Here is a 41,223-nt window from a genome sequence, read left to right as displayed (position 1 = left end):
AAGTGGCCGAACTTCTGCCCTGGAACGTGGATCTCCCCCCTAAATAACTGTCAATACGGCGCTGCCTTTACGCTTACAATCCCATTAACTGGAGAATTATAATGGTTGCTGCAATTAATACAGGAAAAGCCTATTCAGGATTCCGCCCAGCACTTGATTTATCTGATTCAATTTTAGATCCACAGGTGTTGTTTAATAATTACAAGACGCGTGTAACTGCTGATGGCGGACAGATACCAGATGAGCCTGGATGTCTAGAGCGTTTTAATTTTTTACTTTTGAATGCCATGTATGATCGGGCTGTTGTGTCAATTACTCCTGCGTATGGGGTTAAAATCGATTCAAATGGAAATGTTTTAACCGTGTATAATTTGCTTGGAGCCAATGGTGACTTAGTTGCTACGTCTCGCGGAGTACCACCGGTAGTCATGGGTTATGATGCTGCTTCTCGGTCGGTTAATGTCCGCATTACATCCGGAGGGGGTACGTGGTTGCAAAGTCGCAGTAATTTGCTCATACAAAAAGCTTCCACTTACCTTCTTTCAGGTTCAATGAGTGATAGTGATCGAGCAGATAATAATGGGTTAACGTATGGATATCCCATTAGCACGCTACCAATGGCTTATATGAGAACCATGATCACAAACAACCAAGCCATCACAGAAGCATGGCGTTATGGTACCCGTGACTCAGGATGGCCGGCCGATGTCGGCGGTGCGTTAGCTGCGGCAGCAACAATTTACGATGACTACGTGCCATCTGCCGGTTTATTTAATGTTACTGGCGGCGTGGTGTCTGGTTATGAACGTGGCAAGTTGACCACCCAAGTAAGCTCATCCACTGGGGCATTAGCGGATTTGAGAAATCGAACTGCACCTTTAGTTGTTGGCACCCCAGGCAGTACAACAACTGGGTGCTTTGGCACAATTCGTGACATTCTTCATCTCCACACTGCTGATGAATCAGATGCAGTTCTTGCATCTCGTCTTGGGATGTAGAGTAGGTAGTACTAACACGGGGCACCTATGGGGCAAAAAATTACCGCAAAACGATGCAACTACCCGTTATGTAGTGGCTCGGTTTGCGGTAATGCTCTGTTTTTTCCTTAGAACGACCTAGATTCCTATGGCTTTCTTTATATACACCCACCTATATTGAACAAGCCCAGTTGGGCGCGTTGAGCGACACCAACGACAGCCTTGCTTAAGGTTATGTAAATTAAGCCTCTGCGATGCGCCGTAGGCTTCATATTTTCAGCAATGTCCGGTAGTTTGGCGGCACCCTAAGCTCGGTTCAGAGTAAAAAATATGAAGATGGTGCGGCTGTTTGCCATTGCTGGAGCGCTGATTGTGCTCGTTTACTACCTTACCCACTCCTGACGCGTTGTTATGTATAAAACAGCGAGTTTTGCCAACAAAAAAGGCGCCATGGCGGCGCCTTTTTTATTGCGATGGGCTTAGCGGCCGAACAGGTCACGGCGACGCGGGCGAACAAACTGGGCGATCAGCACAATGACGGCTATGACCAGATAAGCGGCGAAAATGCCAACCAGCCACTGCGGCATCTCCAGGCTCAGAAATTGCCACTGACGCACAGAACAGTCACCCGACGCGTGGAATACTGCCGGCAGCCATTTGTCCAGCGGCAGCCATGAAGGGAAGCTGACGAAGAAATCACAGGTATTGAACGGCGACGGGTGTAGCTGGATCATGGTGTGTTTCCAGGCCAGTTGCACGCCTTCCCAGGCACTGTAAATCCACAGCAGGATGGCGGCGTAGCGCAGCGGCGTTTTCGGCGCGATCGCGCCAACCAGTGAAGCGCCAAGGATGCCAAACAGCGCGCAACGTTCATAGATGCACATGACGCAGGGTTGCAGCAGCATCACATGCTGAAAATAGAGCGCAACCAGCTCAAGCACCAGCGCCGTCAGCGCCATCAGTAGCCAAGCACCGCGCCCCTGCGAGCAACGGTTAAAAAATTGCAACATATCTTTGTTCTTCCATGCAGTAAGCAGTTGAACCGGCAGTGTAAACCAATTCAAACCGGCTGCCAGCATCTCATAGCTAAATCGATGCAAAATAAATCGCCGCAGCAAGCGTCCGTCGCTCTGGAGGCGCCTGCACTGTCGCGCTATACCATGGTGAAAGAACTGGATTTAATCCTGCAGGTGCCGATGATATCCGGCCGCCGACAGGAGATCGGCACCTGATGCCTTACGGGCATCGGCCATCAATCGGCAGGGCGCTGGCACCGGTCTCCTGGCTATACGTCGAGGGGCGGCAATCCCCTCAGCGCGGGTTTCATCGGCAGGATAAGGCAACCGCTGCGGTGACCTTGCCCATGGGGTATCGACCTATGGGGTGATAAGTCGGGATGGCTGTTTTTTGCTCTTAAGTAAAATATTTTTATAAAAATTAAAAAATGATTTAACGCAATAACTCCCATCGTGGCGCTGTGATAACGTGACCAGCAACTTTTACCACCAGCCGTATAAGGGATATCAATCGGTATTGACCGTTGCTATCGCCTGGAGGAGCCATGCCTTATTTCCTGTTAACTTTCGCCGCCTGTTTTTGGGGAGGCAATTACGTGGTGGGCCATCTACTGGTTGCACAAGCCGATCCGATCATCTTGTCCACCGCGCGTTGGTTACTCACGGCGCTACTACTGATGACGCTTTACTGTAATCAGGTCAGGCAACAATGGGCAGTGATGAAAAAAGCCAAGGGCACCATCCTGTTTTTAGCCCTGTGCGGACAGGTGCTATTCCCTCTGACACTTTATATCGGTTTACAGTACACCTCCTCATTGAATGCGGCGATCTACCTGTCGACCACGCCGGCGTTAGTATTGCTAATCAACAAGTTGATTTTCAAGGAACGTATTTCATCGCGCAATATTTATGGCGTTCTGCTCAGTTCACTTGGCGTGGTGTACCTGGTGTTGCAGGGCGATTTGCTGCACGTTGATAGCTTGAAGAATTTAAATCGTGGTGACGTCTGGACCATGGGCTCTGCCATCAGTTGGGCGCTTTACTGTGCATTCTTGCGCATAAAACCAAGGGAAATTACAGGCAATGCCTTTGTTGCCGTCAGTGCGTTGATTGGCGCGGCGATGCTATTACCGATACTGGCGTTCAGAGTTTGGCAGCCGGGTCAGCTGAATTTGGCGGTTTATCTGCAACCAGGATTCCTGGCAGGCTTGGCCTACCTGATCGTTTTCCCTTCATGGCTGGCCTATTTGCTGTGGAACAAAGGTATTCTGGCTATCGGTGCTACCCGCGGAGAAATCTATTCCCACCTGATTCCATTAAGCGGTGGCGTATTGAGCATTTTGTTCCTGCAGGTGCCGTTGCACGCATTTCATCTGGTCAGCGCGCTGCTGATTACCTTGGGCATTGCGTTATGTTCTGGGACCCAAAAAAGGGCGGCTGACCCATCGGCGCAGTCCGCGCACTCGGCAGATTAATGTTTGTCAGATCGCGTGACCTTGATGCCGATAGCGGCCGCACCGGCGATATAAGCCGGTGCAAGACCGCTGTCGCTATCTCAGGCGGCAGTCAGAGCCCGTTAGCCCAGGTGTACCGGCTGGCTGATCCAGTGCCATTGGGTTAACAGGTCGGTCATCGGTGCCAGGGTATATTCAACGCACAGCAGGCCGGTAATGGTCAGCACCAGCGTGTACGGCAATGCCATCCATACCATGCGGCCATAAGACAGGCGCACCAGCGGGGCGAGAGCCGAGGTCAACAGGAACAGGAACGCCGCCTGGCCATTGGGCGTGGCAACCGAGGGCAGGTTGGTACCAGTGTTGATCGCCACCGCCAGCATTTCGAACTGTTTGAGGGAAATGGCGCCGTTGGTCAGGGCGGCATGGGCTTCGTTGATGTACACGGTGCCGACAAAAACATTGTCGGATACCGAAGAAAGCAGACCGTTGAACAGGTAGAACAACACCAGCTGCGCCGACGGTTCGGCCTGCAGCACGAAGGTGATGACCGGCGTAAACAGATGTTGTTCAATAATGACCGCCACCACGGTGAAGAACACCGTCAGCAGGGCGGTAAACGGCAACGCTTCCTGGAATGCCTTGCCGATGGCGTGTTCGTCGGTCACGCCGCATAACGAGGTGGCGAGGATAATCACCGACAGGCCGATCAGACCAACTTCGGCCAGGTGCAGCGCCAGCGCCAGAACCAGCCAAACGCCGATCAACGCCTGGATCACCAGTTTGACCTTGTCCTGGCGACTGCGTTTTTCGGTCGCTTTGATGTCATAGTCTTTCAGCACCTCACGCACGCGTTCCGGCAACGTTGCGCCGTAGCCAAAGACGCCAAAGCGCTCAACCAGCAGGCACACCAGTAAACCGCAGACGAAAACCGGTAGCGTAACCGGTGCCATGCGCAAAAAGAAATCGCCGAAGGCCCAACCGGCGCTCTTGGCGATGATCAGGTTTTGCGGCTCGCCCACCATGGTCATGACGCCGCCCAGTGCGGTACCGACGCCGGCATGCATCAACAGGCTGCGCAGGAAGGCGCGGAACTGCTCCAGCGTTTGCTTGCGGTCTTCACCGTCAATATTACTGTCGTCACCAACGTCATGCTTACCGTCGGGTTGATTGGAGGCCACATTGTGATAAATCGAGTAAAACCCGGTGGCGACACTGATCACTACCGCAACCACCGTCAGCGCATCCAGAAACGCGGAAAGTACGGCCGCCGCCAGACAGAAGGCCAGCGACAGGCGCATTTTTGAACGAATATTCAGCAGCAGTTTAGTGAAGACGTACAGCAGCAACTGCTTCATGAAATAAATGCCGGCGACCATAAAGATCAGCAGCAGCAGGACGTCCAGATTATTGGCGATCTCCTCGCCAACGTGAGCAGGGCTGGTCATGCCGATAGCTACGGCTTCAATGGCCAGCAAACCGCCGGGCTGCAACGGGTAACACTTGAGTGCCATCGCCAGGGTAAAGATAAACTCCACCACCAGCAGCCAGCCGGCAGCGAACGGGCTGACCAGGAAAAAGACCAATGGATTGATCAATAAAAAGGCAATAATGGTCAGTTTGTACCAGTCGGGCGACTGGCCAAGAAAATTTTTTACTAGCGCACTGCGCGTTGTCATGTCCATGCTGCTTCTACAACCCTTTACCAAATAGTAACTGCTACCCTACCAATGCCACTTGCCGTGATGCAACCGAGACGGAAAATACCGACGAAAATTGGCACGCTTTGCTTTTTTTGCCTATTTTTTGCCAGGTTATGCACACTTTCGTTTATTGTTTTTCGCTCATGCTATGTCATGCCGGAGCGATCTGGTATGATCAGCAGACTACTAATTCTGATTATCGTCGCTACGGAACGTCAAAAACATGGTCATTAAGGCGCAGAGTCCTGCCGGTTTCGCGGAAGAATACATTATCGAAAGTATTTGGAATAATCGCTTCCCCCCTGGCTCTATTTTGCCCGCGGAGCGTGAGCTTTCTGAACTGATTGGGGTCACGCGCACCACGTTACGAGAGGTTTTGCAACGTTTGGCCCGTGACGGCTGGCTTACCATTCAGCATGGCAAACCGACCAAAGTGAACAACTTTTGGGAAACGTCCGGTCTTAATATTCTGGAAACGCTGGCGCGCCTCGATCATAACAGCGTGCCGCAGCTGATCGACAATCTGTTGTCGGTGCGCACCAATATTGCATCGATCTTTATCCGGGCGGCGGTACGCAACCATCCGGAACAGGCGCAGGAAGTGCTGGCAAAAGCCACCGAGGTGGAAGACCAGGCTGAAGCGTTCAACAAGCTGGATTATGAAATCTTCCGTGGGCTGGCGTTTGTTTCCGGCAATCCCATTTACGGTTTGATCTTCAACGGTCTCAAAGGCCTGTACACCCGCGTGGGTCGCTACTATTTCTCCAATCCGGAAGCGCGCAAGCTGGCGTTGAACTTCTACAGCAAGCTGTCGATGCTGTGCCATGAGAAAATGTACGATCAGGTGATGGATACGGTGCGTAATTATGGCAAGGAAAGCGGCGCCATCTGGCACAGTATGCAGGGCACCATGCCAAGCGATCTGACGGAAGCTCGTCGCTAGGGCAGGATTGGCAATCGAAAGGGGCGCACTGACTGGCGCCCCTTTTTTGTTGCGTTCAATTACAGCGTGTTGGGGCGCGGCGGGCAACGCTCCAGCAGTTCAATGCTGCCATCTTCGTTTTGCTGTTCCAAAATCACGTCGAACCCCCACAGGCGGTGCAGGTGCTTCATGACCTCGCGGCGGCTTTTGTCCAGCGGCGCACGCTCTTGCGGTACATAGCGCATGGTCAGTGAACGGTCGCCGCGCAGGTCAACGTTCCAGATTTGGATGTTCGGTTCGTGATTGCTCAGGTTGTACTGGGCTGACAATTCCTGGCGAATCGCCCGATAGCCGGCTTCGTCATGGATTGCCGCGATCTCCAGATAATTGTTGCGATCGTCATCCAGCACGGTAAACAACCGGAAGTCACGCATCACCTTCGGCGACAGAAACTGGCTGATAAAACTTTCGTCCTTGAAGTCCCGCATGGCGAAATGCAGGGTGTCCAGCCAGTCTTTGCCGGCGATATCCGGGAACCAGTAGCGATCTTCTTCCGTCGGCGACTGGCAGATACGTTTGATATCCTGGAACATGGCGAACCCGAGGGCATACGGGTTGATGCCATTGTAATAAGGGCTGTTGTACGGCGGTTGGTATACCACGTTGGTATGGCTGTGCAGGAACTCGAGCATAAAGCGATCGCTCACCCGGCCTTCGTCGTACAGGTGATTGAGAATGGTGTAATGCCAGAAGGTCGCCCAGCCTTCGTTCATCACCTGCGTCTGCTTCTGCGGATAGAAATACTGACTCACCTTGCGTACGATGCGCAGCACTTCGCGCTGCCACGGTTCCAGCAGCGGTGCGTTCTTCTCCATAAAATAGAGAATATTTTCCTGCGGCTCGGCGGGATAGCGGTGAGCCTGTTCCGGCGCTTCTTCCCGCTCGACGCGCGGCAGGGTTTTCCACAGCGAATTGACCTGGCTTTGCAGGTATTCTTCCCGGCTTTTTTGCCGAGCCTTTTCCTCCTGCAATGAAATTTTCTGTGGGCGTTTATAGCGATCGACGCCGTAACTCATCAATGCATGGCAGGAGTCGAGCAGTTTTTCCACTTCGACCACCCCGTAGCGCTCTTCGCATTCGCTGATGTAGTGGCGGGCGAACAGCAGATAATCGACGATCGAACTGGCATCGGTCCAACTGCGGAACAGATAGTTGTTCTTGAAAAATGAATTATGTCCATAACAGGCATGCGCCATCACCAGCGCTTGCATGGTGATGGTATTTTCTTCCATCAGATAGGCAATGCAGGGATTGGAGTTGATAACGATTTCATAGGCCAACCCTTGCTGTCCATGCTTGTAGCGCTGCTCGGTCTCGATGAATTTTTTGCCGAATGACCAATGGGTATAGTTGATCGGCATACCGACGCTGGAATAGGCATCCATCATCTGTTCGGAGGTAATCACTTCGATTTGATGCGGATAGGTGTCCAGTCGGTAATGCTTGGCTACGCGATCGATATGATCCAGATACACTTGCAGCAGCTCGAACGTCCAGTCCGGTCCATCGCTCAGACGTTTTTCATCCGTAATGTGATCATGTGTTGAAGTAGACATCAGCGCACCCCTCGTTATTAACGGGCCCGGCTCATAGCGGCGGCCCTGTAACAATCGTAGCTCAAAACCGGGCAGGGGGGATGGGTTATAAAACCTAAAAATTCAACGCACTGGCTCATCGGTCAAGGTCGTCCGATTTATGAGCGAATTTTTATGCTGACGCCGAGTGCGCTCCCTGGCAAATGATATTGCGATAAATAGGCTGTTTTATGGATTATTATTCTGCGGTTAATGGTGGCGATATTTTTATATTCTGTTAATGGCATGTTGCACGCTAGGCCAATTTACGATGATGACAATGCTGTCAATGCTAGCAAAAAAGACGGTAATTGGCCGGTTATAGCGGCTTTTGCCACAGGTTATCGCTATTTGTTGCCGTCTATTGCAAAACAATCTCAGTTGAACGATAAATTAATTGTGAAATCAGTCACGTTTGATGATTAATTTGTTGGATGGTTTTTTCCTCTGAGTTAATTTCCTGTAAGCAGAATATTATGCTTTATCATGCCTGGGGCCGGAGTCAACGATGCGAGTGTTAATTTTAGGTAGTGGGGTAGTCGGCGTAGCCAGTGCCTGGTATTTGGCGAAGGCCGGTCATGAGGTTACGGTGATCGACCGTCAATCGGGCCCGGCGATGGAAACCAGCGCCGCCAATGCCGGCCAGATCTCCCCCGGTTACGCCGCGCCCTGGGCCGCTCCCGGCGTGCCGTTGAAAGCAATTAAATGGATGTTCCAACGCCATGCGCCATTAGCGATTCGCCTGGACGGCAGCAGCTTCCAGCTCAACTGGATGTGGCAGATGCTGAAAAACTGCAATGTCTCCCATTACATGACCAACAAAGGGCGCATGGTGCGGTTGGCCGAATACAGCCGTGACTGCATCAAAGCACTGCGCCAGGAAACCGGCATTCAATACGAAGGTCGCCAGGGCGGTACCTTGCAACTGTTCCGTACCCAGCAGCAGTATGAAAACGCCGCGAAGGACATCGCAGTATTGGAAGATGCCGGTGTCCCGTATAAATTGCTCGATGCAGGCCAACTGGCAAGCGCTGAACCGGCGCTGGCTCAGGTTGCGCATAAACTGACCGGTGGCTTGCAGTTGCCGAATGACGAAACCGGTGATTGTCAGCTGTTTACCCAGCAATTGGCGGCGATGGCGCAACAGGCGGGCGTAACCTTTCTGTACAACCACAGCGTGGATCGCCTGCTGGTGGAGGGGGACAAAATTAGCGGTGTGCAATGTGGCGACCAGCTATTGACCGCCGACAGCTATGTGGTTGCCTTCGGTTCCTATTCCACCGCGCTGCTGCGTGGGCTGGTGTCGATACCGGTATATCCGTTGAAAGGCTATTCGCTGACTATTCCGATTACCGACGCCTCGGCGGCACCGTTTTCGACCGTGCTGGATGAAACCTACAAAATCGCCATTACCCGCTTCGACCAGCGTATCCGCGTTGGCGGCATGGCCGAGATCGTCGGGTTCAATACCGAGTTGGAGCAAAAGCGCCGCGCAACGCTGGAGATGGTGGTGCGCGATCTGTATCCGAACGGCGGCAACGTCGAACAGGCGACCTTCTGGACCGGGCTACGCCCGATGACGCCGGACGGCACGCCGATAGTCGGTCGCACCTCGGTGAAAAACCTCTACCTGAACACCGGTCATGGCACGCTGGGATGGACCATGGCCTGCGGTTCCGGCCAGTTGCTTGCCGATCTGATCTCAGGGACCACCCCGGCAATACCCTCCGATGATTTATCGGTGGCGCGTTACAGTGCGGGGTTTCGCAACTCACGTAGCGTTCCGTTGAAAGGCGTGCACCCAGTACGTTAATCCTCGCATTATTGCCGCTGGTTCCCGCCAGCGGCCCATAAATCCGGCCCGAAGGAGAGCCCATGCCCCGCCCGATTAGCGCTACGCTGCATCTTGCCGCGTTTGACAATAACCTGCAGGTGATCCGCCGCTTTGCGCCAACCGCCAAAATCTGGTCGGTGGTCAAGGCCAATGCCTATGGCCATGGGATTGACCGGGTATGGCAAAGCCTGGCGAACACCGACGGTTTCGCCCTGCTGGATCTCGCCGAAGCGGTGATGCTGCGTGACGCCGGCTGGCAAGGGCCGATACTGCTGCTGGAGGGTTTTTTCCAGGCGCAAGACCTGGCGCTGATTGACCGTTATCGTCTGACAACCGCCGTGCACAGTGACTGGCAGTTGGCGGCCATTGCCGGGGCGCAACTGTCGGCCCCGCTGGCGGTTTACCTAAAAATCAACAGCGGCATGAACCGTCTGGGGTTTGCGCCGGCACGACTGCCGCAGGTCTGGCAGCAGGCGCAACAGATCCGCAATATTGCGGCGATCACGTTGATGAGCCATTTTGCCACCGCCGATGGCCCGCAGGGCGTGACGCAGCAGATGGCGACCATCGATGCCGCGGCAGCAGCGCTACCCTTGCCGCGTTGTCTGGCCAATTCCGCCGCGACGCTGTGGCACCCGGCGACGCACGGTAGTTGGGTGCGGCCAGGTATTGTACTCTATGGCGCATCGCCGAGCGGCCAGTGGCGTGATATCGCCGAGACCGGTCTTCAGCCGACGATGTCGCTGCGCAGTGAAATCATCGCGCTGCAAACGCTTCAGCCTGGCGATCGCGTCGGCTACGGCTGGCGCTACGCCGCATCTGCCGTACAGCGCATCGGCATCGTGGCCTGCGGTTATGCCGATGGCTATCCGCGCCATGCCCCCAGCGGTACGCCGGTATGGGTGGATGGGGTGTTGACGCACACCGTAGGGACGGTTTCGATGGATATGCTGGCGGTTGATTTAACCTCCTGTCCACAGGCCAGCATCGGTACGCCGGTGGAACTATGGGGACGTCATCTGCCGGTGGATGAGGTGGCCGCCGCAGCCGGTACGCTGGGGTACGAGCTGCTGACGGCGTTGGCTCAGCGGGTGCCGGTGGTAAGCGGTTAACCGATCTTGTTCAACTGACCTTTGATCTGCTTGCTGCGCTGGCGCGCGTGCAGCGCCAGAGCACATCCTGCCAGCATCACCAGCGCCAGCGCCAGCTTGGGCTGCAACGGCAGCGCCATGGCCAACAAGCCCAGCGCGGCGCCGCCGGCCATCTGCACAAAACCGACCAGCGCCGATGCGACACCGGCCTCGTTGGAATACGGCTCCAGCGCATAGCTGGTCGCCGGCCCCATCATAAATGCCAAACCGGCGCAGGCGCTGGCGACCGGCAGCATATATACCAGCCAGTGGGTTTGTGCCGCCGGCGGCAATACCGCCACGCCGAGCAGCAGGCCGAGACAGCCAAGCCCCATCAACAGACCGCCGGTGGCCAGACAGAACGGCCGCCCGACCTTGCGAATCAGCCGGTTGGCGAAAAAACTCACCAGCATGATCCAGAAGCCGTTGGCGCCGAATACCAGCGAAAACTGCAACGGCGTTAGCCCGGCAGTGCCCATCAGCACATTGGGCGCCAACGAAACGTAGGTCAGCGCCATACCCATTGCGCCGGCGTTCACCAGCGAAAACGACAGAAAACGCCGTTGGCGCAAAATACCGGCATACTGGCGCAGCGGCAAGCTTTTAACCGGCAGCGTATCGGCCGGGCGGGTTTCCGGCAGGCGCAGGGCGATCAGTATCAATACCAGCAGCGCATAGCCGACCAGGAACCAGAACGGCGCGCGCCAGCCAAGGGCTTCTGCCAGCAGGCCGCCGAGCAATGGGGCGAGCGCCGGAATAATATTGAGCGTGCCATTCAGAAAACCAAAGGCGCGGGCGGCATCGTCGCCGTTCATGCGATCCCGCACGCCGCTAAATGCCACTACGGCGGTACAGCACACGGCAACGCCCTGCAACAGCCGCGAAGCGATAAACCAGCCAGGAGTGGTTGCCAACGCCGCCATCGCCGCGCCGATCATATAGATAACCACCCCGGCCAACGCGACCGGCTTGCGGCCATAGTTATCCACCAGCGGTCCGGCGATGATCTGGCCGAGTCCGAGCACCAGGATAAACAGCGAAATCGTCGATTGGATCAGCGCCTCGCTGCTGTTCAGGCCGACGGCAATCGCCGGAATGGTCGGCAGATAAAGATCGATGCCCAATGGGCCAAGCAACACCAGACTGAGAAGCAGTAACAGAAATTTTTGCATAACAAAAACAGCACATCCAAGTGACAAAGAGGGCTAGAGTAGTGGGTCTGGCGGCAAATGGAAAGAGCCGCCATGGCTGGCGTGCGGCCAGTCAGGCCGGAGAGCATCGAGCAAAGGGGGTTACGCTGGCGGAAGCGATGGACCTTTGCGGTAATACAATGCTGAAACCGCATCGGCGATGTAACGTGCCTGATGCTTGGCATCGTCCAGTGCCCGGTGTGGCGTGCCTTCAAACGGCCGGTCTTTTTTCGGGTTGAAACCGTGCAGTTCAGCCAGCGTAATTACCGTGCGGACATCCTGGGTATCCCAGAATTTCCACGGACAGGGCATGTCCAACTGCTGGTAGGCATGTTCGAGGATGGCACAATCAAACTCTTTGCCATTGCCCCAGACTTTGACGCTGTCGCTGCTGTTGATGTGGATAAACCGGCTGAAGCTGGTCAGCACCCGCTTGAGGCTGTCGCTGCCGGCAAACGCCAGTTTGCGTGCTTCATCCGACTGTCTGGCCCACCAGGCGACGGTATCCAGGCTGATGGTGCGCCCCGGCTGTGCCTTCTGGCTGCTGACGGCGGTTTCGAACTCGGCGCCCAACTGACCGGTACGTGGATCAAAGAATACCCCGGCGACGACCAGAATAACGGCACTCGGTTTGATATCCAGCGTTTCAATATCCAACATCAAATGATGCATTGGCAGATCCCAAGATTAATAACTTGCCACTATGGTACTACAAGCGCGGGATGACTGCGTGCTCGACCATGATTGCTCCCCAGCGCTCCGGCCAATGACACCGCCAGTAACGACAATAGCAACAGCGCGCAGGCCGGTGCCAATACCGTCCACGGCGCGCGTTCGAGATACGGCATGCCTTCGGCCAGCACCAATCCCCATTCGGCGCTGGGCGGTTGCGGCCCCAGGCCAAGAAAACTCAAGGCGGCCAGCGCCAGCGCAATACCCGGCAGCCGTAACATGGCATGACGCGATAGCGGGCCGATCACCGCCGGCAGCAGATAATGCGTCAGTCTACGCAGCGGACCGACGCCCAGTATCGGCAACATGCGAATATAGGGCTGTCGGCGGGTTTCGTGCAGCAACGCGGCACAGTGCGCGGCCAGCGGCGCCCAACTGACCAGCAACACCGCGCAGGCTGCGCCGTAGGATGAGGGACCGGTGACGGCGACAACCATCAATCCGGCGATAATCGGCGGCGTAGCGTTGGCGGTTTCGATGATGCCGCACAGCAGCCGTGGCATCAGGCCAAGCAATAATCCCAACAGCAGCGCACAGACGCTGACCGCCAGTGCCAGCAGGCTGGTATGCCACGCGCCGTAAGCCACCCGCGCCAGGATATCGCGGCCGGTGGCGTCGGCACCGAGCGGCAACGCCAGACTGGGCGGTTGCAGACGTAAATGCAGCGATGCCAGCGGATCGCGTAACAAACCGCTCAATATCAGCAGGCACAGAATGACCGCGGTAATGCCAACAACCAGATAACCGCCGTGGTGCACGGCTTCCGCCGGGCGGGTATTGGGCAGCGTGATGCCGCTACGTCCCAGGAGCAGGTAGTGTAACGTGTGTGCCAACAGGCCGGCGGCAAATGCGATGGCCAACAGCAATAACACGCCACACTGCAACGCCGGTAAATCCTGCGCGACGGCAGCGCCCAGCGTGGCACGCCCGAGGCCCGGAATGGCAAAGATCTTTTCTACCGCCACCGCTCCGCCGGTGAGGCCGACCAGTACCAGCCCCAACTGCGGCAATAACGCCGGCAGGGTGCGCCGAAACACCGCCAGCAGGCGCTGATGCCAGGGAATGCCGGCCAGGCACCAGTTTAATAACCAGCGCTCGCTGAAGGTTAGCGCCAGTCCGTCGTTGAGCAACAGGCCGAGCAGTCCGCCGGCGGGCAAGCCCAGCGCCAATGCAGGTAAAACCGCGTGTTGCCAACCTTGCCAGCCAAACGGCGGCAGCCAGCCTAACCAGACCGCGCCGACGATCAATAACAGCGTCGCCAACAGAAACTCTGGCAGAGCGGTCAGGCTGGTGGCGATAATGCCGACGGAGGGGCGGTTAACGCCGCGCAAGCCGCGCCATAGGGTTGGTACTGCCAGCAACAGGGCGATGGCCAGCGCAACCGCTAGCGCGTAGGCCATCAAGCTTAATGAAACGCCGGTGGCGCGTAGCATGCCAGGCAGTACCGGTTGGCCGGAAATCCACGAGTTGCCGGCATCGCCGTGCAGCAATCCTGACAACCAATGCCCCAACAGAGCCAAGGGGCCGTCTTCCAGCCCGTAACGCTGGCGTATGGCGTCCAATGCTTCAGGCGTGGCGATCTGATCCCCGGAGCGCGCGCGCAGCAGGCTCAGTGCCGGATCGCGTCCCGACAGCCACGGCAGTAATCCGATTAGCATCACCGTACTCGCTAATGCCAGTAAACGTGAACCCCAGGGCAACGCCGATTGCACTATATGCCTCATTGCGGCTGCACCACTCGCGATGCCGGCGTGATCAGCAGGCGCTCACGTGGATCGCGCGCCACCTGTTGCACGCCGGCGGCCTCGCCTTGAATCACCCGTTCATGCAGCAGTGGAATGGCCGCATGGGTTGCCAGTATGCGGCTTTCTGCCGCGATGATGGCCTGCCGCCGTTCGACGCCGGCAGGCAGGGCGGCAGCGTGGCCTAGTGCGGCATCAACCTGACTGTCGCACAGTTGCGCGAGGTTAAACGAACCCTGACAGGCAAAGTCGCTGTACAGATAAGCGACCGGATCGCCGGAGTCCAGCACGGTGGCGCGTGACAGGATGAATGCGTCGAACTTGCCCGCCAGCGCATCGGCTTCAATATGCGCGTATTCGCGGACTTCCTGTTTGACCACAAAGCCGGCGGCGGCGAGTTGCTGTGCCAGATATACTGCTACTTCAGGCAGTTCTGCACGATCGCTGAAGGTTGCCAGAGTGATAACGGCGCCGTTGGCCGACGCTGGAGGCGTGATGGGCGGTTGCGGCTGTCGCAGCGCAGCCGCCCAGGGCAACGCCGGGCCAAGCAGGCCAGCGGCGATGTCTGCCCGTCCTTCGTACACGTTTTCCACCAGCGGCTGGCGTTGAATCGCCGTCGCCACCAGCGCACGCAGCGCCGGGTCGCTAAACGTGCCGTACTGCGTATTGAGATACAGCGTATTGGTGCGCGGCATCGGAACTTGATGTACCCGGGGCGGATCGATCAGCGCCACCTGTGCCACCGGCACGGCTTCGACCACATCGGCTTCGCCGGTGCGCAGCGCGGCGGCGCGAGCGCTGCCGTCAGGCACGAAACTGACGTCAATTCCCGGTGCGGCGGCGCGCTGCCCCCAATAGCCGTCAAAGCGATCCAGCCTGGCGCTGCTGGTGCCGTTGACTGCGGTCAGTACAAACGCCCCGGTGCCGGCACGCAGCGGATTGACCACGCCGTTGGCGCCATAGGCGCGCTCGGCCAGTATCGCCAATTGCGGACTCGACAGCCGCTGGGGCAGCAACGGCTCGGGCGTCGCGGTGCTGACCATGACCGTATACTCATCGTCAGCCTTGACGTTGAGCTGTACGCCGTCAAGGATGCGCGGTTTGGGCGCAGCCTGCATGGCGGCAGTCAGAGAACGCACTACGCTGAGGGCGTTAAACAGCGTGCCATCGTGAAATCTGACGCCCTGACGCAACTGAAAACGCCAGCGGTGTGCGTCAATCTGCTGCCATTTTTCCGCCAGTGCCGGCGTGGCATCACCGTTAGCATTTAACGTTACCAGCGTTTCGGCAGTGCTCCAGCGTGACAGTTTAAAGGCGTCATCGCTCAACGGAGTCAGGCCGGATCGCGGTGGTTGCAGCATGGCTACCCGCAGGCGTTGCTCGCCGTCGTGGTTTTTGGGTTGTTGCGGTGGATCGAAACAGCCGCTTAGCAATAAGCTGCCGGTCAGCACACAGCCGATCGGGTTTGGTAAGCGCAGGTATGGCATCAACAGCTCCATGGTATTTCAGCAGGGGGACAAGGAACCGGCGGGATCGCGGCGATCAGCGCCTGGGTGGCGGTGTGACGTGGTGCCTGCAACAGCTCGGCGGTCGGGCGGTCTTCGACGATCCGACCCTGATCCATGACCAGTGTGCGTTGGCACAAGGCGCTGACCAGCGAAATATCATGCGAAACAATCAGCATACCCATTTTTTGCCGTTGGGCGAGGCTCGCCAGCAGGGTAATAATCTGCCGCCGCAGGGGCAGATCAAGCCCGCTCACTGGTTCATCGGCCAATAAAAATCGTGGCTGCACGACCATGGCGCGTGCCAGCGCCACCCGCTGCGCCTGGCCGCCAGACAGTTCGCCTGGCCGGGCTTGCATCAGTCGATCATCAAGCTCCACCTGGCGCAACGCCTGGGCAACGCGTGATGCCACATTGCCAGCATCGGTCAGTTGACGCAGCGGTTCGGCAATCAGCTGTGCGACGTTATGGCGTGGGTTAAGCGATGCCACAGCGTCCTGCGGTACGTATTGTACCAATCGCCGATACCAGCGCAGCTTACTGCCCGTTGCCGCAGCGATCGGCTGCCCCTGGCAGACGATGCGTCCACCATCGCAGGCATCGAGTGCCAGCAGCAGCTTCAGCAGGGTTGTTTTACCGGCACCGGAGCAGCCGACCAATCCGACGCGTTCATCAGCGCGCAGATTAATATTGCAGGGCCAAAGGCCGGTTTTGTGTCCATCATAAAGTCGGCTGACGTTTTGCAAACTGATAAATGACTCAAACATGGTTAACCTGCCTGACGCAAATGCGGACTGTCACCTGGTGGCGGCGTCTGCATCTGCATCGCCGCCACCAACCGTTGGCTATAGGGATGTTTTGGTTGTTGCAGTAACTGGTCCAACGGGCCTTGCTCAACCAGACGGCCATGCGACAGCACCAGCGCGCGCTGGCACAGCCCTGCGGCAAGCGCGATATCGTGAGTAATAAACAGCAGTGCGGGGGCGGCGTGCGGCCGATGATGGCTGCGCAATACCTCGAGCAACTGGTGCTGGCTGACCATATCCAATGCGCTGGTGGGTTCATCGGCAATCAGCAGCGACGGCTGGCCTGTCAGCGCCAGAGCGGTACAGATGCGCTGGCATTGTCCACCAGACAGTTGGCCGGGATAGCGTGCCAGCGTCTGCTGCGGTGACAAACCGAGCGCCTGCAGCATATCGCTGGCGCAGTGGTTGGCCTGGCGGCGGGAAAGTGAGCGTTGATAGCGTAGCGCCATCGTCAATTGCTGGCCAACCGTGACCAATGGGTTCAGTGCGGTGAACGGATCCTGGAAAATCGCCGCTATCGGCAGACGGCCACGTTGTTGCAGACGCACGCCTGCCAAGGGGATGCCATGCAGGCTGATGCTGCCATCAACCTCCGCATTGGACGCCAGCGTACCAAGCAGCGCTGCAGCGGTCAGCGATTTACCGGCGCCGGAAGCGCCGAGCAAACAGACGCGCTCGCCGGCATGCAGCACGAAGTTCAAATCCTGTATTTTGCGTTCGCCATCGAGCGTGATGTTTAATTGTTGTACGGCCAAAACCGGCGGGTGGGGTTGTTCCATGTCACCGTCTACGCAGAGAAGTTTATGATATGTGATAACATAACATTATTAATCTGGCGATGACCACCGTTATTCATCAGCGGAGCGGCATGCGGTCGCTACAAAATCACGCTATGATAGGCGCTGTTTTGCTACCACAGTGGTTGTTATTGGTGAGAACGCTGATCTTTATCTTATGTATGTTGATCTATCTGCTGCTATTGGGATACCTCGGTGCGTACGTCACCGACAAGATCTGTGAGCAATCCAGCAGTTACAGCAAAGTTTGTCGTATGGTTGATGTGTCTGAGCCACATATCCCCAGCGAACTGCGGCCGTCTCACGACAAATAATCAATGGTAATCAACCTGGTCACCAGCGCTGCAATGGCGATCAGCGCTACGGCCTGTTTCCACCCCAAGGCCGCCAGCCAGTCCTGTTTTACCGGCGGCGTCGCCATTTGTCCGATCACCACGGTGCCGGTCAGCAACAGGGTGATGATCAGCAATACCAAAGCACAGCCGAACAGGCCGAACTCGACGTGCAGCACATTGGCGTAATACAGGCGCATAATGATAAAGTAAACCAGCATCACCCAGGTGAAGCGCGTCCGTTTCTTCAGGATCTGATGCAATAGGCAGGCAATGAACAAACTATGTGCTACAGAAACCAGGGGCATTTCGATCGGATGTCGCACGCAGGTGTTATAAACTGCCATATAAATATTAAATATCAACAGCACGTAGATTGTATAAATATACCAACCGTAAATTATTTTTCTTTTTCTTGCGTTGGCGATGTTTGAATCATCGTCTGATTGCATGGTGCCCTCCTTGAGTTGCTCCGTTTTTAACATCGCATAACTAAATGGAAACTAAACATCCCGGCGGATTTATTTTTTAGTCGGCAAGGAACTCTACAACGTTCATTTTGTCTGTTGATAACGGTGTCTTTATTGCGTTGGTTAACCAGTAAAAATATGGTAACTTTTTGATATGAAAGATTTTAGTAACAGTATTTTTACCCAGTTGGCCATGGCGATGATGCTGCTGGTGTATTTGATTCTGCCGCCGGCATTAACCACCTATTACTTCCTTCAGCTTAATCTTAATCCTTTTGCCATTATTAAATTCTGGCATTACAACCCGTTCTCCGCTGCTCGCGGTATTCCAGCCTATCAGCCTTTTTTATATCTACTGGCGCTATGGTTGGCGTTGAACGTGGTAATTTTTGGCTGCATGTTGCTTATTTCCCGCCTGATTTCATTTTTTAACCCTCGTTAAGCGGGCAGTTTTGTCTGATGCCGACAGGTAATACCCACAGTATTTGCAAGCTTACTGTTAAGCCCAGCTTGACAGGAAAATCTGATAGCCTCGACAAAAAATGCAACGCTGCTTGAACTTAAACCATCATAAAGATAATAATTATCATTGCCATTCGTTTTATCGTTTGTTTTTTGCACCGATGCTTGGGGAACCTTTTTGCGGATGCGGCAGCCAGCGTTGCTGCCGGCAGGAGCATGCGGTGATTTTTTATCGCTTCTACAGGAATTAACTATGTCTGGGAATTTACTCACCAAACGCAGTGCGGTGTTTTGCTCCATCGCGTTGTTTATGCCACTGGCCTCGTGGGCCGAAGATACGCTGGTGGTCAGCGCAGCGCCGGCCGATACGGCGGATTCAGCAACCCACGGCTACACCGCCGCCACCAGCCGTGGGGCGACAAAAACCGATACGCCGTTGATTTTAACCGCACAGTCGGTTTCGGTTATCACGCGTCAACAAATGACCGATCAGAATGCGCTCACCGTTAATGATGCGCTGAAGTATACACCTGGCGTCTTCACTAACTTTGCCGGTGGCGCCACGCGCTACGACACCATTGCACTGCGCGGATTTCACGGCGGTGATGTCAACAATACCTTTCTGGACGGACTCCGTCTGCTGAGTGACAGCGGCAGCTACAACGCGTTGCAGGTCGATCCCTGGTTCCTCGAACGCATTGACGTGATCAAAGGGCCATCCTCGGTAATGTATGGTCAGAGTATTCCCGGCGGGCTGGTGGCGTTGACCAGTAAACAGCCGCGTTTCGCCAGCGAAGGGCATGTCAACGTGATGGGGGGTAACAACGCCACCAAAGGCGGCGCTTTTGACGTTACCGGGCCGTTATCCGAGCAGTGGGCCTATCGTTTGACCGGCATGACCCGTAGCAGTGAAACCATGTACGATCACCAGCGTGAAGAACGCTACGCAATCGCTCCTTCGTTGCTGTGGCAACCGACGGCCAATACCTCGCTGCTGCTGAAGGCGTACCTGCAAAAAGATCCTTCCGGCGGCTACCACAGCGCAGTGCCTGCCGACGGCAGCCTGTATTCCAGCCAGGGCGATAAGCTGGGTCGCGGTTTCTTCGACGGCGACAGCGGTCATAACGTCTTCAAGCGCTGGGAGCAAATCTACAGCTACGCATTTTCCCACAGCTTTAACGACGTGTGGACTTTCCGGCAAAACGGCAGCTACACCCATTCCAACGTAGCGTTGGAACAGGTGTATCAGATTGGCTGGAATGACGATCACAGTATGTTGCACCGCTACTACAGCGGCTCCAATACCTCCTTGGATGCCTATGCGGTGGATAACCAACTGGAAGCCGATTTTGCTACCGGTCCGGTGGAGCATAAGGTGATGCTGGGGCTCGATTATCAGCGTTTTCGCAACAACCTGTGGGATGAAACTGCGCAGGCAACCGATTTGAACCCCTATACCGGCGCCGCGCAGCAGCCGGTGCTCAGTAACCTGGCACGCACCGATTCACGACGCCACTATGAACAGACCGGCGTGTATTTGCAGGATGAAATCAGCCTGTATAACTGGTATCTCAATTTGTCGGGCCGCTACGATCGCCTGGAAAGCAAGAACGATAACCTGACGGCTGGTACTTCCGATGCGCGCAACGATCACCACTTCAGCGGCCGTGCCTCGCTGCTGTACAACTTCGACAATGGGCTGTCCCCTTACGCCAGTTACAGCTCTGCGGTAACGCCGGAAGCGTTGGCGGATCAGGACGGGCATATGCTCAAGCCGAGTACCAGCGAGCAGTATGAGGTCGGCCTCAAGTACCAACCGCCCGGCAGCAGCTCGCTGTACAGTGTGGCGTTGTACGACCTGACGCAGAAAAACGTGGCAAATCGGGTGGTGCAGCAAAGCTATTACGTCCCGGCGGGCAAGGTTCATTCGCAGGGGATTGAATTGGAGGCGCGTACCAGGCTGTCCGAGCGTCTGAGCCTGATCGCCGGCTATAGTTACAATAAAGTGAAGTTCAAAGATGCGGTTGATGGCAATGACGGCAATACGCCTTATTTGGCACCGGATCAAACGGCATCCCTGTGGGGGCAATATGACGCAGGCTATGGCGTTAACCTGGGGGCAGGGGTGCGTTACATCGGAAAACAATGGGCTGATAACGAAAATACCCTGCGTATTCCTTCGGTGACCTTACTGGATGCATCGGTGAGAATGAAGATGGATCAGTTGGCGCCGTCGTTGAAAGGAGCCTATGTGCAGTTGAACGTCAATAACCTGACCGACAGGAAATACGTCGCTGCCTGTTATGGCACCGGTTACTGCTATTGGGGGCAGGAGCGTAGCGTCGTTGCTACCGTGGGTTACGATTTCTGATCGCCATGCCAGGGTAAACCATTAACACCCCGTCGCAGTGCGGGCGGGGTGATTCCGGCTTAAAACAGCGAAAACAACAATACTACCGGCAGACTTAATGGCCAGGTCAGGCCGATGGTGAGTGCGCTGATACAGCGAATTTTAACCGTGTCCCGGCTAACCAGATAGGTAAATACCATAGAAAATAACAGGCCAAACAAATAAAAATATTGTGTAGCAACCCACAGCGACGACATGAAACCGATTCCAATGACTTAATTTAGCCGCGCATTCTAGGAGTTTCCCCTCGTCGAATCAACGGTTGCTGCATGCTAAGACGCCGTATCTTTATTTCCTGAGGTAATATCACCTTGGCGAGCCGCAATAACGTACCAATCTGCATTAATAAAATACCTCCATATAATAACATTATCGCAACGTTGTTATTACAATGCTCTCATGATGGCAAAGAACGCTTATTTATTGGTTATAAGTATGTTTAACACCAGGAGATGGCATCTTCGGTTATTGCAAGCCTGGCGGGTGTCTTTGCCGTTGGGTTGGCCGGGGAAGGGCCACCACAGCCGCCGTGGTCAGTGAAAGGTTACCCGCTGCTGGTGGCAGTCAATGATAAAAGCGCCGGCGTTGCTCAAGGTTTTTATGCAAAAAATACACCTAGCCGACAATGATCGCGTCAGTGTCGTCACCGACAGTATTGATCACTGATTGAAATTGTTAAATGGATATAATATGTTGGTAACTCATCAGCAAGTTAAGGAGTTATCATGGGTTTTTGGCGTATTGTTTTTACCATTATTTTACCCCCGCTGGGTGTGCTGCTGGATAAAGGCATCGGTGGCGCGTTTATCCTTAATATCATCCTGACGCTGCTGGGATACTTCCCGGGTCTGATTCACGCTTTCTGGGTGCAAACCAAGCAATCCTGATCCTTGCGAGCCATTGAGTCCCGGCCGCGCCGCGCCGGGCTTCATAGCCGCCATACAGCGTTAAATATGCAGCATTTGAACAAATAACCACGCCAAAACAACCGCCAACGCGCCGGTCGTAACAAGAATGCACAGCATTTCCTTCACAGACGAAATCCTTTCTCTGGGCCGCTAAAACATTTGTTGTTGTTTTTACGGCAGATTCTAGATCTGTATGGGTAAAATTCCTAGTTAAAAATGCGCGTGAGCCGTGTCGTTAGCGGCATAAAAAAACCGGCCACGGGGGCCGGTTGATGACCGCGGCATGGTTTTACGCGGTTTGCGTGCGGAACAGTTCGCGGAATACCGGATAAATGTCATCCGGCTCGCGGATATGTTGCATGGCGAAGTTATCAAATCTAGCCTGCAAATCTTCATATTCCCGCCATAGCGTCTGATGGGCGCGGCGGGTGATTTCGATATAGCTGTAGTAACGTACCATTGGCAGCAGTTTCTTGGTCAGCAGCTCATGGCACAGCGGTGAGTCGTCAGCCCAGTTATCGCCATCCGAGGCCTGCGCCGCATAGATGTTCCATTGAGCCGGGTTGTAGCGTTCCTCCACCACTTCATGCATCAGTTTCAGCGCACTGGATACAATGGTGCCGCCGGTTTCCTGCGAATAGAAGAATTCCTGTTCGTCGACTTCCTTCGCCTGGGTGTGGTGGCGAATATAAACCACCTCGACGTTTTTATAGGTTCGGCTGAGGAACAGGTAGAGCAGGATGTAGAAGCGCTTGGCCATGTCTTTGGTGGCCTGATCCATTGAGCCGGAAACGTCCATCAGGCAGAACATCACCGCCTGGCTGGAGGGTTCAGGGCGACGTTCGTAGTTTTTGTAGCGTAAGTCAAAGGTGTCGATAAACGGCACCTTTTTGATCTTCTGGCGCAGCTCGGCAATCTCCTTGCGCAGCCGCTCCTCCTCCAGCAGTTGAACCGGTTCGGTATTTTCCAGATCGGTCAGCTGCTGTTCCAGTTGCTGCAGTTCTCGTCGTTTACCGGCGGTCATGGCGGTGCGACGGGCCAACGAATTTTGCAGCGAACGCACCACGCTGATGTTGGCTGGCACCCCGTTGGCGGTATAGCCCGCACGATGCGTTTTGAATTCGGTCAACTGCTTGTACTGATTTTTCTTCAGGTTCGGCAGTGCCAGATCCTCAAACAGCAGATCGAGATATTCGTCCTTGGATATCTGGAAGATGAACTCGTCCTGACCTTCGCCGTCCTGACTGGCATTGCCTTGGCCGCTACCGCCGCCGCCGCCGCCTTGCGGACGTTCGACGCGATCGTTCTGCACAAAGTGGTCATTGCCGGGGTGAACGCGATGGCGTGTGCCACCGCGACCCTGATGGAACATCGGTTCGTTTATATCGTCAGTCGGAATCGATACCGATTCGCCACTGTCTACGTCGGTGACCGAACGCTTGTTGATGGCTTCGGCAATCGACTGTTTTATTTGTGACTTGTAACGGCGCAAGAAACGTTGGCGGTTAACCATGCTCTTGTTTTTGCCGTTAAGCCGTCGGTCAATAAAGTAAGCCATAGTTCCCCCAGACGACGTTGCCAACTTTTTCCTCACGCTTGCAAACTGCCGCCGGTTAACGCGCGGCAGTCTGAAACAGGCTGAGAATAGTTATTTCGACACAGACGTTATGATGATTTCCTTACCCGTAAATACCATTCACACAGCAGGCGAACCTGCTTGCGGGTATAGCCTTTTTCCATCATGCGATCGACAAAATCGTCGTGTTTTTTCTGCTCGTCCGTTGAGGTCTTGGCGTTAAACGAAATTACCGGCAGCAACTCTTCGGTGTTCGAGAACATTTTCTTCTCGATCACCGTACGCAGCTTCTCATAACTGGTCCAGTTCGGGTTACGGCCATTGTTGTTGGCACGGGCGCGCAGCACGAAGTTGACGATTTCATTGCGGAAATCCTTCGGGTTGCTGATGCCGGCCGGTTTTTCAATTTTCTCCAGTTCGGCGTTAAGTGATTCCCGGTCAAACAGTTGACCGGTATCAGGGTCACGGTACTCTTGATCCTGGATCCAGAAGTCGGCGTAGGTCACGTAGCGGTCAAAAATGTTCTGACCGTATTCAGAATAGGATTCCAGATAGGCGGTCTGGATCTCTTTGCCAATGAATTCAGCGTATTTCGGGATCAGATAGCCTTTCAGATGCTCAAGATATTTTTCCGCCAGATCCTGCGGGAATTGTTCACGCTCGATCTGCTGTTCCAGTACGTAGAACAGATGAACCGGGTTGGCTGCCACTTCGGTGTGGTCGAAGTTGAACACCCGTGACAGTATCTTGAAGGCAAAACGGGTTGAAAGACCGTTCATGCCTTCGTCCACCCCGGCGTAATCACGATACTCCTGATACGATTTTGCCTTCGGATCGGTATCTTTCAGGCTTTCACCATCGTAGACCCGCATTTTTGAATAGGTGCTGGAGTTTTCCGGCTCCTTCAATCGCGACAGGACGGTGAAGCGCGCCAGGGTTTCCAGCGTGCCCGGCGCGCATGGCGCATGGGACAGTTCGCTGTGATCCAGCAGCTTGTCATAAATCTTGATCTCCTCTGACACTCGCAGGCAGTAGGGCACCTTGACGATATAGACGCGGTCGAGGAAGGCTTCGTTGTTTTTGTTGTTGCGGAAGGTGACCCACTCCGATTCGTTGGAGTGCGCCAGGATAATGCCGTTGAACGGCAGGGCGGAAATACCCTCGGTACCGTTATAGTTACCTTCCTGAGTGGCGGTCAGCAGCGGGTGCAACACTTTGATCGGCGCCTTGAACATCTCGACGAATTCCATAATCCCCTGGTTGGCCCGGCACAGCGCACCGGAGTAGCCATAGGCGTCCGGATCGTTCTGCGCATGGTTTTCCAATTTACGGATGTCGACCTTGCCGACCAGTGCTGAAATATCCTGGTTGTTCTCATCACCCGGCTCGGTCTTGGCAATCGCGATCTGCTCCAGAATGGAAGGGCGCACTTTTACCACCTTGAACTTGGTGATATCGCCACCAAACTCGTGCAAACGCTTCGCTGCCCATGGTGACATGATGGTGCCCAGGTAGCGACGCGGAATGTTGTACTCTTTTTCCAGAATATTGGCGTCTTCCTGCGGGTTGAACAGGCACAGCGGATGGTCGTTGACCGGGCTGCGTTCGCCGTTGGCGCTGAGGGTATAAATCGGCACCAGTTGCATCAACGCCTTCAGGCGTTCTGCCAATGAGGACTTACCGCCGCCCACCGGGCCCAGCAGGTAAAGGATTTGTTTTTTCTCTTCGAGACCCTGTGCGGCGTGTTTCAGGTAAGAGACTATCTGCTCGATAGCTTCTTCCATGCCGTAGAATTCCTCGAAGGCCGGATAGCGTGCGATCACGCGGTTGGAGAACAGGCGAGACATGCGTGACTCAAGCGCGGTGTCGACCATGACCGGTTCACCGATAGCCATGAGCAGACGTTCCGCGGCATTGGCGTAGGCACTGCGATCTTGCCGGCAAATGGTAAGAAATTCCTGCAGTGTGAACTCTTCGTCCTTGGCAGCTTCGTAGCGCTGGCGATAGTGGTCAAATATGTTCATGGCGATGCCCGTCCTTTCGTTATTAGCACAGGTTAAAGGGAGCGTTTCATAGTCTTCTGGCCCCCGAAAGAAGAAGTTAATACCTGAGTACAGCAACCCGTATGCCAACTTGGTGCGCTTATTATCGCGAGTTGCGCTGTATTGCCACTGGGCTCAGGGTAATTTCACCTTCTGATTTAAGCTTAGTTGGCATAGCGGAAAATTTCCTGTCAACGAAAAAGCTTTTTTTAAGTCATATCAATGACTCAGTTATTGCAGGGTTTGCGGGGGGCCTTGTCGGGCGCGGGCTGCGCGCTAAAACGTCATGCTTCTGACATTCTTTATACATATTTCAGAATTAACTTAACGGATCTTGCTAATTTTCAAATGTAAATTTAAAGCGCGTAACCGAAATTTCACATACACTATCGCCGCTATTAATCTGTCATTTATGGAAGAGAACCAGTGAAGATATTTCAATTCAAAACGCTAGCGGTTATCGCGTCTGCTATGGTGTGTGCACAGAGTGCTCAGGCGGGAACCTGGTCGCTCGGTGCATCTGCGTTGGTGAGCCCGGATCCTTATCGCGGTAATCAGACTCGCGTTTATCCGGTACCGGTTATCAACTATGAAGCCGATGACTTCTACTTCCGTACGCTGACGGCTGGTTACTACCTGTGGAAAGATCAGGAAAACCAGTTGAGCGTAATGGCGTTCTATTCGCCATTGCACTATAAGCCAGGCGACAGCGATGACGATCGCATGAAACAGCTGAACAAGCGCCGGGCGACGTTGATGGCGGGGGTTGCGTATTCGCATAACGCAGAGTGGGGTACCATTCGCACCACCTTTGCCGGCGATACCCTGGATTACAGTAACGGCATGATCGGCGATCTGGCCTACCTGTACAAGTTCCAACTGGATGCCTGGACGCTGACGCCGGGCGTTGGCGTGACCTGGAACAGCAAGAATCAGAACAAATACTACTATGGCGTCAGCGAGGGTGAATCGCGTCGCAGCGGTTTGAACAGCTACACGCCGAACGACAGCTGGACGCCGTACGTTGAGCTGAGCGCCAACTACCAGATTAATGAAGCATGGAACGCCTTCTTTATGGGCCGCTATGTGCAATTGTCTGATGAGGTCAAAGACAGCCCGATGGTAGATAAATCCTACACCGGCATGCTGTGGACCGGCGTCAGTTACAGTTTCTAAGCTTTTCGCACGATTTTCGTGCGTTACAGGCATTAAAAAGGGGCGCTGGCGCCCCTTTTGCCTATCTGTCACCGAGAAAGCGGCGGTGTGCCGCTGCGGCGTTTATACGCCGTTTTTGCGGCAACGCAAGGTCACACCGAGCCGTGCCGGCTGTTCGCCACTGGCAATCAACGGCTTGCTGATACGACCGGTTTCCACACAAACCATGGTTTTATAACCGTCGTTAGCCATATCGGCCATGCTGCAAGACAGTTCAACGCCCGGATTCCAGGCAATCACATCGCTCATATGGTGATGATGCACTTCAATACTGCGTTGCAGGGTGGGGTCTTTTATCACGCTATAAGGCTCTGGCTGGGTGTAGACACGATCGGTTTGCCCAACAAACACCACGTCGCCAACCTGACGCGCTGCGGCGCCATTGGCCACTTTATCCAGATAATGCTCACCCAGCCCGGCCACTTTAATCGTTTCGATATCGCCGACCTGGAAATAGGTATGCAGTGCGGCAGTCGCCTGGTAATCCCCGTGCGATTCCAGCTCGATTTCACACTCTTCCCCCAGTTTGAAGCGGGCGATCAGCGTGAACGGATGCGGCCACAGCTTGCGGGTCTGTTCATTATCTTGCAGGGTAAAGGTCAGGATCACGCCGTCCTGGTCTTCGTCGTGCGCTGTCAGCGACCACGGCATATTACGTGCAAAACCATGCGAAGGTTTACCCGCCGGGCCAAACCATGGCCAGCAGATCGGCACGCCGCCGCGAATGGCATTGCCCGGCGTGAAAGGCGTATTTTTGCTAAGCCATACCACCGGTTGTTCACCGCTGGGTTGCCAGGCCACCAGATGGGCGCCTTGCAGGGTAACCGCAGCGCGCACTTTTGGGTGCGAAACGACGATCACCGGCAGCGCATCCAGTTGACGTTGGCTGATGTAAGGGGAAATTTGTTCCGCTATTGGGAGGGTAAACAGTTTATCGTTCATCGCGTTGCCTTATATTTGCCATACCCGTCAGGTTATCGGCTATACAGAAAGCAAAAAAGGGCGACAAAAATGTCGCCCTCATGATCAGCAGTACATCATCCCATTACTTGGAGATGTGAGCGATCAGATCCAGAACCTTGTTAGAGTAGCCGGTTTCGTTGTCGTACCAGGAAACCAGTTTCACAAAGTTGTCGTTCAGTGCGATACCTGCTTTGGCATCGAACACGGAAGTCAGTTTCTCACCGTTGAAATCGGTAGAAACAACGTCGTCTTCGGTGTAGCCCAGCACGCCTTTCAGCTCGCCTTCAGCCGCTTCCTTGATCGCCGCACAGACTTCTTTGTAAGACGCAGGTTTTTCCAGACGCGCGGTCAGGTCAACCACAGACACGTTTGGCGTTGGAACGCGGAACGCCATACCAGTCAGTTTGCCGTTCAGCTCAGGGATAACTTTACCTACTGCCTTGGCAGCACCGGTAGAAGAAGGGATGATGTTCTGAGATGCGCCGCGGCCGCCGCGCCAGTCTTTGTGAGACGGGCCGTCAACGGTTTTCTGGGTAGCGGTAGTCGCGTGAACGGTGGTCATCAGCGCTTCAACGATACCGAATTTGTCGTTGATGACTTTAGCCAGTGGAGCCAGGCAGTTAGTGGTGCAAGAAGCGTTGGAAACGATTTCCTGACCCGCGTAGGACTTGTGGTTCACACCCATAACGAACATTGGGGTGTCATCTTTGGATGGGCCAGTCAGAACAACTTTCTTGGCGCCAGCTGCGATGTGTTTACGTGCGGTTTCGTCGGTCAGGAAGATACCGGTTGCTTCAGCAACCACGTCAACGCCCACTTCGTTCCACTTCAGGTTAGCCGGGTCTTTCTCTGCGGTAACACGGATGGTTTTGCCGTTAACAACCAGATGGCCGTCTTTAACTTCTACGCTACCGTTGAAACGGCCGTGCGTAGAGTCATATTTCAGCATGTAAGCCATGTATTCAGCGTCCAACAGATCGTTGATTGCAACGATTTCAATGTCGGAACGTTCCTGAGCAGCACGGAAAACAATGCGACCGATACGGCCAAAACCGTTGATACCTACTTTGATAGTCATATATTCCACCAGCTATTTGTTAGTGAATAAAAGGTTGGTTGTAAAATTACAAAAACCTTACCAAGCGTCAAGCGGAATCGTGTCAATTATTGCGGCAAGTCAAAGCAGAGGCCTGGGTTTGCACGCTTATTGCACGTTCCGTTTGCGTTCGGCCTCATTAAGATATGGGGTCAAACCGCTAAGTTTAAAGAGCGTCGCAACAATATATGTGATCGGCATCACATATAGTCGTGACCTGAACTTTATGGCGTACAGTTTAGGTCAAAAATGCCTGCAACGCTGTTAATTTTTTGTTATCATTAATCATTGTTTTCGTTGACATTATCCATAATTTGGGAATCGCACAAATGGCTAAAGAGCACACCCCCAACCAGCCGGTCACGGAACTGAATGAAATACAACGCTATGTGACTCAACAGCGCGGCACAGAAGCACCGTACACCGGCAAATTGCTGCATAATACTCGCGACGGTGTTTATCATTGCCTGTGTTGCAATGCGCCACTGTTCTATTCGGATACCAAGTTTGACGCCGGCTGCGGCTGGCCTAGCTTCTATCAACCGGTTTCGGACGATGCTATCCGCTATCTGGATGATAACTCACACAATATGCACCGCGTTGAGATACGTTGTGGCCAGTGTGATGCCCATCTTGGTCACGTTTTCCCTGATGGTCCACAGCCCACAGGCGAACGTTTTTGCGTTAACTCGGCATCGCTCAGTTTTACCGATAGCGAAAGTGGCGAAAATACCGCCGGTTAAGCGGTAAGAAAAATAACAAAATCGATTCAGCTATTATTCATATGAGCGAGGAACGAGCGGATGGACGTGAAGGATTTGATTGCGGCGATGACGCCCGAAATTTATCAGCGCCTGGTGCAAGCCGTGGAGTTGGGTAAGTGGCCGGACGGTGTTGCGCTGACGCCGAAACAGAAGGAAAACAGCTTGCAGGCGGTCATGCTCTGGCAGGCGCTGCATAATGACGATCCGCAGCATATGAGTATCGGCAAGGATGGTCAGATCGTTATGAAGAGCAAGCAGGAGCTGAAGCAACAGTTCGCTGCCGAACCGCTGATCAAGTTGAAGCCGCAGTAAGCGATAGGAAAGGGCGCCGAGGCGCCCGCTTTGGCCTAGCTGAGGTATTGTGACAGCGTCACTAGCTTGGCACCGGCCTGCTGCATGGCCTGTAATGCCTGTATGCTGTCATTGGCTTGCAGGTTGACCCCGCGACAGCCGTCGGTGATGACCGTGGTTCGATATCCCAGGGCCAGGGCGTCAAGCACGGTAAATTTCACACAATAATCAGTGGCTAATCCCATTACCGTCAATTCAGTCACACCCCGATCGCGCAGCCAGTCGTCAAGATCGGTTTTTGCCCGGTGTCCATTGTCGAAGAACGCGCTGTAGCTGTCGATGGACGGATCCTGCCCCTTGCGGAAAATTGCGGCTATTCCCTGACGATGCAATTGGCGGTGCAGTTCGGCCCCATCGCTGCCTTGCACACAGTGTACCGGCCACCACACCTGCGGCAAACCATCAAGTTCGCCCAGTTCACCGACCTTGGCAGCAGAGTTAACCGCAAAGCTTCGGTGATCGGCCGGATGCCAGTCTTGACTGGCGATCACCGGCACGCCACGCGCCAGACAGGCGGCGATTGCCTGATTGGCCACCGCGATGGTGGCGTCACCATCGACAACCGCCAGCGCGCCGCCGGGACAGAAGTCATTTTGCAAATCGATCAATAACAGGGCAACGCGCATGGAACCTCCTGATGAATTAACCGACGGTGCTTAATTCGCCGCGCAGATCCAGCTGCATCTGTTGGCGGATTTGCGCCGGCGACAGTGGCTGGCTCAGCAAGTAGTGCAGTTTGGTCAATGCGGCTTCCACCGTCATGTCGAAACCGCTGATCACGCCGGCATGCGCCAGCGCATTGCCGGTGGCGTAACCTTCCATATTGACTCGCCCGGAAATACACTGGGTCAGGTTGACCACCACAATGCCACGCTCGGATGCATCGCGCAGTTCGTCAACCAGTTCGGCTTTTTGCGGCGCGTTGCCGACGCCATAAGAGCGCAAGATCAACGCCTTGACCGGTTGCAGCAGGAAGTTGCGCACCACCGCGCCGGAAATTCCCGGGTAGATGGTCACCACGCCGATCGGTTGCGGCGTTATGTTGTGTACCTGCAATTCACCATGACATGCCGGCGAGGCAATGCCGTTTTGACGGCGAATATGAATGCCGGCTTCCAGCAGCGGCGGCAGGTTGGGCGAGGCAAAGGCGTCAAAACCGTCGGCGTGCGCTTTGGTGGTGCGGTTACCGCGGAACAGTTTATTGTTGAAGAACAGGCTGACTTCGTTGACCGGATGGTTGGCCGCTAGATATAGCGCGTTCAGCAGGTTGGTCTGGCCGTCGGAGCGCAACTCCGCCAGCGGGATTTGTGACCCCGTCACGATGACTGGCTTGGCGAGATTTTCCAGCATGAACGACAGCGCAGAAGCGGTGAATGCCATGGTATCGGTGCCGTGCAGGATGACGAAGCCATCATATTGATCGTAGTTTTTCTTGATGTCATCGGCAATGTGTTGCCAATCTTCCGGCGTCATATCGGAGGAGTCGATCAGCGGGGCGTATTCATGAATGGTGAAGTTGGGCATTTCCGGGCGGTGGAACTCCGGCATCAGCGCCAGTTGCCGTTGCAGGTGGCCGGACACCGGAATGTAACCGTGTTCGGAGCGTTGCATGCCGATGGTACCGCCGGTGTAAGCGACGTAGATAGATTTCTTTTGCATTGTAGGGTTTCTGCTAATGATAAGATGGGCTGAATTATAGGGTGATTAGCGCAGAAAAAAAGCCCAGCGAGTGCCGGGCTGAAGATTAATTTGTTAGCGTACGTCACCGCAGTTCAGACAGATGGCGTAGCGGTTTTGCGGATCGTTCAGATTATTGAATAAACCCGGTTGCTCTTTCATCGCCATGGCTACCGAGGCCAGCGGCGCAGGCAACATCGATTGCAGGGCTGCCGGCAGCATGGCGTGGATCGACACGCCAAACTGGCTGAGCACCATGTCTGCCAGGCTCGGTGAATCGACGAACCAGTTCAAATGCCACTGTTTCAGCTTCGCCAATTCGGCGGCTTTCTGCACCGCGTCATCAAAGTCACCCAGTTGGTCGACCAACCCGTTGTTCTTGGCGTCACCGCCGGTCCAGACGTGACCCTGAGCAATTTTATCAACCTGTTCTGGCGACATCTTGCGCGCGCCAGCCACCAGATCGATAAAGTTCTTGTAGCCATTCTCGATGTTCAACTGCATCATCTGGGCAAACTCGGGCGGCAGCGCTTTGGTCACCGCCAAATCGGCCAGCGGCGAGGTCGCGACGCCGTCGGTGTGAACGCCAACGCTGTCAAGCGTATCCTGATAGGTGTTGATCACGCCGAAAATGCCGATAGAACCGGTAAGGGTGCTTGGGCTGGCAACGATATAGTTGGCAGGGGTAGAAATCCAGTAGCCACCGGAAGCCGCCATACCCCCCATGGAAACCACCACCGGTTTGCCGGCAGCACGCACCGCAGCCAGTTCGGAGCGGATCACCTCAGACGCGCTAACGCTGCCGCCCGGGCTGTTAACTCGCAGTACCACCGCTTTGATTTTAGGATCCAGACGGGCCTGACGCAGCTGTGCCGCGGTGGTGTCACCGCCAACCGTTCCCGGCGTTTGCGGACCGTCCATGATTGCGCCATTAGCGAACACCACGGCAATTTGGCCGCCCTGATCCGCTGCCGGTGCCGGCTGGTAGTCATAAATACTGACGGCGTTGAAATCGTTGTTTTGCTTATCCCAGCCAAAGGTCTTGATCAACTGGTTTTCCATCACGGTACGCGAAGCCAGCTCATCCACCAGCTTGCCGTCAAGTGCGTATTTCGCCGTATCGCCGCCGGCCGCTTGCAGGCCGCTCAGCACGCCGGCGGCTCCCGGGAACAATTGCGCGGTGGTGATTTGGCGGTTTGCCGCCACCGTGGTGAGGTAGTTTTGCCACAGGTTGCCGATCCAGCGGCTGTCCGCTTCACGTGCCGCCGGTGACATATCGTCGCGGATCATTGGCTCAACCGCCGACTTGTAAGTGCCAACGCGGAAGATATTGGTAGTGACCTTCAGCTTGTCGAGCAGCGACTTATAGTACAAATTGTTGGTGGCGAAGCCGTGCAGATCGACGTTGCCCTGCGGTGACAGATAAATCTTGTTCGCGAAGCTGGCTAAATAGTATTGCGTTTGGTTATAGCTATCGCCAATGGCATAGATCGGTTTGCCGCTGTCGCGGAATTCACGCAGAGCCTTGCCGATATATTGCAGAGAAGGCTGGTCGGCACCGGCGAAATCGTTCAACTGCAATACCATGCCGGTAATGTTTTTATCATCTTTGGCGCTACGGATGCTGTCGACGACGTCAAACAGCGAGTTTTCCTGCAGTTCACTGGCGGAGGCGCCAAGGAACTCGCGGCTGCGTTGGAGCAGACGGTTCTTCATGCTAGGTTGATCAACCACCACGCCGCTCAAGTTGACCAGCAAGGCGCCACGTGGCGTCTCGGCAGGCGCGCTGCCCTGGAAGGAAAAATAAATGCCGACACCAACCAAAATCAGCAGGAGTAGAAACAGGTTAAGAATCAGTTCCCTGATGAAATTCAGCAGACGCCATGTCCACCTGAAAATACCGGCAATGGTACGCCACAATATATGCATGTTCTCTCCAAACATGAGCCGAGGATGTCACGCTATCCTAATGAGCAGCCAACGAAATGTCAGCTTTAAATCACCGGTCACAGCCGTAATTGTCCAGGCTGTAACTCGTTGTTTAGCTATGTTACCGTGATCGTAATGAAAATTGTTATCAGGAGTTTACTATGGATGCACTGGAACTATTATTGAATCGCCGTTCGGCCTCACGTTTGACGGCTCCGGCGCCAACGGGCGAAGTCCGGCAGAATATCATCAATGCCGGCTTACGCGCGCCGGATCACGGCGCGTTGCAACCATGGCGTTTTGTGATGATTGAAGAGCAGGGGTTGGAGCGCTTCAGTCAACTGTTACAAACTGCGGCTAAACAGGATAACCTCGACGACGCGGCGATTGACAAAGCCAGACAGGCGCCGTTTCGTGCACCGCTGATCATTACCGTGGTGGCGCATTGCAGCGAAAACCCCAAGGTTCCGCGTTGGGAGCAGGTGGTTTCCGCCGGTTGTGCGGTACAGGCGATGCAGATGGCGGCGCTGGCGCAAGGTTTTAACGGCATCTGGCGTACTGGCGCGTGGACCGAACATCCAATGGTGCGCAGCGCCTTCGGCTGCCGCGAGCAGGACGAAATTGTCGGTTTCCTCTATCTGGGGACCCCACAGTTAAAAGCGGCCACCAAAGTTATTGCCCCCGACAGTGACCCGTTCGTCAGTCACTTCTGATCCCCGCGGGTTTTCGTCAAAAAATGCGCGATAACCCGCAGATCTGTACTGTTTATGAGCAGGCCGTTCGCAGAAAGTCGGCTCGCTCTTATCAATCCCTCCACTAAGCGCTACCCTATAGCCCACATAGCGGGTGGTGCGTTGTCACGGCAGGCTAACGCATCCCGCATCGCCGGCTGATTGCCGGCGGCTCGGCACCCAACGCCGCCAATGTGCAGACAACCCCGGCTATCACCGGGATATGTTATCTTGAAGGCCGTTAACCGAAGGAAGTGGATCATGACATCGCCAACAATCCGTTTGACCCAGTACAGCCATGGCGCTGGCTGCGGTTGCAAAATATCACCGCACGTTCTCGAAACCATCCTGCACAGCGAACAGGCGAAGTTTGTCGACCCGCGGTTGCTGGTCGGTAATGAAACCCGTGACGATGCAGCGGTGTACGACATCGGCAACGGCATTGGCATCATCAGTACCACCGATTTCTTCATGCCGATTGTTGACGATCCCTTCGACTTCGGCCGTATTGCCGCTGCCAATGCCATTAGTGATGTGTACGCCATGGGCGGCAAACCAATCATGGCGATTGCCATTTTGGGCTGGCCGATAGCCAAACTGGCACCGGAAGTGGCGCAGCAGGTGATCGACGGTGGGCGTTACGCCTGTCAACAGGCCGGTATTGCCTTGGCGGGCGGCCATTCGATCGATGCGCCGGAGCCGATCTTCGGTCTGGCGGTAACTGGCATGGTCAGCACCGATCGCGTCAAGAAAAACAGCGCGGCACAGCCGGGAACCCGACTGTTTCTCACCAAACCGCTCGGTATCGGCGTGCTGACCACCGCCGAGAAGAAGAGCCTGTTACGGCCGGAGCACGCGGGCCTGGCTACCGAAGTGATGTGCCGGTTGAATACGCCGGGTGCGGAATTTGCCGATCTTGCCGGCGTAACGGCGATGACCGACGTGACCGGATTTGGCCTGCTGGGCCATCTGAGCGAAATGTGTCAGGGGGCCGGGCTGCAGGCGACGGTGTGGTTCGACAAGGTGCCAAAATTGCCGGACGTCGAACGTTATATCGCCGACGGTTGCGTTCCCGGCGGCACTGGGCGTAACTTTGACAGTTACGGCACGCTGATCGGCGCAATGAGTGATGTACAGCGTCAATTATTGTGCGATCCGCAAACCTCTGGCGGCTTGCTGTTGGCCGTGTTGCCGGAAGGCGAGGCCGAGCTGCAGGCCATTGCCGCGCGCCATGGCATTGAACTGGACGCTATTGGTGAACTTCGATCGCCGATAGCCGGGAAACCGATGATCGAGGTTGTGTAGTGACAACGTCGCGACAGCGGGTAGACACCAACGACTACCGACATATTTTTCTGCATGATGTGCCGTTGATTGACGTGCGCGCACCCGTTGAATTTAAAACCGGTGCTTTTCCGCATGCCATCAATTTGCCGCTGATGAACGACAGCGAACGCCAGGCGGTGGGTACCTGCTATAAACAGCAGGGGCAGCAGGCGGCGATTGCCTTGGGACACAAACTGGTTGGCGGCAAGCTGCGTCAGCAGCGTACCGAAGCCTGGCTGGCCGCCTGCGCCCGTCAGCCTGAAGGTTATATCTATTGCTTCCGCGGCGGCTTGCGTTCCCAACTGGTGCAGCAATGGCTGCGCGAGGCCGACGTGGATTACCCGCGTGTGGCGGGCGGCTACAAGGCGTTGCGACATTATTTATTGAACGTGCTGGAGTACAGTGCGGAAATGCCGATGGTGGTGGTCGGTGGCAATACCGGCTGCGGCAAAACCATTTTGATCAATCAACTGCCTGCCGGCGTCGATCTGGAAGGTGTGGCACGCCATCGTGGTTCGTCGTTTGGTCAAACCTTGGCCGGCCAGAGCGCGCAGATCGATTTTGAGAATCGTCTGGCTGTGTTATTGCTTAAAAAACAGCATGGTGGCTGCCGCCATTGGATCCTGGAAGACGAAGGGCGGATCATTGGTTCCAATAACCTGCCGTTGCCGATTTTCAACCGCATGCAGCAGGCGCCGGTGGTGGTGATTGACGATCCGTTTGAGGTGCGCGTGGCGCGCCTGCAGACTGAGTATATCGATCATATGCGGCTGGCGTTTGCCGAGGCATACGGTGAAGACGCCGGTTGGCAACGCTATGACGAATATCTGCATCACGGGCTGTTCGCCATTCGGCGTCGTTTGGGTATGGAGCGTTTCCAACAGCTGACACAGCGGCTGGAGTGGGCGTTGCAATACCAGCGCGCCAGCGGCAACAGCGATGCGCATCAGGAGTGGCTGGTGCCGCTGTTGCAGCATTATTACGACCCGATGTATCACTATCAATTAACGAAGAAAGCCCAGCGGATCGTATACCGCGGGAACTATGCAGAAGTAAGAGAATTCCTGATGACGTATAGCCATAATAACGGTGAATAATGCGACTGTTTATAGCCGAAAAACCGAGTTTGGCACGCGCCATTGCTGATGTTTTACCCAAACCGCATCGTCGTGGCGATGGGTTCATCGCCTGCGGCAACAACGATGTGGTGACCTGGTGCGTAGGTCACCTGTTGGAGCAGGCTCAGCCTGACGCCTACGACAACCGCTATGCGCGCTGGTCGCTGGCGGACTTGCCGATCATTCCCGAAAAATGGCAGCTACAGCCACGTCCTTCCGTCAGCAAGCAATTGAATGCGATTAAAAAATTGCTGTTGGAAGCCGATGAGGTGGTACACGCCGGTGACCCGGATCGCGAAGGGCAACTGCTGGTGGACGAGGTGCTGGATTATTTGTCGTTGACGCCGGAAAAGCGGCAGGCGGTACGGCGTTGTCTGATCAACGATCTCAACCCCCAGGCGGTAGAGCGGGCGGTTGGCCGCTTGCGTGATAACCGGGAGTTTATACCACTGTGCGTTTCTGCCCTGGCGCGTTCTCGTGCCGACTGGCTGTATGGCATTAATATGACCCGTGCCTATACGCTGTTAGGCCGTAATGCCGGTTACGATGGCGTGCTGTCGGTTGGCCGGGTGCAAACGCCCGTGCTGGGCCTGGTGGTGCGCCGTGACGAAGAGATTGAAAACTTCGTGCCGAAGGATTTTTTTGAGGTCAAGGCGCATATCGTTACGCCGAAAGACGAGCGCTTCGTGGCGCTGTGGCAACCGAGCGATTCGTGTGAGCCGTATCAGGACGAAGAGGGGCGGCTGCTGCATCGGCCGCTGGCCGAGCATGTGGTGGCGCGCATTGAGGGTCAACCGGCCCTCGTCACCTCCTATAATGATAAACGGGAATCAGATACCGCACCGCTGCCGTTTTCGTTATCGACCTTGCAGATTGAGGCCGCCAAACGGTTTAATCTCAGCGCGCAACAGGTGCTCGACATCTGTCAGCGGTTGTATGAAACACACAAGCTGATCACCTATCCGCGTTCCGATTGCCGCTACCTGCCGGAAGAACACTTTGCCGGCCGCCATGCGGTACTGAATGCCATCAGTGCACATCAGCCGGATCTGTACCCTCAACCGGTGATCGACAGCGATCGCCGTAACCGTTGCTGGGATGATAAAAAAGTCGATGCCCACCATGCCATTATTCCTACCGCTCGTGCCAGCAAAGTCAATTTGACCGCCGATGAATTGAAGGTGTATGGCTTGGTGGCGCGGCAGTATCTGATGCAGTTCTGTCCGGATGCGGTGTTCCGCAAATGCGTGATCGAACTGGATATCGCCGGTGGTAAATTCGTCGCCAAGGCGCGTTTTCTGGCGGAAGCCGGTTGGCGCACGCTGCTTGGCAGTAAAGAGCGCGACGAGGAGAATGAAGGCGCGCCACTGCCGGTAGTTGCCAAGGACGATCGGCTGTTGTGTGAGCGTGGCGAAGTGGTGGCACGTCAGACTCAGCCGCCGCGCCCCTTCACCGATGCCAGCCTGCTTTCCGCCATGACCGGGATTGCGCGCTTCGTGCAAGATAAATCATTAAAGAAAATCCTGCGAGCGACCGATGGTTTAGGTACCGAGGCTACGCGAGCGGGAATCATTGAATTGTTGTTCAAACGGTCGTTCCTGTACAAAAAAGGGCGCTATATCCATTCCAGCGAAACCGGTCGGGCGCTGATTCATTCGCTGCCTGATATCGCGGCACGTCCTGATATGACCGCTCACTGGGAAGCCACGTTGACGCAAATCAGTGAAAAGTCCTGTCGTTATCAGGATTTTATGCAGCCACTGGTAGGCACCTTGCAACAGCTGATTTATCAGGCCAAGCAGAGTCGGGCGAGTATGGCGTTCCGCGGTTTACCTGCACCGAACGCCGGGGCAAAAAAGCGCAAAAAAAGCGCCGGCAAGGCGCGGGAGAAGAGTGAATGAAACAGCTGATGCTGGCGTTGGCGGCGGGGGTATTGCTGTGTTCCGCCTCGGTCCACGCGCATCGTGGTGATGTGGATGTACTGTTACCGGTTTCGCCGGAAATCTGGGGCACCGCAAAAAGCGCGCCAGCGCCGCAACCGTGCGCGCAATGCTGTGTATACCAAGATCAGAATTATTCACAAGGCGCGCTGCTGAAGGTAGAGGGGGAGTTGTTGCAATGCACTCGCGACCCTACGGTGGTCGGTAGCGCTTCACCGATCTGGGTACGGCTGAAAAAGTGACCGCGTAACGCTATCGTTGATAACCCCTTTAATAATCAGCTATTTTGTCATGATTGATTGCTGCTTGAGATAGCATGACAGCAAGGGAACGTCGGCGGGTGCCAGTGGATACTCGCTGGCCTGCGCTGGCGTTACCCAGACAAGTTGTGCGTGGCAGCGCAGGTGTAACTCGCCACTGAAATGCGTTACTCGCCAGGCATGCAGGCGAATGATTTTTTCGCCCAGTTGCCATTGATTACTGGCAACATAATCGTCGATTTGCGCCTTGATAGCCAACTCTTCGGCCAGTTCTCGCGCCAGTGCCTGGGGCTGGCTTTCGCCTGCTTCGACTTTGCCGCCTGGAAATTCCCAAAGCCCGGCCTGATCGCTGTCGGCATCCCGTTGAGCCAACAGAATTTTCCCGTCGCGTTCAATGATCGCGGCGACTACATCGATAATTTTCATACCGTGCACTTATTGAAAACCCCGGCCAGGCCGGGGTGGGCAATCAGATATCGAACTCGGCCCATACCGGGGCGTGGTCGGAGGGTTTTTCCATACTGCGGGTTTGGTAGTCAATGCCGGTAGCCACACAGCGTGCCGCCAGCGGCGTGCTGGCCAGTAACAGATCGATACGTAAGCCGCGGTTGTCATCGAATCCTTTAGAACGATAGTCGAACCACGAAAACTGGTCGTTACGCTCCGGATTGGCTTGACGGTAGGTGTCTACCAGCCCCCAGTTGAGCAGCCGCCCCATCCATTCACGTTCTTCCGGCAGGAACGAACATTTGCCGGTGCGCAGCCAGCGCTTGCGATTTTCTTCACCGATACCGATATCGTAATCCGATGGGCTGATATTCATATCGCCCATGATCAGCACCGGGTTTTCTACCGATAGCTGCTGTTCCAGGTAATCTTGCAAGTCCTGATAGAAACGGGTTTTTGCCGGGAACTTGACCGGGTGGTCACGGCTTTCTCCCTGCGGAAAATAGCCGTTAATCACCGTCAGCATGCCCTGCGGCGTTTCCAGATCGGCCATGATGATGCGGCGCTGTGCGTCGTCATCGTCGGTTGGGAACCCACGGCGCACGGCAATGGGTGCCTCTTTGGTCAGCAGGGCAACGCCATAATGGCCTTTTTGCCCGTGATAGAACACGTGGTAGCCGTGCTTGCTGACCTCTTCCAGTGGGAACATGTCATCATGAACTTTGGTTTCTTGCAGGCCGATAACGTCAGGCTGGTGCTGTTCGATGATGGCGGCCAACTGATGCGGTCGCGCGCGCAGTCCATTGATATTAAAAGAGACAAACTTCATGAGCGGTGCCGTTTTTACGAGAAAAATGTGTTGAGATAGTAGCAGAGTTTGGCCGGAAATGTAACGCAGACCAGCGGCCTCAGGCCGCCGGCAGATGGCGGATTATTTTGCCCAGCGATCGTAGTTTTTTGGTTGGTAGTCGTCGAACTGTTGCAGCAACGTGAGTGGCGAATCGCTCAGGTGCAGGGTGCCAAGATAGTCGTGACGCATAAACCCCTGATCGGCGACGTGTTGCAAGAAGGTGTTCAATGGCCGGTAGTAACCATTGACGTCCAACAGGCCGACCGGTTTATTGTGATAACCGATCTGACCCCAGGTCCAGATTTCAAACAGTTCTTCCAGCGTGCCTATGCCGCCGGGCAGCGCAATAAATCCGTCGGCCAGTGCCGCCATACGTGCTTTGCGGGTGTGCATGTCCGGCACCACTTCCAGTTGGGTCAGACCACGGTGTGCGGTTTCTGCTTCCACCAAACGTTGCGGAATAATGCCGACCGCTTCGCCTCCGGCCTCCAGCACTGCATCTGCCACAATACCCATCAGGCCCTTTTTACCACCGCCGTAGATTAAACGACGCCCTTGAGTGGCCAATGCGTGCCCCAGTTTACGGGCATTTTCGGCATAATCGGGCGTCACGCCTTCGCTGGCGCCGCAAAAAACGCAAATATTATTACGCATGCACTTTTCCTTACTGCATCAAAGAAGCCAGTGGTATAGCGAATTGTGCATTGTAGTTCAAGTTTGGTGAGCGATGAAAAGCTAAACCTGTGCGCGATGGCAAAACTCGGCGCCGTTGGGGCTTCAGCGTCTTTCCCGAGGCATGGCGTGTAGCAAGCCTGGATGTTGTGTGACGATTGGGCGTGCTTTGCAAGGATGGTGGTGGGGGAAGGATAACTCGTCGCGTGGCGACTCGCCCTGCGGGCCGCGCTAAAGCGCGT

Annotated in this window: 38 protein-coding genes; 17 read left to right on the top strand and 21 right to left on the bottom strand. The window is 55.1% G+C overall.

What is annotated here, in order from left to right:
• Window positions 1-101 precede the first annotated feature (101 nt).
• Window positions 102-998 (top strand): hypothetical protein, encoded by an 897-nt coding sequence (locus tag ACCC84_RS06155; protein ID WP_371901653.1) that lies wholly within the window; start codon window positions 102-104, stop codon window positions 996-998.
• Between the two features lie 458 nt (window positions 999-1,456).
• Here ACCC84_RS06155 and dsbB read toward each other — a convergent pair whose 3' ends face one another.
• Window positions 1,457-1,987: a disulfide bond formation protein DsbB gene (dsbB, locus tag ACCC84_RS06150; protein WP_039992705.1), complete on the bottom strand. Its 531-nt coding sequence runs from the start codon at window positions 1,985-1,987 to the stop codon at window positions 1,457-1,459.
• 84 nt (window positions 1,988-2,071) lie between these two features.
• Between dsbB and ACCC84_RS06145 the strand changes: the two genes are divergently transcribed.
• Window positions 2,072-2,209, top strand: a complete 138-nt coding sequence (locus ACCC84_RS06145; RefSeq protein WP_004962223.1) for a hypothetical protein — start codon at window positions 2,072-2,074, stop codon at window positions 2,207-2,209.
• A gap of 329 nt (window positions 2,210-2,538) precedes the next feature.
• Window positions 2,539-3,468: a DMT family transporter gene (locus ACCC84_RS06140; protein WP_371901652.1), complete on the top strand. Its 930-nt coding sequence runs from the start codon at window positions 2,539-2,541 to the stop codon at window positions 3,466-3,468.
• 101 nt (window positions 3,469-3,569) lie between these two features.
• Here ACCC84_RS06140 and nhaB read toward each other — a convergent pair whose 3' ends face one another.
• Complete coding sequence (gene nhaB / locus ACCC84_RS06135) at window positions 3,570-5,132, bottom strand: sodium/proton antiporter NhaB (RefSeq protein WP_004962231.1); 1,563 nt, start codon at window positions 5,130-5,132, stop codon at window positions 3,570-3,572.
• A gap of 241 nt (window positions 5,133-5,373) precedes the next feature.
• On the opposite strand from nhaB, the gene fadR reads away from it, so the two are divergent.
• Window positions 5,374-6,093 (top strand): fatty acid metabolism transcriptional regulator FadR, encoded by a 720-nt coding sequence (gene fadR / locus ACCC84_RS06130; RefSeq protein WP_004962234.1) that lies wholly within the window; start codon window positions 5,374-5,376, stop codon window positions 6,091-6,093.
• Window positions 6,094-6,152: 59 nt separating this feature from the next.
• Here fadR and ACCC84_RS06125 read toward each other — a convergent pair whose 3' ends face one another.
• Window positions 6,153-7,688, bottom strand: a complete 1,536-nt coding sequence (locus ACCC84_RS06125) for a SpoVR family protein (protein ID WP_004962236.1) — start codon at window positions 7,686-7,688, stop codon at window positions 6,153-6,155.
• A gap of 526 nt (window positions 7,689-8,214) precedes the next feature.
• Between ACCC84_RS06125 and ACCC84_RS06120 the strand changes: the two genes are divergently transcribed.
• Window positions 8,215-9,519: a D-amino acid dehydrogenase gene (locus ACCC84_RS06120; protein ID WP_004962245.1), complete on the top strand. Its 1,305-nt coding sequence runs from the start codon at window positions 8,215-8,217 to the stop codon at window positions 9,517-9,519.
• A gap of 62 nt (window positions 9,520-9,581) precedes the next feature.
• A complete protein-coding gene (dadX, locus tag ACCC84_RS06115) occupies window positions 9,582-10,652 on the top strand; it encodes a catabolic alanine racemase DadX (protein WP_371901651.1) in 1,071 nt (356 codons plus the stop codon).
• Here the strand turns inward: dadX and ACCC84_RS06110 are convergent.
• The 7 genes from ACCC84_RS06110 to ACCC84_RS06080 all read right to left on the bottom strand — a co-directional run bounded on the left by ACCC84_RS06110 (window position 10,649) and on the right by ACCC84_RS06080 (window position 18,121).
• Window positions 10,649-11,842, bottom strand: coding sequence for a Bcr/CflA family efflux MFS transporter (locus tag ACCC84_RS06110; protein ID WP_273869754.1), 1,194 nt, complete (start codon window positions 11,840-11,842; stop codon window positions 10,649-10,651). The genes dadX and ACCC84_RS06110 overlap by 4 nt on opposite strands.
• Before the next feature lie 120 nt (window positions 11,843-11,962).
• On the bottom strand, window positions 11,963-12,532 hold the full coding sequence (locus ACCC84_RS06105) for a 3'-5' exonuclease (protein WP_273869751.1): 570 nt from the start codon (window positions 12,530-12,532) through the stop codon (window positions 11,963-11,965).
• 29 nt (window positions 12,533-12,561) lie between these two features.
• Entirely contained in the window at window positions 12,562-14,316 is a 1,755-nt protein-coding gene (locus tag ACCC84_RS06100) for an ABC transporter permease subunit (protein WP_050763122.1), read from the bottom strand.
• The gene (locus ACCC84_RS06095) at window positions 14,313-15,821 is read right to left on the bottom strand and encodes an ABC transporter substrate-binding protein (RefSeq protein WP_371901650.1); all 1,509 of its coding nucleotides are present in this window, start codon (window positions 15,819-15,821) and stop codon (window positions 14,313-14,315) included. The genes ACCC84_RS06100 and ACCC84_RS06095 overlap by 4 nt, the downstream gene beginning before the upstream one ends.
• Window positions 15,821-16,606: an ABC transporter ATP-binding protein gene (locus tag ACCC84_RS06090; RefSeq protein WP_371901649.1), complete on the bottom strand. Its 786-nt coding sequence runs from the start codon at window positions 16,604-16,606 to the stop codon at window positions 15,821-15,823. Before ACCC84_RS06090 ends, ACCC84_RS06095 begins: the two co-directional genes overlap by 1 nt.
• A 2-nt stretch (window positions 16,607-16,608) precedes the next feature.
• Entirely contained in the window at window positions 16,609-17,424 is an 816-nt protein-coding gene (locus ACCC84_RS06085) for an ATP-binding cassette domain-containing protein (protein ID WP_371901648.1), read from the bottom strand.
• 319 nt (window positions 17,425-17,743) lie between these two features.
• Entirely contained in the window at window positions 17,744-18,121 is a 378-nt protein-coding gene (locus ACCC84_RS06080) for a hypothetical protein (protein WP_227745690.1), read from the bottom strand.
• A gap of 277 nt (window positions 18,122-18,398) precedes the next feature.
• Here ACCC84_RS06080 and ACCC84_RS06075 point away from each other — a divergent pair, with 277 nt between their 5' ends.
• Window positions 18,399-18,686, top strand: coding sequence for a hypothetical protein (locus tag ACCC84_RS06075; protein ID WP_004962280.1), 288 nt, complete (start codon window positions 18,399-18,401; stop codon window positions 18,684-18,686).
• 273 nt (window positions 18,687-18,959) lie between these two features.
• Complete coding sequence (locus ACCC84_RS06070; RefSeq protein WP_039992044.1) at window positions 18,960-21,077, top strand: TonB-dependent siderophore receptor; 2,118 nt, start codon at window positions 18,960-18,962, stop codon at window positions 21,075-21,077.
• 59 nt (window positions 21,078-21,136) lie between these two features.
• Here the strand turns inward: ACCC84_RS06070 and ACCC84_RS06065 are convergent, their stop codons facing one another.
• The gene (locus ACCC84_RS06065) at window positions 21,137-21,313 is read right to left on the bottom strand and encodes a GhoT/OrtT family toxin (protein WP_004962283.1); all 177 of its coding nucleotides are present in this window, start codon (window positions 21,311-21,313) and stop codon (window positions 21,137-21,139) included.
• 528 nt (window positions 21,314-21,841) lie between these two features.
• Between ACCC84_RS06065 and ACCC84_RS06060 the strand changes: the two genes are divergently transcribed.
• On the top strand, window positions 21,842-22,003 hold the full coding sequence (locus ACCC84_RS06060) for a YqaE/Pmp3 family membrane protein (protein WP_004962285.1): 162 nt from the start codon (window positions 21,842-21,844) through the stop codon (window positions 22,001-22,003).
• 310 nt (window positions 22,004-22,313) lie between these two features.
• On the opposite strand, the gene ACCC84_RS06055 is transcribed toward ACCC84_RS06060, so the two are convergent.
• Complete coding sequence (locus tag ACCC84_RS06055) at window positions 22,314-23,582, bottom strand: YeaH/YhbH family protein (protein ID WP_004962288.1); 1,269 nt, start codon at window positions 23,580-23,582, stop codon at window positions 22,314-22,316.
• A 107-nt stretch (window positions 23,583-23,689) separates the two neighbouring features.
• Complete coding sequence (gene yeaG, locus ACCC84_RS06050; RefSeq protein WP_039992045.1) at window positions 23,690-25,624, bottom strand: protein kinase YeaG; 1,935 nt, start codon at window positions 25,622-25,624, stop codon at window positions 23,690-23,692.
• Between the two features lie 489 nt (window positions 25,625-26,113).
• Between yeaG and ACCC84_RS06045 the strand changes: the two genes are divergently transcribed.
• Window positions 26,114-26,818, top strand: a complete 705-nt coding sequence (locus tag ACCC84_RS06045; protein ID WP_039992713.1) for a MipA/OmpV family protein — start codon at window positions 26,114-26,116, stop codon at window positions 26,816-26,818.
• Between the two features lie 102 nt (window positions 26,819-26,920).
• Here the strand turns inward: ACCC84_RS06045 and ACCC84_RS06040 are convergent, their stop codons facing one another.
• Window positions 26,921-27,799 (bottom strand): D-hexose-6-phosphate mutarotase, encoded by an 879-nt coding sequence (locus ACCC84_RS06040; protein ID WP_004962295.1) that lies wholly within the window; start codon window positions 27,797-27,799, stop codon window positions 26,921-26,923.
• 103 nt (window positions 27,800-27,902) lie between these two features.
• Window positions 27,903-28,898, bottom strand: a complete 996-nt coding sequence (gene gapA, locus ACCC84_RS06035) for a glyceraldehyde-3-phosphate dehydrogenase (RefSeq protein WP_004962296.1) — start codon at window positions 28,896-28,898, stop codon at window positions 27,903-27,905.
• Between the two features lie 347 nt (window positions 28,899-29,245).
• On the opposite strand from gapA, the gene msrB reads away from it, so the two are divergent.
• Together msrB and ACCC84_RS06025 are read left to right on the top strand one after the other, a co-directional pair.
• Window positions 29,246-29,659, top strand: coding sequence for a peptide-methionine (R)-S-oxide reductase MsrB (msrB, locus tag ACCC84_RS06030; protein WP_004962300.1), 414 nt, complete (start codon window positions 29,246-29,248; stop codon window positions 29,657-29,659).
• Between the two features lie 60 nt (window positions 29,660-29,719).
• Window positions 29,720-29,992, top strand: coding sequence for a YeaC family protein (locus ACCC84_RS06025; RefSeq protein ID WP_371901647.1), 273 nt, complete (start codon window positions 29,720-29,722; stop codon window positions 29,990-29,992).
• A gap of 35 nt (window positions 29,993-30,027) precedes the next feature.
• Here the strand turns inward: ACCC84_RS06025 and pncA are convergent, their stop codons facing one another.
• From pncA to sppA, 3 genes are all read right to left on the bottom strand, one after another.
• Entirely contained in the window at window positions 30,028-30,657 is a 630-nt protein-coding gene (gene pncA, locus ACCC84_RS06020; protein ID WP_004962304.1) for a bifunctional nicotinamidase/pyrazinamidase, read from the bottom strand.
• A 16-nt stretch (window positions 30,658-30,673) separates the two neighbouring features.
• Complete coding sequence (gene ansA / locus ACCC84_RS06015; RefSeq protein WP_004962307.1) at window positions 30,674-31,690, bottom strand: asparaginase; 1,017 nt, start codon at window positions 31,688-31,690, stop codon at window positions 30,674-30,676.
• A 93-nt stretch (window positions 31,691-31,783) separates the two neighbouring features.
• Window positions 31,784-33,637 (bottom strand): signal peptide peptidase SppA, encoded by a 1,854-nt coding sequence (gene sppA, locus ACCC84_RS06010; protein ID WP_039992047.1) that lies wholly within the window; start codon window positions 33,635-33,637, stop codon window positions 31,784-31,786.
• Between the two features lie 161 nt (window positions 33,638-33,798).
• On the opposite strand from sppA, the gene ACCC84_RS06005 reads away from it, so the two are divergent.
• The 5 genes from ACCC84_RS06005 (at window position 33,799) to ACCC84_RS05985 (ending at window position 38,994) form a co-directional block, all read left to right on the top strand.
• On the top strand, window positions 33,799-34,350 hold the full coding sequence (locus tag ACCC84_RS06005; RefSeq protein WP_004962312.1) for an NAD(P)H nitroreductase: 552 nt from the start codon (window positions 33,799-33,801) through the stop codon (window positions 34,348-34,350).
• Window positions 34,351-34,629: 279 nt separating this feature from the next.
• Window positions 34,630-35,673 (top strand): selenide, water dikinase SelD, encoded by a 1,044-nt coding sequence (gene selD / locus ACCC84_RS06000; RefSeq protein WP_004962315.1) that lies wholly within the window; start codon window positions 34,630-34,632, stop codon window positions 35,671-35,673.
• Entirely contained in the window at window positions 35,673-36,791 is a 1,119-nt protein-coding gene (mnmH, locus tag ACCC84_RS05995) for a tRNA 2-selenouridine(34) synthase MnmH (protein WP_371901646.1), read from the top strand. Before selD ends, mnmH begins: the two co-directional genes overlap by 1 nt.
• Window positions 36,791-38,713, top strand: coding sequence for a DNA topoisomerase III (locus tag ACCC84_RS05990; RefSeq protein WP_164844310.1), 1,923 nt, complete (start codon window positions 36,791-36,793; stop codon window positions 38,711-38,713). The genes mnmH and ACCC84_RS05990 overlap by 1 nt, the downstream gene beginning before the upstream one ends.
• A complete protein-coding gene (locus ACCC84_RS05985) occupies window positions 38,710-38,994 on the top strand; it encodes a DUF1496 domain-containing protein (protein ID WP_198773978.1) in 285 nt (94 codons plus the stop codon). Before ACCC84_RS05990 ends, ACCC84_RS05985 begins: the two co-directional genes overlap by 4 nt.
• Window positions 38,995-39,033: 39 nt before the next feature.
• Here the strand turns inward: ACCC84_RS05985 and ACCC84_RS05980 are convergent, their stop codons facing one another.
• The 3 genes from ACCC84_RS05980 to ACCC84_RS05970 all read right to left on the bottom strand — a co-directional run bounded on the left by ACCC84_RS05980 (window position 39,034) and on the right by ACCC84_RS05970 (window position 40,963).
• Window positions 39,034-39,438, bottom strand: a complete 405-nt coding sequence (locus tag ACCC84_RS05980) for a pyrimidine (deoxy)nucleoside triphosphate diphosphatase (RefSeq protein ID WP_004962327.1) — start codon at window positions 39,436-39,438, stop codon at window positions 39,034-39,036.
• 43 nt (window positions 39,439-39,481) lie between these two features.
• A complete protein-coding gene (gene xthA / locus ACCC84_RS05975; protein ID WP_004962330.1) occupies window positions 39,482-40,288 on the bottom strand; it encodes an exodeoxyribonuclease III in 807 nt (268 codons plus the stop codon).
• Window positions 40,289-40,390: 102 nt separating this feature from the next.
• On the bottom strand, window positions 40,391-40,963 hold the full coding sequence (locus ACCC84_RS05970; protein ID WP_102991014.1) for an LOG family protein: 573 nt from the start codon (window positions 40,961-40,963) through the stop codon (window positions 40,391-40,393).
• Window positions 40,964-41,223 lie beyond the last annotated feature (260 nt).

It is taken from the genome of Serratia odorifera, from assembly GCF_041448735.1.
Lineage (GTDB): Bacteria > Pseudomonadota > Gammaproteobacteria > Enterobacterales > Enterobacteriaceae > Serratia_F > Serratia_F odorifera.
This window is presented reverse-complemented; position numbering and strand designations above follow the sequence as displayed.

Excerpts from the sequence above, each read along its gene's own strand:
- ACCC84_RS06155 (WP_371901653.1), top strand. The coding sequence starts at position 102 with ATGGTTGCTGCAATTAATACAGGAAAAGCCTATTCAGGATTCCGCCCA.
- dsbB (WP_039992705.1), bottom strand. The coding sequence starts at position 1,987 with ATGTTGCAATTTTTTAACCGTTGCTCGCAGGGGCGCGGTGCTTGGCTA.
- ACCC84_RS06145 (WP_004962223.1), top strand. The coding sequence starts at position 2,072 with ATGCAAAATAAATCGCCGCAGCAAGCGTCCGTCGCTCTGGAGGCGCCT.
- ACCC84_RS06140 (WP_371901652.1), top strand. The coding sequence starts at position 2,539 with ATGCCTTATTTCCTGTTAACTTTCGCCGCCTGTTTTTGGGGAGGCAAT.
- nhaB (WP_004962231.1), bottom strand. The coding sequence starts at position 5,132 with ATGGACATGACAACGCGCAGTGCGCTAGTAAAAAATTTTCTTGGCCAG.
- fadR (WP_004962234.1), top strand. The coding sequence starts at position 5,374 with ATGGTCATTAAGGCGCAGAGTCCTGCCGGTTTCGCGGAAGAATACATT.
- ACCC84_RS06125 (WP_004962236.1), bottom strand. The coding sequence starts at position 7,688 with ATGTCTACTTCAACACATGATCACATTACGGATGAAAAACGTCTGAGC.
- ACCC84_RS06120 (WP_004962245.1), top strand. The coding sequence starts at position 8,215 with ATGCGAGTGTTAATTTTAGGTAGTGGGGTAGTCGGCGTAGCCAGTGCC.
- dadX (WP_371901651.1), top strand. The coding sequence starts at position 9,582 with ATGCCCCGCCCGATTAGCGCTACGCTGCATCTTGCCGCGTTTGACAAT.
- ACCC84_RS06110 (WP_273869754.1), bottom strand. The coding sequence starts at position 11,842 with ATGCAAAAATTTCTGTTACTGCTTCTCAGTCTGGTGTTGCTTGGCCCA.
- ACCC84_RS06105 (WP_273869751.1), bottom strand. The coding sequence starts at position 12,532 with ATGCATCATTTGATGTTGGATATTGAAACGCTGGATATCAAACCGAGT.
- ACCC84_RS06100 (WP_050763122.1), bottom strand. The coding sequence starts at position 14,316 with ATGAGGCATATAGTGCAATCGGCGTTGCCCTGGGGTTCACGTTTACTG.
- ACCC84_RS06095 (WP_371901650.1), bottom strand. The coding sequence starts at position 15,821 with ATGCCATACCTGCGCTTACCAAACCCGATCGGCTGTGTGCTGACCGGC.
- ACCC84_RS06090 (WP_371901649.1), bottom strand. The coding sequence starts at position 16,606 with ATGTTTGAGTCATTTATCAGTTTGCAAAACGTCAGCCGACTTTATGAT.
- ACCC84_RS06085 (WP_371901648.1), bottom strand. The coding sequence starts at position 17,424 with ATGGAACAACCCCACCCGCCGGTTTTGGCCGTACAACAATTAAACATC.
- ACCC84_RS06080 (WP_227745690.1), bottom strand. The coding sequence starts at position 18,121 with ATGGCAGTTTATAACACCTGCGTGCGACATCCGATCGAAATGCCCCTG.
- ACCC84_RS06075 (WP_004962280.1), top strand. The coding sequence starts at position 18,399 with ATGAAAGATTTTAGTAACAGTATTTTTACCCAGTTGGCCATGGCGATG.
- ACCC84_RS06070 (WP_039992044.1), top strand. The coding sequence starts at position 18,960 with ATGTCTGGGAATTTACTCACCAAACGCAGTGCGGTGTTTTGCTCCATC.
- ACCC84_RS06065 (WP_004962283.1), bottom strand. The coding sequence starts at position 21,313 with ATGTCGTCGCTGTGGGTTGCTACACAATATTTTTATTTGTTTGGCCTG.
- ACCC84_RS06060 (WP_004962285.1), top strand. The coding sequence starts at position 21,842 with ATGGGTTTTTGGCGTATTGTTTTTACCATTATTTTACCCCCGCTGGGT.
- ACCC84_RS06055 (WP_004962288.1), bottom strand. The coding sequence starts at position 23,582 with ATGGCTTACTTTATTGACCGACGGCTTAACGGCAAAAACAAGAGCATG.
- yeaG (WP_039992045.1), bottom strand. The coding sequence starts at position 25,624 with ATGAACATATTTGACCACTATCGCCAGCGCTACGAAGCTGCCAAGGAC.
- ACCC84_RS06045 (WP_039992713.1), top strand. The coding sequence starts at position 26,114 with ATGGTGTGTGCACAGAGTGCTCAGGCGGGAACCTGGTCGCTCGGTGCA.
- ACCC84_RS06040 (WP_004962295.1), bottom strand. The coding sequence starts at position 27,799 with ATGAACGATAAACTGTTTACCCTCCCAATAGCGGAACAAATTTCCCCT.
- gapA (WP_004962296.1), bottom strand. The coding sequence starts at position 28,898 with ATGACTATCAAAGTAGGTATCAACGGTTTTGGCCGTATCGGTCGCATT.
- msrB (WP_004962300.1), top strand. The coding sequence starts at position 29,246 with ATGGCTAAAGAGCACACCCCCAACCAGCCGGTCACGGAACTGAATGAA.
- ACCC84_RS06025 (WP_371901647.1), top strand. The coding sequence starts at position 29,720 with ATGGACGTGAAGGATTTGATTGCGGCGATGACGCCCGAAATTTATCAG.
- pncA (WP_004962304.1), bottom strand. The coding sequence starts at position 30,657 with ATGCGCGTTGCCCTGTTATTGATCGATTTGCAAAATGACTTCTGTCCC.
- ansA (WP_004962307.1), bottom strand. The coding sequence starts at position 31,690 with ATGCAAAAGAAATCTATCTACGTCGCTTACACCGGCGGTACCATCGGC.
- sppA (WP_039992047.1), bottom strand. The coding sequence starts at position 33,637 with ATGCATATATTGTGGCGTACCATTGCCGGTATTTTCAGGTGGACATGG.
- ACCC84_RS06005 (WP_004962312.1), top strand. The coding sequence starts at position 33,799 with ATGGATGCACTGGAACTATTATTGAATCGCCGTTCGGCCTCACGTTTG.
- selD (WP_004962315.1), top strand. The coding sequence starts at position 34,630 with ATGACATCGCCAACAATCCGTTTGACCCAGTACAGCCATGGCGCTGGC.
- ACCC84_RS05990 (WP_164844310.1), top strand. The coding sequence starts at position 36,791 with ATGCGACTGTTTATAGCCGAAAAACCGAGTTTGGCACGCGCCATTGCT.
- ACCC84_RS05985 (WP_198773978.1), top strand. The coding sequence starts at position 38,710 with ATGAAACAGCTGATGCTGGCGTTGGCGGCGGGGGTATTGCTGTGTTCC.
- ACCC84_RS05980 (WP_004962327.1), bottom strand. The coding sequence starts at position 39,438 with ATGAAAATTATCGATGTAGTCGCCGCGATCATTGAACGCGACGGGAAA.
- xthA (WP_004962330.1), bottom strand. The coding sequence starts at position 40,288 with ATGAAGTTTGTCTCTTTTAATATCAATGGACTGCGCGCGCGACCGCAT.
- ACCC84_RS05970 (WP_102991014.1), bottom strand. The coding sequence starts at position 40,963 with ATGCGTAATAATATTTGCGTTTTTTGCGGCGCCAGCGAAGGCGTGACG.